Annotated in this window: 34 protein-coding genes and 1 pseudogene; 21 read left to right on the top strand and 14 right to left on the bottom strand. The window is 65.1% G+C overall.

The genetic code is table 11. From position 1 onward, the window contains the following. A pseudogene (locus VF617_RS10765) lies at nucleotides 1-348 on the top strand (hypothetical protein); the annotation flags it as partial. A gap of 18 nt (nucleotides 349-366) precedes the next feature. Here VF617_RS10765 and VF617_RS10760 read toward each other — a convergent pair. Genes VF617_RS10760 through rhmD form a run of 11 tightly spaced genes read right to left on the bottom strand, consistent with a single transcriptional unit; the run spans nucleotide 367 to nucleotide 10,765 of the window. Next, nucleotides 367-1,098, bottom strand: a complete 732-nt coding sequence (locus VF617_RS10760; protein ID WP_414714017.1) for an extensin family protein — start codon at nucleotides 1,096-1,098, stop codon at nucleotides 367-369. Then, a complete protein-coding gene (locus tag VF617_RS10755; RefSeq protein WP_331014886.1) occupies nucleotides 1,095-1,838 on the bottom strand; it encodes an NUDIX hydrolase in 744 nt (247 codons plus the stop codon). Before VF617_RS10755 ends, VF617_RS10760 begins: the two co-directional genes overlap by 4 nt. A gap of 17 nt (nucleotides 1,839-1,855) precedes the next feature. Next, entirely contained in the window at nucleotides 1,856-3,172 is a 1,317-nt protein-coding gene (locus VF617_RS10750; protein WP_331014885.1) for a HAMP domain-containing sensor histidine kinase, read from the bottom strand. 11 nt (nucleotides 3,173-3,183) lie between these two features. Beyond that, a complete protein-coding gene (locus VF617_RS10745) occupies nucleotides 3,184-3,906 on the bottom strand; it encodes a response regulator (RefSeq protein ID WP_331014884.1) in 723 nt (240 codons plus the stop codon). A gap of 49 nt (nucleotides 3,907-3,955) precedes the next feature. Further along, nucleotides 3,956-4,705, bottom strand: coding sequence for a DUF6250 domain-containing protein (locus tag VF617_RS10740; protein WP_331014883.1), 750 nt, complete (start codon nucleotides 4,703-4,705; stop codon nucleotides 3,956-3,958). 8 nt (nucleotides 4,706-4,713) lie between these two features. Further along, on the bottom strand, nucleotides 4,714-5,760 hold the full coding sequence (locus VF617_RS10735) for a glycoside hydrolase family 43 protein (RefSeq protein ID WP_331014882.1): 1,047 nt from the start codon (nucleotides 5,758-5,760) through the stop codon (nucleotides 4,714-4,716). After that, nucleotides 5,757-6,986 (bottom strand): MFS transporter, encoded by a 1,230-nt coding sequence (locus tag VF617_RS10730; RefSeq protein WP_331014881.1) that lies wholly within the window; start codon nucleotides 6,984-6,986, stop codon nucleotides 5,757-5,759. Before VF617_RS10730 ends, VF617_RS10735 begins: the two co-directional genes overlap by 4 nt. Further along, complete coding sequence (locus VF617_RS10725; RefSeq protein ID WP_331014880.1) at nucleotides 6,983-7,900, bottom strand: amidohydrolase family protein; 918 nt, start codon at nucleotides 7,898-7,900, stop codon at nucleotides 6,983-6,985. Before VF617_RS10725 ends, VF617_RS10730 begins: the two co-directional genes overlap by 4 nt. 30 nt (nucleotides 7,901-7,930) lie before the next feature. Further along, entirely contained in the window at nucleotides 7,931-8,680 is a 750-nt protein-coding gene (locus tag VF617_RS10720; RefSeq protein ID WP_331014879.1) for an SDR family NAD(P)-dependent oxidoreductase, read from the bottom strand. After that, nucleotides 8,677-9,534, bottom strand: coding sequence for a fumarylacetoacetate hydrolase family protein (locus VF617_RS10715; RefSeq protein ID WP_331014878.1), 858 nt, complete (start codon nucleotides 9,532-9,534; stop codon nucleotides 8,677-8,679). The genes VF617_RS10720 and VF617_RS10715 overlap by 4 nt, the downstream gene beginning before the upstream one ends. 13 nt (nucleotides 9,535-9,547) lie before the next feature. Beyond that, a complete protein-coding gene (gene rhmD / locus VF617_RS10710; RefSeq protein ID WP_331014877.1) occupies nucleotides 9,548-10,765 on the bottom strand; it encodes an L-rhamnonate dehydratase in 1,218 nt (405 codons plus the stop codon). A gap of 216 nt (nucleotides 10,766-10,981) precedes the next feature. Between rhmD and VF617_RS10705 the strand changes: the two genes are divergently transcribed. The 15 genes from VF617_RS10705 to VF617_RS10635 all read left to right on the top strand — a co-directional run bounded on the left by VF617_RS10705 (nucleotide 10,982) and on the right by VF617_RS10635 (nucleotide 31,297). After that, nucleotides 10,982-12,211, top strand: a complete 1,230-nt coding sequence (locus tag VF617_RS10705) for a hypothetical protein (RefSeq protein WP_331014876.1) — start codon at nucleotides 10,982-10,984, stop codon at nucleotides 12,209-12,211. A 90-nt stretch (nucleotides 12,212-12,301) separates the two neighbouring features. After that, entirely contained in the window at nucleotides 12,302-13,780 is a 1,479-nt protein-coding gene (locus tag VF617_RS10700) for a rhamnogalacturonidase (RefSeq protein WP_331014875.1), read from the top strand. Nucleotides 13,781-13,794: 14 nt separating this feature from the next. Further along, nucleotides 13,795-14,109, top strand: coding sequence for an L-rhamnose mutarotase (locus tag VF617_RS10695; RefSeq protein WP_331014874.1), 315 nt, complete (start codon nucleotides 13,795-13,797; stop codon nucleotides 14,107-14,109). A gap of 11 nt (nucleotides 14,110-14,120) precedes the next feature. After that, nucleotides 14,121-17,132 carry a beta-galactosidase gene (locus VF617_RS10690; protein WP_331014873.1) on the top strand — a complete coding sequence of 1,004 codons (3,012 nt, stop codon included), beginning with the start codon at nucleotides 14,121-14,123 and terminating at the stop codon, nucleotides 17,130-17,132. Beyond that, nucleotides 17,132-18,355: a rhamnogalacturonan acetylesterase gene (locus tag VF617_RS10685; RefSeq protein WP_331014872.1), complete on the top strand. Its 1,224-nt coding sequence runs from the start codon at nucleotides 17,132-17,134 to the stop codon at nucleotides 18,353-18,355. Before VF617_RS10690 ends, VF617_RS10685 begins: the two co-directional genes overlap by 1 nt. 3 nt (nucleotides 18,356-18,358) lie before the next feature. Further along, on the top strand, nucleotides 18,359-19,306 hold the full coding sequence (locus tag VF617_RS10680; RefSeq protein ID WP_331014871.1) for an alpha/beta hydrolase: 948 nt from the start codon (nucleotides 18,359-18,361) through the stop codon (nucleotides 19,304-19,306). 50 nt (nucleotides 19,307-19,356) lie between these two features. Continuing rightward, nucleotides 19,357-20,469, top strand: coding sequence for a glycoside hydrolase family 88/105 protein (locus VF617_RS10675; RefSeq protein WP_331014870.1), 1,113 nt, complete (start codon nucleotides 19,357-19,359; stop codon nucleotides 20,467-20,469). Next, a complete protein-coding gene (locus tag VF617_RS10670) occupies nucleotides 20,469-22,979 on the top strand; it encodes a glycosyl hydrolase 115 family protein (protein WP_331014869.1) in 2,511 nt (836 codons plus the stop codon). Before VF617_RS10675 ends, VF617_RS10670 begins: the two co-directional genes overlap by 1 nt. A 110-nt stretch (nucleotides 22,980-23,089) precedes the next feature. Beyond that, nucleotides 23,090-24,697, top strand: a complete 1,608-nt coding sequence (locus VF617_RS10665; protein WP_331014868.1) for an MFS transporter — start codon at nucleotides 23,090-23,092, stop codon at nucleotides 24,695-24,697. Between the two features lie 10 nt (nucleotides 24,698-24,707). Then, nucleotides 24,708-25,523 carry an IclR family transcriptional regulator gene (locus VF617_RS10660; RefSeq protein WP_331014867.1) on the top strand — a complete coding sequence of 272 codons (816 nt, stop codon included), beginning with the start codon at nucleotides 24,708-24,710 and terminating at the stop codon, nucleotides 25,521-25,523. A 15-nt stretch (nucleotides 25,524-25,538) separates the two neighbouring features. Then, nucleotides 25,539-26,303: an SDR family NAD(P)-dependent oxidoreductase gene (locus VF617_RS10655; protein WP_331014866.1), complete on the top strand. Its 765-nt coding sequence runs from the start codon at nucleotides 25,539-25,541 to the stop codon at nucleotides 26,301-26,303. Next, on the top strand, nucleotides 26,300-27,448 hold the full coding sequence (gene lldD / locus VF617_RS10650; protein WP_331014865.1) for an FMN-dependent L-lactate dehydrogenase LldD: 1,149 nt from the start codon (nucleotides 26,300-26,302) through the stop codon (nucleotides 27,446-27,448). The genes VF617_RS10655 and lldD overlap by 4 nt, the downstream gene beginning before the upstream one ends. A 4-nt stretch (nucleotides 27,449-27,452) precedes the next feature. Further along, a complete protein-coding gene (locus VF617_RS10645; RefSeq protein ID WP_331014864.1) occupies nucleotides 27,453-30,167 on the top strand; it encodes a glycosyl hydrolase in 2,715 nt (904 codons plus the stop codon). A gap of 257 nt (nucleotides 30,168-30,424) precedes the next feature. After that, complete coding sequence (locus VF617_RS10640) at nucleotides 30,425-30,694, top strand: hypothetical protein (RefSeq protein ID WP_331014863.1); 270 nt, start codon at nucleotides 30,425-30,427, stop codon at nucleotides 30,692-30,694. A gap of 9 nt (nucleotides 30,695-30,703) precedes the next feature. Next, complete coding sequence (locus VF617_RS10635; RefSeq protein WP_331014862.1) at nucleotides 30,704-31,297, top strand: hypothetical protein; 594 nt, start codon at nucleotides 30,704-30,706, stop codon at nucleotides 31,295-31,297. On the opposite strand, the gene dnaJ is transcribed toward VF617_RS10635, so the two are convergent. After that, nucleotides 31,294-32,415 carry a molecular chaperone DnaJ gene (gene dnaJ / locus VF617_RS10630; protein WP_331014861.1) on the bottom strand — a complete coding sequence of 374 codons (1,122 nt, stop codon included), beginning with the start codon at nucleotides 32,413-32,415 and terminating at the stop codon, nucleotides 31,294-31,296. The genes VF617_RS10635 and dnaJ overlap by 4 nt on opposite strands. A gap of 137 nt (nucleotides 32,416-32,552) precedes the next feature. After that, entirely contained in the window at nucleotides 32,553-34,463 is a 1,911-nt protein-coding gene (gene dnaK, locus VF617_RS10625) for a molecular chaperone DnaK (protein ID WP_331014860.1), read from the bottom strand. A gap of 158 nt (nucleotides 34,464-34,621) precedes the next feature. On the opposite strand from dnaK, the gene VF617_RS10620 reads away from it, so the two are divergent. From VF617_RS10620 to VF617_RS10610, 3 genes are read left to right on the top strand one after another with little or no spacing between them, the layout of a single operon-like run. After that, on the top strand, nucleotides 34,622-35,062 hold the full coding sequence (locus VF617_RS10620) for a copper chaperone PCu(A)C (RefSeq protein ID WP_331014859.1): 441 nt from the start codon (nucleotides 34,622-34,624) through the stop codon (nucleotides 35,060-35,062). Between the two features lie 3 nt (nucleotides 35,063-35,065). Further along, complete coding sequence (locus VF617_RS10615) at nucleotides 35,066-35,515, top strand: PH domain-containing protein (RefSeq protein ID WP_331014858.1); 450 nt, start codon at nucleotides 35,066-35,068, stop codon at nucleotides 35,513-35,515. Next, complete coding sequence (locus VF617_RS10610) at nucleotides 35,515-35,973, top strand: vgr related protein (RefSeq protein WP_331014887.1); 459 nt, start codon at nucleotides 35,515-35,517, stop codon at nucleotides 35,971-35,973. Before VF617_RS10615 ends, VF617_RS10610 begins: the two co-directional genes overlap by 1 nt. Here VF617_RS10610 and VF617_RS10605 read toward each other — a convergent pair. Further along, complete coding sequence (locus VF617_RS10605) at nucleotides 35,970-37,508, bottom strand: hypothetical protein (protein WP_331014857.1); 1,539 nt, start codon at nucleotides 37,506-37,508, stop codon at nucleotides 35,970-35,972. The genes VF617_RS10610 and VF617_RS10605 overlap by 4 nt on opposite strands. A 158-nt stretch (nucleotides 37,509-37,666) precedes the next feature. On the opposite strand from VF617_RS10605, the gene thrS reads away from it, so the two are divergent. Together thrS and infC are read left to right on the top strand one after the other, a co-directional pair. Beyond that, nucleotides 37,667-39,649 (top strand): threonine--tRNA ligase, encoded by a 1,983-nt coding sequence (gene thrS / locus VF617_RS10600; RefSeq protein ID WP_414714018.1) that lies wholly within the window; start codon nucleotides 37,667-37,669, stop codon nucleotides 39,647-39,649. Between the two features lie 107 nt (nucleotides 39,650-39,756). Next, nucleotides 39,757-40,290 carry a translation initiation factor IF-3 gene (gene infC, locus VF617_RS10595; RefSeq protein ID WP_331014855.1) on the top strand — a complete coding sequence of 178 codons (534 nt, stop codon included), beginning with the start codon at nucleotides 39,757-39,759 and terminating at the stop codon, nucleotides 40,288-40,290. The last annotated feature ends 642 nt before the right edge of the window (nucleotides 40,291-40,932 follow it).

Below are 40,932 nucleotides of genomic sequence, written 5' to 3'. Positions count from 1 at the left end.
CACGAAGTCCGCGCGCTGATGCCCGAAGATACCGACCTCGGCTCGATCGAGCCCTTCCTCGCGCCGCTCGTCACCATCGCCGCGTTCGATCTTGGCCAAGGCCGGATCACCAGCTTCTCGGCCTTCCGCTTCCTGTATGAGCGGCTCATCGGGGCTGAGGTTCGCCCGTGGCTTCCCGGCGCGTTCTGCGCGGCGGCGGCGCTGCCGCATCTCCATCCCGATCTGCGCCGCAAGCTGCTCCAGTCGATCAGCGAAGCCGCGGCGACTGCGTCGGGCTGGTCGAACCGCCAGCCGGCCTTCTTCCCGCAATGGGTGGAAAAGGTCGATCCGGCGGCAATGTCGAACTGACTTCCCGGCGGGCGGTCACTAGCGGCAGGCCCGCCACCCCATCTCCCCGCGCTCGGCCTGGTCGAGATGCAGGTGATCGCGGTGCGCCGCGTTGTAATCCGGCGACAAGACCGTCGAGAATGTCTTGCACCCCCCGGTGCGCACTTCGCGCAGGAAGGCGGCCTCCTCTCCGCCCTTGGTCCAATCGTTCAGCACGCTGATCCGCCGCCCGTCCGAAAGGCGGAATCCGGCGATATCCACTGCGTCGGCAGTGGAATGCTCGCTCCAGTCGCCTGAGCTGCGGCCATAGATTCGGCGGCAGGAATAGCTGCCGAGATGCTCGATCCTGGTGACCCGCGCACCAAAGCGGCGCTGCGCCGCGGGCTGGACAACATTCCACTCCCAAACCGAGAGAGCTGCGGCGACCGGGCACGAAATGCCCAGGCTGGCGGGGCTGAACTGAATCCCCCGGGATCCGCCTTCGCCTAGACGAAGCCCATCGGCATAACCGCATTGCCCCTCCCCCTTGACCGGCGGGAGCATGGAGTATCGCACCCCGGCCGCCCGCAGGAGCGCGCGGCACTGGGCATAATCGTCCGTCAGCCCGGCGAGCTTGCGGCCCGTGAACATGCCGATCGGCTCGCCCAGATCCAGCCGGGTCCAGGGCAGATCCTGCGGGCGGCCCCGCAGTATCGCAAAGCCGAGCAGCAGCGTGCCGGCCACGGCAATGAAGATCAGCACCGCCGTGATCGCATGGCGCACCCCTCTCACGCGCGCATCGCCTCCGACAGGGGCTGCGACGTGACCGGATAGCCCAGGTCATCGGGGATACAGAGGTGGGCGACGCCGTCGCGCTCCTCGATCCAGGGAGTCACGGTGCGGATCGGATGCGCCCGCGCATCCGCCACCGCATCGTCGAATGAAGCGAACCGGGCCAGCCGCTCCAGGTTGCGGCGGGTGGGATAAATGATCGTCGCCTCGCCCCGCTCGGCCGCTTCGAGCATGTCGCGCGCGCTGGCCCAGAAGACGCGGACATTCTCATTGCCGTCCACCACCGGCTCCGCCCCTTCGGGCGCGCGGGCGAGATAGAAGCGCGTATCGAACACCTTGTGCCGCACATTGCTGGGCAGCCAGCGAGCAAACGGGACCAGCCGATCGAGCCGCAACGCCCCGCCCGCCTCCGCGACCAGCGCCACCAGCGGCTCACCCGCGTAGAGCCGCTGCCCCAGACCTGGGATGGCGTCCGCGGGCATATCCATGCCCACGGCGACTCCGGCTTCCTCCAGGGTCTCGCGCGCCGCGGCGATCCGCGCGGCAAGATCGTCGGGATCGCCCGCCATCGTCGCCGCGAGCGCGCAATCCCCGGCATCCACGCGCCCGCCCGGAAACACCAGCGCCCCGCCCGCGAACGACATCGCCGCCGCGCGCTCGACCATCAGCAGCTCGGGCGGGCCATCGCCCTCGCGCATCACGATCACGGTCGCCGCGGGAATCGCTTCTGGTTCGGCCATTCCTTCGCTTAAAGCCGCTAGCCCGGCAGCGAAACCCATGCGACGACACCACCGCCTTCGCGATTGGCGAGGCCCATGTCTCCGCCATGCGCGCGGGCCGTGGCGCGGGCGCTGGGCAGGCCAAGCCCGATCCCGCCGGTATCGCGGTTGCGCGAGCGCTCCCCGCGGAAGAACGGCTCGAAAGCGCGCTCGATATCCTCGGCGGCCATGCCCGGGCCGTCGTCGCGAACCTCGATGCGCACTTGATCGGCCTCGCACGCGATGCTGACCTCGGCGCCTCCCGCATATTTCACGGCATTGCCGACCAGATTGGCGAGCATCGCCTTGAGCGCCGCCGAATTGCCTTCGATCACCACGGGCTCCCCCGGCACAAGCGCGACCGCCGCGCCGCGATCGCTCAGGTCGTCGATCACCGTCTCCGCCAGCGAACGCAGATCGAGCGGCCTACGGTCGAGCACCGTGTTGGTGTCGCGCACATAGGACAGCGTAGCCGCGACCATCGCCTCCATGTCGCGAATGTCGTTCTCGCAGGCGGCGCGGAGCGCGGGCGGCGCGCTCTCCAGCCTCAGCCCCAGCCGCATCAGCGGTGTGCGCAGATCATGCGCGACGGCGCCGACCACCGTGGCGCGGTCATCCACATAGCGATTGAGTCGCGCCTGCATCCGATTGAACGCGGACGCCGCTTCGGCGATCTCCGCCGGTCCTTCGATCGCGATCGGGGCGGTGCGCGGATCGCGTCCCAGCCGCTCGGCCGCCGCAGCGAATGCGCCGATCGGCTTGGTCAGGCGGCGCGCCAGCGCCCAGGCGAAGGGCGCGACCGCCGCCACCGAGAGGATCAGCCACAGCAGGACCAACTTTCGCCACGGCTCGAATGTCTGCGCCGAGCGTACTTCGATCCAGCTTCCGTCGGGCTGGCGAACCGCCGCGTCGAAATTGCCGATTACGATAACGTCGCGCGCAGCTTGGCGGCTGGCAGGCGGCACGGGTGCGGGCAGGCCGGCGCGGCTATAGACCTGCTCGCGCTGAAGGAACGGCGTCGGGAATCGTATATCCACCCGATCGGCCGCAACGCCGAGCGCGGTTGCAATGGCGAGCTCGATCCGTTCGCCGCGGGGATTCCATGCCGCAGGCTTGCGCGAGGCGGCGCGTTCGATGGTGAGCGTTTCGGTAGACTCGCCACCAGGCTCCAGCGCCTGAGCGATCTCTCCGACCGTATATATCCGCGAAGTCGGCGTCTGGGCGGCGATCAGCAGCGCGACGTTCATCAGCTGAACGACTGCAACGCATATCAGCATCAGCAGGAAGACGCGGAGGAAAAGCGGCGATCGCCCCACGCCGCTTAGCCTCACGGGCGCGAGACTCGAGGCACGAACAGATAGCCTTCGTTGCGAACCGTGCGGATTATCTCGTCCTCGCTCGAGCGGAGCTTGCGGCGCAGCCGGCTCACCTGCACGTCGATTGCGCGGTCGTATGCGTCGGAATCCGGCCCCCTCGCGGCCGCCAGCAGCGCCTCGCGGGAGAGCACGCGGCGGGGCCGCTCGATGAAAACGCGGAGCACGGCGAACTCGCCGTCCGTAAGGCCGATCAGCACGCCGCGGGGATCGAACAGCTCGTGGCTGCCCAGATCGATCCGCCAGCCATCGAAGGTATAGACGTCGCTCTCGGTTGGAACGCCGGATGCGCGCCGCCGCAACGCGGCGCGCACCGTCGCCAGAATCTCGCGCGGGCTGCACGGCTTTGCCAGATAATGGCCCGCGCCGACCTCGAGCCCCAAGATGCGATCCTGCTCTTCGCCCAGCGCACTGAGCAACACGATCTCGGGCCCGTCCTGGCGCGCGATGCGGCGGCACGCGGAAAGCCCGTCCTCGCCCGGCATCATCACGTCGAGGATGATCAGGTCCACGGCGGTGCGCGCGAGGATCTGGTCCATTTCGCGGGTGTTCGACGCAGTCTCGACCTTGTAACCGCGCGCGCCCAGGCTTTCGGCCAGCAGCATGCGGATATCGCGATCGTCATCGACGATCAGGAGAGTCGCCGAATCGGCGGCGGAGATCGGGGCGTTCAGCATCTTGCCGCTCTTAGCTCAAATTACGTCTGCAGTGTTGCGCAAAGCTCGCTTACAGCCGCCACACCCGGAATCGGCGCACGCGAAGATGACTCTGGGTGGTGCGAAGTGCGAACCAGCCGCTGCGATAGGGTTGCGCGTCATCCAGCGTGAAGACGGTTCCGCCGTCGCGCAGCAAGGCGGTGCGGCCAACGGCGGTGACGATCCGTATCCGCATCTCCCGATTGGGCGCCAGCAGATCCCCAGGCGCGGACAAGTCGTGCTCGGGGAGCAATGGCCGCTCGCCGGCGCGGCCGACATAGCGGCGCATGCGGGTGCTTGTGTTCCGGTTGCCGCCGATTCCTGCGTAATAGGTGCGTAACGTATCGTATTCGGCGAAAGCGCCGCTGCGGCGGCCTGTGGGGTTGCCGCCTAGGACGCCGGGGTCGCTCGCCATCCAGAAGAAGTTGACGTCGCTGACCGCGTCGTTGGGGCCACCGGCTGAAACCGCGGTAATGTCGATGTCGATTGCCGTTGGAGCCACGATGCGCTCGCGAAACCACAAGGTCGCGCCCTTGGGAGCGTCGATGTCGAGAATGCCCCGCCTCGCCTCTATGCGGCTGGGCGCTTCCGTCTCGACCGACCATTGGCCGAGGCCACGGCGGAAATCGTCCCGGTGGAGCAGCCTGGAGCCACGCGCCGCAGCAGGTGTGGCGAAGGCACCGAGCGACGTGGCGAGAAAGGTCCTGCGGCCGAGCGTTTGAGACATGGTGGCGTAATCCGCATAACGACTGGATGGGCCGCCGCCGAAGCGGCGACCCACCCGCCCCCTTATAGCCCTTTGCAGTCCGCTTCCGGTGTTTTGTCTGCGTCTAGGTCGCAACGCTGCCGGACGATCTCGACGCTGTCGCCGGTGTCGCGCATTTCGAACAGGCGGCCGCGCGCATTCTTGAACGGGCGGTGGAGCACCATCATCAGCCTGTTGTCGAAGTCGCGGAACAGCATGCCGTGGCCGCTATCCTTGTGCATCAGCGGCGGAAGTTGCTCCCAGGGGCCAGCCAGCTTGCCGGTGCGCGAGCGCGCGATCGACTGGACATAGCCGCCCTTCCCCCAGCTCGACCAAAGCATGAGCAGTTTGCCCGTGCGCGTTCGAAAGAATTCCGGGCCGTCGGTCACGGTCACCGAATCGCCATCGGGCTGCTTCTGGGGAGCCACCCAGGGCGCGTCGGTTGCGCGGAAAAGCGTGATCGGCTCGCCGGTCGCGATCGAAAGGTCGGGCGCGAGCCGCGCCGCCTCGATGGTGCCGTTGCGGATCTGCACCCATTCATGGGCATAGACGATCCAGGGCCGCTTCGCCTCATCGACATAGAGCGTGCCGTCCAGCGTCATCAGATTGGGATCGGGAGTCGGACGATCCTGGTTGAGCAGGGTATATGGTCCATCCGGCCGGTTGGCGACCGCGACAACCGTTCCCCGCGCATGTGCTTCGCGCCCATGCGCCAGCTTCGGACGAGGCAGGGCTTCATTGTGGAGCGTTGTGAAGAGGTAATATTTGCCCTTGTAGCGATGCACTTCGGGCGCCCATGCGCCGCCGACCGCCCAGATGCCCTTTGGAAGCGAAAACACCAGCTTGGGCCTGGTCCAGTCGCGCAGGTTGCGGCTGGTGTAGACCATCGTGCCGATGTCTCGGACCCCGGTCATCGAAGCTTCGTTGCGGGTGAAGAGGTAATAAGTGCGAGTCTTTTTGTCGGCGACGATCCAGGGATCGTGGAGCGGCATGTCCGGCATGCGCAACGTCGCGGACCCGCCCTGCGCCAGCGCCGGAGAGGCGCCGAGGCAAGCGAGCAGGAATAACAGGCTGAGAGTTTTCCGGATCATTGGCGCTGTGCCTCTATCTGCTCGAGCGATTTGCCCTCGTTGCGGGGTGCCCAGATCATGCCGATCACACCGCTCGCGACGAGGAAGCCGGTGAGTATCCAGGCGAGCGTAGCGTAATCATAGGAAGCGAGCCAGGGCACGAAGAAGCTCCAAATGCCAAGGCCGATGCGCACGATGGCGAAGGCGAGACCCTGCGCGGTCGAACGGATCGCAGTGGGGAACATTTCCGCCGACCAAAGCTGGAAGAAGCTCTGCGCGCCGAAGCCGCCGGCAACGCCCATGATGACGACATGGAGGATGTACAGTTCCAGCGTGAAGCCGAAGATCGCCAGGATCGCCATGCCGATCACGTGCATAACCGCGGAAATGCCGAACAGCAGCCGCTGATTGACCTTGTCCGACAGCGTCATGAAGATCAGCAGGATCGAGACCATGCCGATCAGGAAATAGCTGGCCGGCACGATCGTCGCGACCCAGTCCGGCAGGTTGTGCTGCTTGACCAGATATGGCGTGAAAAAGCCGTTGAAGCCCGCCCACAAGTTCCAGAAGCCATACATGGCGGCAAGGAACAGCACCGCGCCGAAATAGCGCGGGCTCAGCAATTCGCCCCAGCCCGCCTTTTGCCTGGTCTCCTGGCTTTCTTCCCAGCGCTGCGACTCCCGCATCTTGGATCGCAGGAAGGTCAGCGCCAGCGCCAGCACCGCCAGGTGCGCGAATATCCAGCGCACGCCGGTGATTCCCCAGGGCTGGAGAAAATAGGCCGCGACCAGCACCGCGACCGGCCCCAGATACCATAGCAATTGGGCCACGCCCGAATGCGCCCCGCGCTTCTTGTCCGGCGCCTGTTCCGCGATCAGCGACCAGGAAGCGGGGATGTCCGCGCCCACCGCCAGCCCCACCAACACGAAGCCCAGCACGATCATCCATGCCGACGAGGCGAAGATCAGGAAGAGCATTCCGAACGCGTAAAAGAGCATGTCATATTGGTAGATCTTCTTGCGGCCGAACTTGTCGCACAGGATCCCACCGATCAGTGCGCCCACGCCCGCTGAAATCGCATTGGCGCTGAACGCGCCGATCAGTCCGATGAAGCTGTCCGAGAGGCCGTAAATCTCCTTCCACAGCGCCAGCGCTACCGATCCCGCCACGATGCTGCCGGCGTCGATATAATTGGCGAGACCCGCGAGGATCGTATCGCGCCACTTATGGTCCTGCGCTCCGTTCATGCCGCTTCTCTCCCCAAATCCAGTCCAAGCCGGTAAATCCGGTTCGCATTGCCGCCCCACATCGCGCGGCGCTCGGTATCACCGAAATCCTTGATGATCTCGGCATAGGCGCCGAGCGTCTCGTCGAAGGTGCCGAACAATTTGTCGGTCGGGAAATCGCTCGCTACCAGGCAGCGTTCGGGACCGAACAGGTCGATAGCGGTGAGCAGATAGGGCCGTGCGAATTCGCCGTCCCACGGCCGTCGGATGAAGCCCGGGCCGGAAAGCTTTACCGCGACATTGGGCAGGGCCGCGAGTTCGGCGATGGCCTTTTTCCACTGCTCGAAACCGTCACTCAGCACAGGCGAGCCGAGATGATCGATCACCACTTGCGTTTCGGGGTGGCGGGCAATCAGCGCGGCAAGGCCCGCGAACTGGCCTGGATAGGCCTGGAGATCGAAGGACAGGCTGTATTTGCCGAGCAGCCCGAAGCCGCGCGCCCAGGCCGGATCGCCGGTCACATCGCGCGGAGTATAGGTCCGGCGCGGATCGGAATGCCAGTTCACGATATGGCGGATGCCGCGGACGTGCGGGTGCACGGCATGCGCTTCGAGCGACCGCTCGACCTGAGGATCGTCCAGCGCCGCGAAACCGACGATGCCATTGGGCAGCCCACGCTCGGCTGCAATGCCCTCCAGCCATTCGGTTTCGGCCAGCGCCATCGCGGGATCGGCTCCCGCATCCACATGCACCGCGCCCACCACGTTCCACCCGCTCGCATCGGCAAGGTAATCGTCGATCAGATAGGTGTGCGCGATCGCCTCGGTGCTGCCGTTCGGCCCCTCGTCGCTGAAGGGGGGCGAGAGCCACGCATAATGGATATGGGCGAGGTCCCAGAGGTGGATATGAGCATCGACGAACGGGATGTCTCGCATTTGACCTCCTCCCCGGGCACCGCCCATCTGCTAGAAAGTGGTGCGCCCCCCGGACGTGTCGAAGGTCGCGGCGGTAGTGAAGCTGCATTCCTCACTCGCCATGAAGCAGATCATCGCAGCGCTTTCGTCGACCTCGCCCAGGCGGCCCATCGGGATTTTGGAGCGCATGTAATCAACCTGACTCTGCGGAAGCTGCGCCAGGATCGGGCTCTCGAAAGTCGCCGGAGTCAGCGCGTTTGCGATAATGCCCTTACCCGCCAATTCCTTGCCGAGCGACTTGGTGAGGCCGATCACCGCCGCCTTCGACGCCGAATAGGCGCTGGCATTGGGATTACCCTCCTTGCCGGCAACCGAAGCGACGTTGACGATGCGGCCATAGCCGTTTGCGAGCATGAGCGGCACTACCGCGCGGTTGCAGTAGAACAGCCCGTTGACGTTGATGTCGAATACGCGGAGCCAGCTCTCGACCGGATATTCGTGGACTGGCGCGGTCGCGCCCGTGATCCCGGCGGAACACACCAGGATGTCGATCCCGCCCAGTTCCTCCGCCGCCCGCTTCGCCGCGGCCTCGACCGCGGCTTGATCCGACACGTCCAATGCGCTGACCAGCGTCGCGCCGACCTCACTCGCCGCCGCTTCAAGCGCGTCCACGTCCAAGTCCCACAGAGCGACCGACCCGCCCTCCGCAACGATCCGCGCCGCGACGGCCTTGCCCAGCCCCGATGCGGCGCCGGTCACGATTGCCCTGCGGCCAGCATAGCGTCCCGTGAACGCGCTCACTTGGCTGCCGTCCAGGCGACGATGTCCTGGCGCTGCTGGCCGAGCTTCTCGATCCCGAGTTCCACGACATCGCCCGGCTTCAGATACCAGGCCTCGGGCTTCTGCCCCATCCCAACTCCCGGCGGCGTGCCCGTGGTGATGATGTCGCCGGGTTCTAGCGACATGAACTCGCTGACATAAGAGACAAGCTTGGCGATCGAAAAGATCATCGTGCGGGTATGCCCATCCTGCACGCGCTTGCCGTTCACTTCGAGCCACATCCCCAGATCCTGCGGATCGCCGACTTCGTCGCCGGTGACCAGCCAGGGGCCTACGGGCCCAAACGTATCGCAGCCCTTGCCCTTGTCCCAGGTGCCGCCACGGTTGATCTGATAGTCGCGCTCCGAAAGATCGTGGACGGTGCAATAACCCGCGACATGATCAAGCGCATCGGCCTCGCTCACATAGGATGCGCGCGTGCCGATGATTACGCCCAGTTCGACTTCCCAATCGGTCTTGGTCGATCCGCGCGGAATGACTACGGTGTCATACGGTCCTTGCAAGCACGAGATCGCCTTGGTGAAGATCACGGGCTCATCGGGGATGGGCAGGTTCGATTCGGCGGCATGATCGGCATAATTCAGGCCGATGGCGATGAACTTGCGCGAGCCCGCGACAGGAACGCCGTATCGCGGATTGCCCTCGACCTTCGGCAGCGACGCCGGATCGACAGCGGCCAGCTTCGCCAGGCCCTCCGGCGAAATCTCAGCGGGCCCCAGATCGAGGACCACGCCCGAGAGGTCGCGGATCACTCCCTCGGCATCGATTAGGCCGGGCTTCTCGGCGCCCATCGGGCCGTAACGACAAAGCTTCATTCTGTTGGAATCCTCAGTGCGTATAGGGTCGATGGAGCGCGACTTCGCGGTTCAGCTCTACGCCGAACCCGGGCTTGTCGAGCGCCGAAACTTTCATCCGGCCGTTCACGGGAACGGGCTCGCCGAGCAATTGCGGATGGAACATCGGCACCACTTCGGTGGGGCCCGGATGCATCATCAGGAACTCGGCGAAGGGCGAATTGTGCCGGGTGATCACGAAATGATAGCTGTAGACCGACGAACCGTGCGGCACGACCATCTTGCCATGCGCATCGGCCAAAGCCGAAATCTTCAGCAGCTCGGTCACGCCGCCGCACCAGCCCACATCGGGCTGGATGATGTCACAGCAATCCATCTCCAACAGCATGCGGAAGCCCCAGCGGGTCGCTTCGTGCTCGCCGGTGGTGACCAGCAGGCCTTTGGGCGCGTTGCGCTTCAATTCGGCATAGCCCCAATAATCGTCGGGGCTGATCGCCTCCTCGATCCATTTTAGACCGCACTCATTATAGGCCCGGTGCGCCAGGCGCGTGGCATACTCCACGTCGAGCGCCATCCAGCAATCGAGCATCAGCCAGAAATCGTCGCCGACCTTGGAGCGCATGTCGGCAAGCGTGGCGATGTTCTTGTGCATCCCTTCCAGCCCCTCGGCCGGGCCGTGGTGGAGCGCCATCTTTCCGCCGATAAAGCCGAATTCCTTGGCCAGATCGGGCCGCGCGCCAGTGGCGTAGAATTGCAGCTCGTCGCGAACCGCGCCGCCGAGCATCTGATAGACCGGCTCGCCGCGCAGCTTGCCGAGCAAATCCCAAAGCGCCAGATCGACGCCGGAGATCGCATTCACGACCAGCCCTTTGCGGCCATAATATTGAGTCGAGAAGTACATCTGGTCCCAGATCTTCTCGTAATCGGTGGGGCTGCGGCCCTCCAGAAAGCGCGCGAGGTGCTTCTCGACTATATAGGCCGCGGGCTCGCCGCCGGTGGTCACCGCGAAGCCGATCGTACCGTCGTCGGCCTCGATCTCGACCACCAGGGTGCCAAGCACGTTGATGCCGAAGCTCTGCCGCGACTGGCGATATTCGGGATATTTCGACATCGGCGTCGCGATGTGATCGTCGATCCAATGGCCTTCGCCCTGATCGTGATAGTCCGCGCCGCCGCCGCGCACGACGAACGCGCGGACATATTTGATCTTGGGAAGCGTCACCCGCGAATCTCCCGCAGCGGCAAATTGCATGCCGTCACGCCCCAGCCCCCCTGTCGAAAAACACCTAAGCCTCTCCCCGCCATACGGCTGCATTCTATCACATTATGGGATTCGATGTTATGAGATGAGAAACATATCGTCAAACCCTCATTGCGCCGATAAATGCGATATTTGCGGCCGCGCTAATTTAGAGTCGCCACAATCGACAAGCCGGAGCGTACCCGCCCGGCGGGAGGAGAGGCAAGGATGAGGCTAGTCGCAGCGGCGCTGGGCGCCATGATGCTCTGGACGCCGCTTCCCGCGATCGCTCAGGCCGCCTCAGGCGTAGGCAGGGTATTCCCTTCCGAGAAGCGGATAGTGGTCGATCCCGTAACGCGGGCCAAGCTGACCGTTCTCGCGGAATCGCCCGGCGGGGATGCGAAAATCTATCAGACTCACCCGCAATGGGCCGCAGATGGCAAGCACATCGTGTTCCGCTCGTCCAAGCGCTCCGCAGACGGCAACGGCCAGGCTTTCGTCGTCAGTGAAGCCAGTGGCGCGATCGTTCAGCTTACCGATGGCCCCGGCGTCAATATCGGCTCGCTCAATGTCGCGCGGCTCACCAACCAACTCTTCTACACGCGCCGGACGAACGACCGCACCGCGCTGATCGCGGTCGACATCACGGCAATCCTCGCCGACGCGGCGCGGGGCAAGCCGAGGGTGGGCGGCTATGAGCAGGTCATCGCAACCCTGCCCCCCGATTATCGCGATTCCGGTGGCTTCACGCTCGACGCGGACGAGCGCACCGCTTATTTCGGCGTCAACCTGGCCGAGGCGCCGCCGCGTCCGCAGGGCCAGCCCGTCCCGCAAGTACCGGGCGGGATACGCGCGCTCGATCTTGCCACGGGCGCGTGGCGCAAGGTGATCGATACCGATTTTCGCATGGGGCATGTCCAGGCCAACCCATGGGTCCCGGGCGAAATCCTCTATTGCTGGGAAACGGGCGGCGAAGCGCCGCAGCGAATGTTCGTCGTGAAGGCGGACGGGAGCGGAAACAGGCCCCTGTTCCCCGAATATCCGAACGAATGGGTCACCCATGAGGTCTTCATCGACAAGGATCACGTCATGTTCAACCTGATGGGGCACACGCCCGCGCTGCGGCAGCACGCAACGGGAATCATGATCGTGAACCTGCGCGATGGATCGGTGGAGAATGTCGGCCAGACCCAGGCCAATCGCAGCTTCTGGCATAGCGACGGCACGTCGGACGGACGCTGGGCGGTCGGCGACGATTTCGGCGGGGGGATCACGCTGATCGATCGCCGCAATGGCCTGCGCACACTGCTCACCACCGGGCACCAGATGCGTCCCGATCACACCCACCCCAATTTCAGCCGGGACGGCACGCGAATCCTGATTCAGTCGGGCATGCTTTCGGAAGGCAAGAAGCTAGATCTGATGACGGTGCCGATGCCGTCATCGACGGCAAATTGAATCCCGGCCGCCATAATGACGGTCGATCGGAGGGCGTTTATCGGTCTCGGCCTTGCGCTGCCTCTGCTCGCCAATATGAGGCCCGGACCCGTGATTGACGTTCGCGAAATGGGGGCTAAGGGCGACGGCAAGGCGCTCGATCACGCCGCAATCAACCGCGCTATCGCCGAAGCCGCGCGAGGCGGCGGCGGCACGGTGTTGCTGCCGGCCGGACGATATCTGTGTTTCTCGATCCGGCTGATGAGCAATGTCACTCTGATGATCGGTCCCAGCGCTACCGTGGTGGCGGCAGACCCCAAGAGCGATGGCGGCGCCTATGACCTGCCCGAGGCGACCGAGCACGACGTGTATCAGGATTTCGGCCACAGCCATTGGCGCAACAGCCTGATCTGGGGCGAGGGCCTGGAGAATGTCGCGATCCTGGGACCGGGCATGATCCACGGCGTCGGCCTCACTCGCCATGGCCCCGGCCCGAAATGGCTCAAGGCCGGATCGCACCCCAATTCGATGGCGGGGATGACCAATCGCGACATGAGCACGCTGGAACCGGCGCGCACTCGCATGAACGGCCTCGCCAACAAGGCCATTGCGCTCAAGAATTGCCGCAACGTCACGCTCGATGGCTTTTCGATCCTGAAGGGCGGCCATTTCGCCGTGCTGGCCACTGGCGTGGATAATCTGACCGTAGAAAATCTGCGGATCGACACCGACCGCGACGGGCTGGACATCGACGCATGCCGCCATGTGCGCATCACCGGCTGCGCGGTGAATTCGCCGAATGACGATGCGATAGTGCTAAAGGCGAGCCTGGCGCTCGGCTTTGCGCGCGCGACCGAGAATGTCACGATCAGCGACTGCATCGTTTCGGGCTATGACATGGGCACCATGCTCGACGGCACCTATGCCCGCACGCAGGAGCTGTCGCCGGACCGCGACCGGGTCACCGGAAGGATCAAGCTCGGCACCGAATCGAACGGCGGCTTTCGCAACATCGCGATCACGAACTGCGTGTTCGATCGCAGCCGGGGACTGGCGCTCGAAACGGTGGACGGCGGCGTGCTCGAAGACGTCACCATATCGAACCTGACGATGCGCGACATCACCACCGCGCCCTTGTTCCTTAGGATCGGCGACCGGCGGCGCGGGCCAGAGGGCACCGGCCTGGGCGCGATGCGCCGCGTGACGATCTCGAACGTCACCGCGACTGGCATCGATCCGCGCTACGCGGCCTCGATCGTCGGGCTGTCCGATGCGCCGGTGGAGGATGTCTCGATCTCCAATGTCCGGCTGGCATATACCGGCGGCGGCACGGCGCAGGAGGCCGCGCGTGACGTGCCCGAGGCGCGGGACAGCTATCCCGAGCCCAGCATGTTCGGCGTGCTGCCCGCGCACGGACTTTACGTTCGCCATGCGCGTGGATTGCGGATCGACGGCCTGGAGATTTCCACCGCGACGCCCGATGCGCGCCCGGCTATCATATTGGACGATGTTGAAAATGTGCGCTTCACTAGGCTGGGCGCACAGGATGCCCCCATCCTGCGCGGCAGCCGCAACGTCATCGTCGAATGAGCGAGAGGGGTAGCATGACCAGCCACGCTTTCAGGATGCAGCTCAAGCCGGGTGTAGTGGACGAATATCGCCGCCGTCACGACGAGATCTGGCCGGAGCTGGCGGAGGCGATCTCGGAAGCCGGTATCTATGATTATTCGATTTTCCTCGACGAGCAGACGCTGGCGCTGTTCGCGGTGCTCAAGCTGCGCGACGACAACAACCGCGATGCCCTTCCGCAACGGGAAGTGATGAAGCGCTGGTGGGATTACATGGCGCCGCTGATGGAAGTCGAGCCCGGCAACCGGCCAAAGGAATGGCCGCTCGTTCCCCTGTTTCATTTGGCCTGAGAGGAAATCCGATGCGCATCCACACAGCCGCTTCACATCTTGCGCTGATCGCCTCGCTCGCCGCCGCGCCGGTGGCGGCGCAGACCGCGCAGCCCGCCCAACCGGGCGATCAGCTCGCCCCTGCCCCCGGCTTCCCGGGCAAGCGCGAATTCGGGCGCGTGAGCTTCGACAAATATTCGCTGCTGATCGACGGCAAGCGCACGCTGATCTGGTCGGGCGAGTTCCACCCCTTCCGCCTGCCCAGCCCCGAGCTGTGGCGCGACATCATGCAGAAGATGAAGGCCACCGGTTTCAACACCGTCGCCTTCTATTTCGACTGGGGATATCACAGCCCCAAGCCGGGCGTGTACGACTTTTCGGGCATCCGCGACATCGACCGGCTGCTCACCATGGCGGCCGAGGAAGGCCTGTACGTCCTCACGCGGGCGGGGCCCTATGTGAACGCGGAGCTGAGCCGGGGGGGCTTCCCCACCTGGCTGGTCAACCAGCGCGCCCGGGCACGCACCGACGATCCCGAATATCTGGCCGCCTCAGATGAATGGCTTACCAAGATCAACGCGATCATCGCCCGCCACCAGATCAATGGCGACGGCAAGGGCAATCGCGGCACCGTGATCCTGCACCAGATCGAGAACGAGCTGCTGCTCACTACCCCGTCGCAGCAGCGCTATATGGAACATCTATACGCCAAAGCTCGCGCCGACGGCATCACCGTGCCCATATTCACCAACGATATCGGGAGGAACGGATATTGGGTGCCGCGCGGTTCGGGAGTTCCCAACACGGTCGAAGGCCCGACCGACATGTATGCGTTCGACGGCTATCCCGGCGGGACCTGCACGGTGCAGGGCGAAGTTACCCGCGGCGTGGCCGCGCCCGAATGGGGCACCTACGGTCCAGGAGGCGCGAAGGGCGGCGCTTCCGCCTCGCCGCACACGCCCGGCTTCCTCGCGGAATTCGGCGGCGGCTGGTTCGATTATTGGGGATCGAACGGGGGCTATGAGTGCAACGCGATCCAGCGCGGCAAGCGCTATCAGCGGGTTTTCTACGGCACCAATCTCGCCAACGGGATCACCCTGCAAAGCTTCTATATCGCTTATGGCGGGACCAGCTGGGGGTGGCTGCCCGCACCAGTGGTCTATACCAGCTATGATTACGGCGCGGCGATCAGCGAGGACCGCGCGCTGCGGCCCAAGGCGCAGGAGCTCAAGCAGCTCGGCGATTTCCTCCAGTCGGCGCCAGACCTCGCCAAGATGGAGAAGGCGAGCGGCGTGACTGCGTCGTCGCCGGCGATCCAGATCTACCACAATCGCAATCCGGATACCGATGCGCGCCTGATGATGGTGACGCACAAGCCATCCAACCGGCAGAGCGACGACCGCTTCACGGTGGATGCCGCGCTGCCCGACGGCAAATACAGCTTCGCGATGCGGCTGAACGGCTTCGACGCCAAATGGCTGGTCGCGGGGATCAACCTTGAGCGCCAGCGGCTCGTCTATTCGAGCTCCGAACTCCAGACCGTGATGCGCCGCGGCGCCGAGGATATCGCGCTATTCTATGGCCGCACGGGCGAAGAGGGCGAGACCGTGCTGCGCTATGCCTCCGCACCCAGGGTAACCGTGCTCGAAGGCGCGGTCCGCAGCGCCTTCGATGCGGCGCGCGGGGACCTCAAGCTCGATTACACGCATGGAACGCTGGCGCGGGTGCGGATCGAAGGCGGCGGCCGCGCGCCGATGCTGTTGCTCATCGGGGACGAAGGCGAAGCCACGCGCTTCTGGCGCCGGGGCGATATCCTGTTGCGGGGCACCGACCTGCTCCGTTCGGCGGCGGTTCGCGGGGGCACGCTTGCGCTTACCGGGGACACCGCTGCCGATGGCGGCTTCGAACTATGGGCGCCGGCGGGCGTCAGGCAAGTCAGCTGGAACGGCCAGCGCGTCGGCACCAGCGGCACGCCGAGCGGCAGCCTGACCTCTCGGACGGCGCTGGCCGGCCCGGCGGCATTCACCCTTCCCGATTTGACTGCGGCCCAGTGGCGCGTGTCCGAATCATCGCCCGAGGCGCGGCTCGATTATGACGATCGCGAATGGAAAAAGGCGGCGGGCGCGCCCAACACCGCCACGATCCGTCCCCCCGATGGTGAGACCAATCTGGGCATGGACGCCTATGGCTTCCACACCGGCGATGTATGGTATCGCGGACGCTTCGCGGGCGGGCCGGACGCCAAGCAGATCACGATCCACTACGGCGCGGGCGGCGCGGGCATGCTCGAATTGTGGATGGACGGCGCTCTGGTCGGCCAGCACGAGCTGCCCGATGGCTTGCCACGCCCGGTCGGCACCGGCGTCGCCAAGTTCAAATTGCCCGCCGCGGCGCAAGGCTCGGGCGAGCATGTGCTGTCGCTGATGGTGCGCAACAATGGCCATAACTGGGATCTGGAGGCAGACGAGTTCCACAAGGAGACGCGCGGCCTGATCTCGGTATCGATCGACGGCGGGGTGCGCAGCTTCGCGGTGCCGATAGCATGGAAGATCCAGGGCACTGCCGGCGGCGAGGACATCACCGACACGCTTCGCGGGCCGATGAACAATGGCGGGCTGCATGGCGAGCGCTTCGGCTGGCACCTTCCGGCTTTCGACGCGAAGGATTGGCGCAGCGTGCGCGTGCCCGATCCGGGCGCGGCGGCAGGCACGCGCTGGTATCGCACCAGCTTCGATCTCGCCGTGCCCAAGGGCCATGATTCCACGATCGGAATCGCGCTTGGGGATCCGAGCGTGCCGCGCTCGGCGGGAGCCTATCGCGTGCTGATCTTCGTCAATGGCTGGAACATGGGGCAGTTCATCGCCCATGTCGGGCCGCAGCGCGTATTCCCGGTGCCGGAAGGCATATTGAACCATCGCGGGCGCAACACGATCGCGCTGGCGGTCACTTCGGACGGGGCAGCGGGCAACGGGCTGGAAGCGGTCCGCCTGGTCAACATGCGCACGGTGCGAGGCGGCCTGCCGGTGAAGATGGAGTCGAAATAATGCGCCTTGCGATCGCGATCGCCGCCCTGCTCACGCCGCTGTCGGTGGAGGGCCAGACCTTTCGCTTCGCCGGGCGGGCGGCGGCGGGAGAAGTCCAGGTCGCACCAGATCGCGAATATCGCGAAGGCTATGGCTTCGAGCCCGGCGACTCTCGCCGGTTCTCGGTCGCGCTTCCGGAAGGCAATTACCGCGTGACCGTCGTACTGGGCGACGCGAAGGCGGCAAGCGACACGACGATCAAGGCCGAAGCGCGACGGCTGATGCTGCGGGATGTGCGCACGAAGCGCGGCAAGTTCGACACCCGGAGCTTCATCGTCAACACGCGCACCGCCGACCTCCCGCCGCCCCCGGAAAATGCGCCGGGCGGCGCGAGGGTTAGGCTGAACGCGCGCGAGGCGGGTTCGCCCACCTGGGACGAAAAACTGACGATCGAAATGGTGGGGCCAGCGCCACACGTCGCATCGCTCCGGATCGAGCCGGTTACGGCGCCGACGATCTTCCTGTTCGGCGATTCGACCGTGACCGATCAGCGCTGCGAACGCGGAGCGAGCTGGGGGCAGATGCTGCCGCGTTTCCTCACGTCCGATATCGCTGTCGCCAACCATGCCGAATCGGGCGAGACGATGAAGTCGTTCCTGACCGGGTTGCGCCTGGACAAGGCGCTATCGTTCATGAAGCCGGGCGATTTCGCGCTCATCCAGTTCGGCCATAACGACCAGAAGGCAAATTGGCCGCAGACGCACGCGGCGGCCGCGACCACCTATCGATCGTATCTGCGCACCTATATCGCCGAGGTGCGCCGCCTGGGTGCGACGCCGATCCTCGTCACTTCGCCCGAGCGCCGCAATTTCAATGCCGATGGGAGCATTCGCCACACGCTTGCCGACTATGCGGAGGCCGCGCGTATCGTCGCGAAGGAAGAAGGCGTCACCCTGGTCGACCTCAACGCCGCCAGCGCCCGCTTCTATCAGGCGCTCGGTCCAACCCTCGCGCCGCTCGCGTTCGGCAATGACGGCAAGGATGGCACACATCACAACAATTACGGCGCCTATATGCTCGCCCGCATCGTGATCGAGGGCATCCGGGCCGCCGGCTCGCCCCTCGCCGCGCGCATCGCGCCCGATCTCGAACCGTTCGACATCATGCATCCGATCCTACCGGCCGATTTCAAGATCGCGCCGAGCTTCACTTGCGCCTCCAATCCGCGCCCGGCAGGAAACTGAGCCATGAAAATCGCACGCCGCACGCTGCTCGCCACCGGCCTCGCGCTTCCGGCCGTCGCTCGCGCCGTTCCCGCCGACCCCGTGGTCGAACGGTTCCCGTTATGGCCCTCCGCCCCTCCCGGCGGCGAAGGACTCAAGATTGCGGACGAAGTGGTCAAGCGCTCGCCAAACGGGCCCGAGGACGACATCGCCTGGCCGCACGTCGCGACGCCGATGCTGACCGTGGTTCCGGCAGCGAAGCCCAACGGCGCCGCAGTGCTGATCGTGCCGGGCGGGGGGTACACACGCGTCGCCGTGGGCCGGAAGGGCGGCGGCATCTCGCGCATGTTCGCCGAGCGCGGAATCACGGCGTTCGAATTGCTCTATCGCCTTCCGCATGACGGCTGGGCGGCCGGCCCCGATGCCCCCTTGCAGGACGCCCAGCGGGCGATACGCGTAATCCGCGAGAAGGGCTCGCGCTGGGGCGTGGACCCCGCGCGCATTGCGGCACTCGGCTTCTCGGCGGGCGGGCATCTGGCGGCGCGGCTCGGTAGCCGGTCGTCGCTTGCCACCTACAAGCCAGTGGATGCGGCCGACCGCCATTCGGCGCGGCCCGTCGTCCTGGGCCTGTTCTTCCCGGTGATCACCCTCGCCGCCCCGGATGCGCATGGCACTTCGCGGCGCGAACTGCTTGGGGCCGACGCCAGCCCCGACCGCATCACTCGCTTTTCCGCCGAGAACGACTTGCCCGCCGACATGCCGCCCACCTTTGTGGCGCATGCGGCGAACGATCCGGCAGTGCCGGTGGCGAACAGCCTTCGAATGTTCGGCGCGCTCCAAGCGGCGAAGATCGCGTCCGAGCTGATGATATTCGAACTGGGAGGCCACGACCTGCCGCTCACTCAGCCCGACGGAGGCCCGCACCCATGGCCGAATCTATTCCTGTCCTTCGCCTCGCGCCACGGCCTCTGATACCAGAGGGCGTTCCCCGCCCGAATCCCTTCGACCCAAGGAGACTCTAATTGGCCGCCCTCACTCACGATATTCCGCGCAGCGAAATCAATGCGGCGATCAGCCTGCTGATGCACAATCTGGTCAACATCAAGGATGAGACCGGCGAGTTCCTGCTCCGCCTGGAAGACGGCCGAGTGATCGACACCAAGGGCTGGAACGATTGGGAATGGACCCACGGCATCGGCCTGTTCGGCATGTACCGCTATTTCGAGCAGACCAATGACGAACGCGCGCTCCAGATCATGCTCGACTGGTTCCGCGACCGCTTCGCGGCGGGAACGCCGACCAAGAACATCAACACGATGTCGCCCTTCCTCACCCTCGCTTATCTGTTCGAAGATACCGGCGACCAGAGTTACATCCCCTATCTCGACACCTGGGCCGAATGGCTGATGGACCCCAAGGGCCTGCCGAAGACCGAGGAAGGCGGCTTCCAGCACATCGTGTTCAACGACGAAAACCCGCAGGAAATGTGGGACGACACGCTCATGATGTCGGTCTTGCCGCTGGCCAAGATCGGGCTGCTGCTCGATCGCCCGCATTATGTGGAGGAGGCCAAGCGCCAGTTCCTGGTCCACATCAAATATCTGACCGACCGCAAGACCGGCCTCTGGTATCACGGCTGGACATTCGACGGCCGCCACAATTTCGCGGGCGCATTGTGGGCGCGCGGCAATTGCTGGGTGACGATCGCGATCCCCGAGATCATCGAGATGCTCGAACTGCCGGAGGGCGACGCCTTCCGCACCTTCCTGATCGATGCGCTCCACGCCCAGGTAAAGACGCTGGCCGAGCATCAGGACGAAAGCGGGCTGTGGCACACGCTGATCGTCGATCCGACCAGCTATCTCGAAGCCTCGGCCACTGCGGGCTTTGCTTACGGCATCCTGAAGGCAGTGCGAAAGCGCTATTTGCCCGCCGAATATGAGGAAGTCGCGATCAAGGCGGTCCGCGCGGTGCTCGCCAATATCGACGAGACCGGCGAGCTCCAGCAAGTGAGCTTCGGCACCGCGATGGGCGACACGATGCAATTCTACAAGGATATCAAGCTCACTTCGATGCCCTATGGCCAGAGCCTTGCGATCTGCGCTCTGGGCGAGTTCCTGCGGACCTATATCTGATGATCCGGGCGGCGCTGCTTCTCGCGCTCGCCGCCCTGCTCCTCCCCTTGCCGGCGCGCGCGCAGCTTGCCGACTGGGTCAGCGCCGATGCGCGCGGCTTGCCGCTTGCGGGTGCGACGGTGATCACGAGCGACGGGGATCACGATGTCGTCGCGCTCGCCGCGGCAGACCTGCGGCGCGACCTGGAGACCGTAACGCGCCGGCCCGGCGGCACAGGAAGCACACAGATCTGGGCGGGCACGATCGGCCGGAGCCCGGCGATCGACCGCCTGATCGCGAACGGCAAGATCGATGCGAAGAAGCTTGCAGGCTCCTGGGAAAGCTTCGTCATCGCCACTGTCGAGCGGCCCGCTCCCGGCGTGGCGCGCGCGCTGGTCATCGCCGGGAGCGACCGGCGCGGGACCGCATACGGGATCTACGAATTGTCGAGCGCGATCGGGGTCTCACCCTGGCATTGGTGGGCCGACGTGCCGGCCAGGCGGCAGTCCATGCTCTCGGTCAAGCCGGGAACGCACCGCTTCGGGCCGCCCTCGGTCAAATATCGCGGCATCTTCATCAACGATGAGGATTGGGGGCTGGTCCCCTGGGCCGCCGGCACGCACGAGCCGGCCTCTAAGGGCGGCACCGGGAATCTGGGTCCGAAGACCTATGGCCGCGTGTTCGAGTTGCTGCTGCGCCTAAAGGCCAACACGCTTTGGCCAGGGATGCATCCAGGGACAACCCCGTTCAACGCGAACCCGGACAACGCCAGGCTCGCCGACCGCTACGCCATCGTGATGGGTTCATCGCACTCCGAGCCGATGCTGCGCAACAATGTCGGCGAGTGGCGCGCGCCCGCCGCGGATTTCGACTATGTGCGCAATCGCGCCGGCGTGCTCGCTTATTGGGAAGAGCGCGCGCGCGCCAATGGCGGGTTCGAGAATATCTACACGCTGGGCATGCGCGGTATCCACGACAGCGGAATGACAGGACCGGCGACCCCACAGGAGCGCAAGGCCGTGCTGGAGCGCATCTTCGCGGACCAGCGCGCGATGATCGCCGCGCATTCACCGCGCGGCGGCGAGCGCCTGCCCCAGGCCTTTACCCCCTACAAGGAAGTGCTCGACATCTACCAGGCGGGGCTGAAGGTGCCCGAGGATGTGACCATCGTCTGGCCCGACGACAATTTCGGTTATATCCGCCACTTCCCTACCGAAGCCGAACAGGCCCGTCCCGGCGGATCGGGAGTCTATTACCACCTCTCTTATCTCGGCGCGCCGCTCGCTTATCTGTGGCTCTACACCACGCCGCCCGCGCTCGTCTGGCACGAGATGACCAAGGCCCATGCGCTAGGCGCGCGCGACATCTGGATCGCCAATGTCGGCGACATCAAGCCCGGCGAGATCGGCATCGGCTTGTTCCTGGACATCGCCTGGAACGTCAATCGATGGCAGGGCGAGGACGTCCAGCGCCGCTATCTGCGAGACTGGGCCACCCGCACTTTCGGCGCCGATGTTTCCGGCGAAGTGGCGCGCATCCTCGACAAGCATTTCCGCCTGAATTTCGAGCGCCGCCCCGAGCACCTGCAATGGTCGCTGCCCGGCGAGAAATACAGGCCGAGCCCCTTGACGATAGCCGAGGCGCGGGCGCGGCTGGCCGAACTCGATGCAATCGCGGACGCAGCCGATGCCCTGACTGTACCGGCGGATGCGCGTGATGCGCTGTTCGAACTGGTCCAATATCCCGTCCGCGCCGCGGCGCTCGCCAATGCGCGCTTTTTCCATGCCGAAGCTTATGACCGGCTGCGCGAGAGGGATGCTCGAGCGGCGCGAGAGCATGGCATCCAGGCGCGCGCCGCAGATGCGGCCCTGACGGCGCTGACCGAGCGCTACAATCGCGAGACCGCCGGGGGCAAATGGCGGGGCATCATGTCGGTCGAGCCGGCCGATGGGCTTTGGAAATCATACCGCGCCGTCGCGCCGATCCTGCCGTCCGCCGCGATGCTGGAGGCGCTTGGCGGCTTTGCGGATGCCAACGCTTCCCATCCTGCACCGCCTCCCGCCGCCAAGGAGCAAATCGATGTGGATGCGGTGGCTTTCACCAGTCGCGTGGATCGCCAGGGCATGGGCTGGCGCAAGATCCTGGGGCTCGGCCGCGGCGAAGGCGCGATCGTCGTACAGCCTTTCACGCGCGCGGCTTTCTCGCTGGCGGACGCGCGCGCTCGCGCACCTCGCATAGACTATCGCGTCATCGCCGCGGCGGGCGCGTGGCAGTTGCGCATGGATATGCTGCCAGTCTTCCCGATCCGCGACGGGCGGGGCCTACGCATTGGAGTCAGTGTGGACGGCGGGCCCCTGCGCGAAGTGGCGATAGAGACAATAGTCGGCTCGCCGGCCTGGGGCCGCGCAGTACTCGACAACAAGCTCTCCGCCGAGCTGGAAATCTCGCTTGCAGGCGCTGGTGAGCACCGAATCAGCCTGTTCCTGCTCGAACCCGGCGTGGTGATAGATGGGCTGAGCTTTTCGCGATGACTGGCGCAGGATTCCGCTGGCGCTGTACCAAATATCATGATTAAATATCATATGGTGGGCTTGGGGGCCCATCGGCGCGGCCGGGCAACGGCCGGTGACGAGAGGAAGCCATGCCCATGAGCACGCCCGCGCGACAGGTCCGCTGGTACAATTATTGGGGCTGGGGCTCCGGCGACATGCTGGGCGCGGGTGCGCAGGCGGTTGTCACCGGCTGGCTGTTTTATTTCTTCACCACCTTCTGCAACCTGTCCCCCGCGGAGGCGGGACTGATCCTGGGCCTGCCGCGGCTGCTTGAGGCGATCACCTGCCCGTTGATCGGTTATGTGTCCGACAATCTGCGGCACACCTGGATCGGCCGGCGCATCGGTCGGCGCAAGATATTCCTCATCACCACCATTCCGTTGCTGCCCAGTTTCGCCCTGATCTTCGTCGCCGGGCACAGCTTCACTTATTATCTGCTGACCTTCATCTTCTTCGAGTTCGTCTACACGATGTTCCTTATCCCGTGGGAGACGCTGGCCGCGGAGATGACCAACGATTATCGGAAAAAGGCGAAGTTCGCCGGCGCCCGGATGATCGTGGCGCAAAGCTCCGCCATTCTCGCATCCTATCTGCCGACGCTGATCATCGGCAGCCTTGGCGGCAAGGATTCGCCCAGCACCTTCCTGATCATGGCCGCCATATTCGGCGCCATTTTCAGCCTGGTCGTGCTGCTGGTCGTGATCTTCACCTGGGAACGCCCCTACACCGAAGCCGAAAAGCTGGTGCAACCCAGTCCGCTCGATATGAAGACTGCGCTGCTGATCCCTGTCGTGATGTTCCGCGATCTTTTCTCCACGCTTCGCATCCGCGCTTTCCGCCAGCACCTGTCGATCTATCTCGGCGGCTACATCTCGCAGGATATTTTCAACACGGCCTTCCCGATTTTCGTAGTGACCGTGATGATGGGCGCGACACTGATTATCTCGCAGTTGCTGACTACCATGTATGTGGCTCAGCTCATCTCGGTGATAATCGCCATCAACATCGTGATACGCACCGGGCCGGTGGTCGCCTATCGCATCGCGATCAGCTTTTTCACCGCTGGACTGCTGATGTTTCTCGCTTTCTATTATCTTCGGCCGGCCGCATTTGTCGCGGACCTGGGCGCGCTCGACGGCAACATTCTTTCGGCGCTCAACCCGGCCTCCTCGGCGTTCAGCCCGATGCTGATCTTCTGGCTGTTCGTGCCGATCCTGCTCGCGGGGCTTGGCCGCGGCACGCTGAACTTCGTGCCTTGGTCCGTGTACAACTACCTGCCCGACGTGGACGAAGCGGTTACCGCCAAACGACGTGAAGGGATCTTCGCGGGCGTGATGACGCTGGTGCGCAAGCTCGCGCAGTCCGGAGCAATCATTCTCACCGGCTGGATCATCGACATGGGCGGTTATGTCTCGCCGGCAAAGGGTGCGGCAGCCACGACAGTGCAGCAGACTCCGGAAGCGATCGCCACCATCACTTGGCTGCTGGTCCTCGGGCCGATCCTCGTCATGCTCGCCGGCCTGTTCGCCTCGTGGCGCTTTCGTCTGAATGCGCAGACACACGACGTGCTGATCGCCGAGATCGATCGCTTCAAGGCCGGCGATACTACGCCGCCGACCCCCGAGGCGCGCGCCATCGTAGAGGACCTGACGGGCTGGAGATACGAACAGCTTTGGGGAAAGAACAGGTTGGCGTGAAGCCCGGGCAATGAGCGACCCCAACGACTCGCCCGCGGCACCCACTCAGGCAGGCAGCCAGACGCTGCTGCGTGGGCTGGACGTGCTGGAATCAGTGGCCGACGGGCCGGTCTCGCTCGCCGACCTGTCCGCCCGGCTGGGGCTGAACCGCTCGACCACGCATCGCCTGGCCAACAACCTGGTGAATCGCCGCTACCTGACTTTCGTGCCGCGCCTCGGCTATCGCTTCGGCCCCAAGCTGCTCGAATTGGGCTTCCTCGCGCAGCAGCAGACCGATCTGATCCAGATCGCCCGCCCGCATCTGGAAAGTCTCGCCGCCAGCACCGACGACACCGTTCACCTTGGGATTCTCGAGGACGGCCGGGCACTGTATCTCGACAAGATTCCCGGCCGCCGCCGCGTGGAGATCAGCTCGAGGGTAGGGGACCGGCAGCCACTGACCTCCACCGGGCTGGGCAAGGCGCTCCTGCTCGATAGTGATCCACGCGATTGGCAGAGGATGTTCGAGGAGGATGGCCCCGCAACGCCCCGCGGCCTTTCCTTCGATGTATGGCGCGATCGGATGACCGGCTATGTAGCAAGCGGCTGTGCATTCGATCTGGAGGAGAATCAGGATCAAATCCGCTGCGTCGCCGCCCCCGTGCGCGATGCAAGTGGGGACATCGTAGCGGCGCTCAGCGTATCGAGCGCAGCGCAATATATAGACGACGGCCGCATGGCGGCGCTTTGCGCCGAAGTGCTGGCCGCGACTGGGGCCATCAGCAGCGATCTGGGCCACACGCCAGACCCGGTGCACGGTGCGCGCAAGCCGCGCGTCCGCAGATAAGTGAAGGAGAATTTCGTGAAGCTTCTGGAAGGCAAGACCGTGCTGGTGACCGGCGCATCGGCGGGAATCGGGCGCGCCGCAGCCATAGGCGCGGCGCAGCACGGCGCGGACGTGGCGATCAACTTCTCGCGCGATGTCGCGGGCGCCGAAAGCTGCGTCGCCGAGATCGAGAAGCTCGGGCAGCGTGGACTGGCCGTGAAGGGCGACGTTTCCGATCCACAGACCGCCAAGGACTTCATCGGAAAGGCCGTGGAGGCATTCGGCAAGGTCGATGTGTTCGTCAACAATGCCGGCATCTGCCCGTTTCATTCGTTCCTCGATATGCCGGTCGAGACCTTCGAGCGGACGATGCGCGTCAATTTCCACGGCGCCTATTTCATGGTCCAGGCGGCAGCAAACCAGATGGTCAAGCAGGGCCATGGCGGTGCGATTATCGCCATCTCGTCGATCTCGGCGCTGGTGGGCGGCGAATTCCAGACGCATTACACGCCGACCAAGGCGGGGCTCCACTCGCTGATGCAATCCACTGCCATCGCGCTGGGCAAATACGGCATTCGCTGCAATTCGGTGCTGCCGGGCACGATCCTGACCGACATCAACAAGGACGATCTCGCCGATATCGAGAAGCGCGAATATATGGAGGGCCGCGTGCCGCTGGGCCGCCTGGGCGCGCCCGAGGATCTTGCCGGGCCCATCGTGTTCCTAGCCTCGGACATGGCCGCCTATGTCACCGGCGCGGCGCTGCTGGTGGACGGCGGCGCGTTCGTGAACCTGCAATGAGGCGCGCGGCCTCGGCACTGGACTATCGCGAGCTGGCGCGGCGGCGGCTGCCGCACTTCCTGTTCGAATATATCGACGGGGGCTCTTACGCGCAGGTGACGCTCAAGCGGAACATCGCCGATCTGGAAGACGTGGCGCTGCGCCAGCGGGTGCTGACCGACGTATCCTCGATCGACCTGACCACCGAATTATTCGGGCAGAAATTGGCGATGCCGGTGGCGCTGGCGCCGATCGGCCTTGCGGGAATGAACGCCCGCCGCGGCGAGACCCAGGCGGTGCGCGCGGCGGACAAGGCCGGTATCCCCTTTTGCCTTTCCACTGTCTCGGCATGCCCGCTCGACGAAGTGAGCAAGGCGGCGACGAAGCCGATCTGGTTCCAGCTCTACATGATCAGAGACCGCGGCTTCATGGCTGAATTGCTCGCCCAGGCGCGCGAACAGAAATGCTCGGCGCTCGTCTTCACGGTCGATATGCCCGTCCCAGGATCGCGCTACCGGGATTATCATTCGGGGTTGGCGGGATCGGCCGGCGTCACCGGATCGCTGCGCCGCACCTGGCAGGCGATGATGCGCCCGCATTGGGCCTGGGATGTCGGATTGCTCGGGCGCCCGCACCAGCTCGGCAACGTCGCCCCGGTGCTCGGCAAGAATACCGGGCTTGAGGATTTCTTTGCCTGGATGCGCAACAATTTCGATCCGAGCGTGACCTGGAAAGACCTGGATTTCATTCGCCAGAACTGGTCCGGGCCGCTCATTATTAAGGGTATCTTGGACGCCGAAGACGCGCGCGCGGCCGCCGATCTGGGCGCTGACGGCATCGTGGTTTCAAATCACGGCGGCCGCCAGCTTGATGGGGTCCCCTCCACCGCGCGGGCGCTGCCGGCGATAGCCGATGCCGTGGGCGACCGGATGACCGTGCTAGCGGATGGCGGAGTGCGCTCTGGCCTCGATGTGGTGCGGATGCTCGCTTTGGGAGCGAAGGGCGTGCTGCTCGGCCGCGCCTGGGCCTATGCGCTCGCGGCGCGCGGCGAAGCGGGCGTGTCCCACATGCTCCAACTCATCGAAGCCGAAATGCGCGTGGCCATGGCGCTGACCGCTTGCCCGCGCGTGGATGCGATTACGCGCGATGCGCTGGTGGGACGGTAGGACGATGAGGAACACGCCGCTCGCCTGCATCGTGCCTTTGCTGGCGAGCGTCGCCGCCCCCGCTCTCGCCCAGGCCCCCGCGCAGTCGCCTGCGGCGCTTGACGATGTGTGGGGGGAGGTGGCGGATCCTTCTCCCGAGGCCAGGCCGATGATGCGCTGGTGGTGGTTTGGGCCGGCGGTGACTCACGACGAAATCGACCGCGAAATTCGCGCGATGAAGGCGGGCGGCATTGGCGGCTTCGAGGTGCAGCCGGTGTATCCTCTGGCCCCGGACGGCGCGGAGCCGGGGCTGGTCAACCTCCCTTATCTCTCCGACGGGTTCATCGCCGCGCTGCGCCACGCCGGCACGACGGCGCGGGCCGAAGGAATGCGGATCGACGTGACCGGGGGCAGCGGCTGGCCCTTTGGCGGGCCACACATCCCGGTGAGCCAGGCCGCGGCCAGCGTCCGGCTTGAGCGCATTCCGGTCCCCGCCGGCGCCAGTGATATCAAGCTGCCCGCGGCCGGCCCTGGCGAGAAGCTGCTTGCCGCGATGATCGGCCCCGCGCGGGCTGCCGTGAGCGAGGATCGCCCGCTCGCTGCCGTCCCCATCGATGGCCCGCGGGTCGCAGTGCAGCCTGCGGATACCCCGCGCGAAATGCTCGTGTTCGTAGCCGGGCGCACGGGCCAGCAAGTCAAGCGCCCCGCGATCGGCGCCGAAGGCTTCGTGCTCGATCACATCGATCCCGCCGCGATCGCCAATCATATCGCCACGGTGGGCGACCGGCTGCTCGAAGCCTTCGCGGGCGAGACGCCGCCTTACGCGGTGTTTTCTGACAGCCTGGAAGCCTATGGATCGAGCTGGACGGGGGACTTGCCCGCGGAGTTCAAGCGGCGGCGCGGCTATGACCTGCTCGCGCACTTGCCCGCATTGTTTCTCGACACGCCGAAAAGCGCTGCCGTGCGCTACGATTGGGCGCTGACGCTCTCCGAACTGGTCGACGAGCGCTATTTGATACCGACCGACGCCTGGGCGAAGAAGCGCGGCACCCGCTTCCGCTCGCAGACCTATGGCTTCCCCCCGCCGACGCTGTCGAGCAACGGGCTGGTCGCATTGCCCGAGGGCGAAGGCGCCAACTGGCGCAGCTTCACTTCGACACGCTGGGCAAGCTCGGGTGCGCATCTTTACGACAAGCCGGTGGTCTCGTCCGAAGTGTGGACCTGGCTCCATTCACCTTCCTGGGCAGCGACTCCGCTCGACATGAAGATGGAGGCCGACCGGCATTTCCTGCAGGGCGTGACGCAGTTGATCGGGCATGGCTGGCCCTATACGCCGTCGGGCATGCCAGAGCCCGGCTGGGCGTTCTATGCCGCCGCGGCGCTCAACGATCACAATCCCTGGTGGGGCGTGATGCCCGATGTGTCGCGCTATATGCAGCGGGTGAGCCATGCGTTGCGGCTGGGCGAGCCCGCCAACGGCGTCGCGATCTATCTGCCGACCGAAGACGCATTCGCCGACATGCGGCCCGAACGGGCATCGGTGAACGAGCAGATGCACGAGCGGGTCTCCGATGCGCTGATCGCACAGGTGCTCGACGCCGGGCACGGCTTCGATTTTGTCGACGCCCGCGCAATTCGCGAGCGCGGCATTCGCCACCGCCTGATGGTTCTCCCGCCAATGGAGCGGATCGACCCGCAAGCCTATGCGGCGATCGCCAAATGGGTGGCGGGCGGCGGCAGGGTGGTCGCGGTGCATGGCTGGCCCAGCACGGCCGGCGGATTGCTCGACGGCGCAAAGGGCAGCGCTGCGGTGGCCAAGGTCTCGCAGGCGCTGGCACGCGCGAAGGGCGCCGCATTGGTGGAGCAAGCCGGGCTCGGCGCGGCGATCACCGCGACGGTGCCGGGGGACATGCGGCTCGCGGCTCCCAATCCCGAGATCGGCTTCATCCGCCGCAAGCTTCCTCAGGGCGATCTCTATTTCGTAGCAAACACCAGCAATCGCACGATGCGGACCAGTGCGCGCTTTGCGGGCGACAAGGGCAATGGCAGCTGGTGGGATCCGCAGACCGGGCGCAAATGGGCGGCGGGCACGGGCGACATCGCGCTTGATCTCGCGCCGTATGAATCGCGTCTTTTGCTGTTCTCCGGCACGCCAGCTTTGCCGGCTTCCACATCGATCACAGCAGGCAGCGTGCGTGCGCTTGACGACTGGACGCTGGAGATTGCTGGAAAGGCCCCGCAGCCGCTCAAGGCTTTCGCGTCCTGGAACGCCGATCCCACACTGCGCTATTTCTCAGGCACAGCATCGTATCGCCGCACGATCGAAATGCAGAACCTGTCTGGCAAATGTGTCGGGCTGGATTTCGGCGGCACCGCGCCCCTGCCCCGTCCGCCCGGACGTCCAAGCTCTGCGCTCCAGGTTCCGGTGCGCGATGCCGCAATGGTACTGGTGAATGGCGAGCGCGTGGGGAGCCTTTGGGCGCCGCCCTATCGGATCGATATCACGCGCTGGCTTCGCACGGGTGCGAACAATATCGAGGTTCAAGTCTCGAACACGGCAGTGAACCTGCTCGCCGGCCGCGCGCCGACCGACTATCGCCTGCTCACCGCGCGCTACACCGAGCGCTTCCGGATGCAGGACATCGAGAAATATGTGTCGCAGCCCTCGGGTCTGCTGGGCGAAGTGACGTTGGTCGAGAGCGAGGCGGGGGCCGCACCTTGCGGAACGGGTCAACCGTGAGATCGCGCGCGCGTAGAACCGGGCGAGAGTGCCAAATCACCCCCTCGGGGCGGAAAAATATTCCGCTTGCGTGACGCCTTCGGCGTCCCTCAATTTGTAGCCATGATCGTCACATGACCCTTCGCAGTAATCGATTTCGAGGCCACGGGCCTTGATCTCGATAGCTATTCGACCGAGGTGGCGTTGCGATCGCGCATACCTCCGGTGCAGCTATCGATACCTGGTCAACGCTGATCTGGCCAGACCGGGACTGGGATATGGCGAAGGCATGGAGCAAGGCGAGCGAGCGGGTTCATGGCATCCCATTGGCGGCACTGAAGGATGGAATGCCGGCCTGCGAGGTGCGGCGCGCTGCCGCGCCTGTGCCATGCAAGTTCCGGATCGCGGATATCTCGATGCTTTTCACTCTGGATAAGCGCGCGGCCAATCGCTTCGCGGACGCACTCGCGGCGAGCGAGGCGCCGCACCGGGCGGGACCGGATGCGGACCGGATTTTGCGGGCGCTGATCTCCGCAGCGAGTTCATGAGAAGAGAAGATGGAGCACGATCCTCATATCGGCGAGGCCTATGCTAAAAGTCCTGATCGCACAGCGATCATGGGCTACTCGCATTGGGCCCAAGAGCCCGATCATGCAGCCTTCACGACGCAGACGATGCGCAGTGTCATTGATGGCAAGTATCAGGACATAAGCTTTTTCAATTTCATTCCCGCCTATTTTCGGGAGGAACGAACATACTTCTGGAATCGTGTGATGTTTCTCAATTTCCTGCCGAGGAAGATTGGCGGGCCTGGTGATCGCTTCGCGACAGGCTCCGCTGAAGCCACGCTGGCGGGAAAGGAGCGCGCGCTCAGGTTAATGGAAGTCTACGCACCGAACCGACTGTTCGTTTTCTCACGGAAGGCATGGGAAGGTTTGCCAAGCTCGTTGGAAGATGCCGCAAAGGTCACTGCGCAGCGCATTCTGGAAGACCAGATATTCGATCGCCATCACTATCACTTTCGTACAGGGCATGTCGTCCAGGCCTTTGGCTTGCGCCATACGCAAGGGGCTATCAAGGAGGTCATGACCCGAGCGATCACTGCCGCCTTGCGTATGCCTCCTTCCACGCCAAATCTGGACCGGCCCTAACCCAGCGCCGACTTGATCTTCGAGAAGAAGCCCTGGCTCTCCGGGCATTCGTCGCCCGTCTCGGTGCAGCGGAATTCCTCGAGCAGTTCGCGCTGCTTGGCGGTGAGCTTGGTCGGGGTTTCCACGGTGAGCTCGACCACCAGGTCGCCGCGCCCGCGCCCCTGGAGGACCGGCATGCCGGCGCCACGCTGACGCACTTCGCGGCCGCTCTGCGTGCCCGGATTGATCTTCACGACATGCGCTTCGCCGTCCAGACCGGGCAGCGTTATCTCACCCCCCAAAGCGGCGGTGGTGAAGCTGATCGGTGCTCGAGCGTGGAGCGTCGTGCCTTCGCGCTCGAAGATCGCGTGGCGCTTCACATGGAGAAAGATGTAAAGATCGCCCGAAGGCGCACCACGCCCGCCGGCTTCGCCTTCGCCCTGCAGGCGGATGCGCGTGCCTTCATCCACTCCGGGCGGCACGTTGATCTTGAGCGTCTTGGTCTTGTCGACACGGCCTTCGCCGCGGCAATGCTTGCAGGGATCGGCGATCACCTGGCCGGCCCCATGGCAAGTGGGGCACGCCCGCTCGACCATGAAGAAGCCCTGCTGCGCCCGCACCTTACCATGCCCGCTGCACGTCTGGCATTGCCTGGGCTGAGTCCCCGGAGCCGCGCCCGATCCCTCGCAAGGATCGCACAGGCCCGAGACATCGACGGTGATTTCGCTCGCGCGGCCGTGAAAGGCCTCTTCGAGGCTGATTTCCATGTCGTAGCGCAAGTCCGCGCCGCGCCTTGGACCGCGCTGCTGGCCCCGTCCGCCCATGAACTCGCCGAACACGCTTTCGAAAATGTCGCTGAACGCGCCGAAATCCTGCCCGCCGCCAAAGCCCCCGCTCGCGCCACCGCCATTCTTGAAGGCCGTGTGGCCGAACCGATCATAGGCAGCGCGCTTCTGGGGGTCTTTCAGGACCTCATAGGCTTCGCTGACTGCCTTGAACTTGGCTTCGTGATCCTTGCAGCCGCCATTCTTGTCGGGATGATACTTCATCGCGAGCTTGCGATACGCGGATTTGAGCGTCGCATCGTCGGCGGTGCGCTCGCATTCCAGCAGCTCGTAATAATCGGTTTCGCTGGTCATCTAAAAAGCCCTCTCCCCTTCAGGGGAGAGGGTTGGGGGAGGGGCAGTCCGCTAACAATAACCGACATCGCTCGCCTCATCTCAGCCCCCTCTCCCCGGCCCTCTCCCCGCAAGCGGAGAGAGGGAGGGAAGTTCAGTTACGCCTTGTTGTCGTCCACTTCCGAGAATTCGGCATCGACGACTTCCTCGGCTCCAGCTGCCGGAGCGGCCTCGCCGCCGGCGGAAGGCGAAGCTTCGGACGCCTGCTGCTTCTCATAGATCGCCTGGCCGAGCTTCATCGCGACCTGGGCGAGGTTCTGGGACTTGGCCTGCATCTCATCGGCGTCGCCGGCCTCGATTGCGGCCTTGGTCTCATCGACGGCAGCCTGGATTTCGGCCTTCAGGCCGTCATCCACCTTGTCGCCATTCTCGGCGAGCTGGCGTTCGGTGGTGTGGACGAGGCTTTCGGCGTTGTTCTTGGCTTCCGCCGCCGCACGCCGCTTCTTGTCGTCCTCGGCAAAGGCTTCGGCGTCACGGACCATCTGGTCGATGTCCGCGTCGCTGAGGCCACCCGACGCCTGGATGCGGATCTGCTGCTCCTTGCCGGTGCCCTTGTCGCGCGCCGAAACGTTGACGATGCCGTTGGCGTCGATGTCGAAGGTGACTTCGATCTGCGGCACGCCGCGCGGCGCCGGCGGGATGCCGACCAGATCGAACTGGCCGAGCATCTTGTTGTCCGCCGCCATTTCGCGCTCGCCCTGGAACACGCGGATCGTCACCGCCTGCTGATTGTCGTCAGCGGTGGAATAGACCTGGCTCTTCTTGGTCGGGATCGTCGTGTTGCGGTCGATCATGCGCGTAAAGACGCCGCCCAGCGTCTCGATGCCGAGCGACAGCGGAGTCACGTCGAGCAACAGCACGTCCTTGACGTCGCCTTGGAGCACGCCCGCCTGGATCGCCGCGCCGATCGCCACGACTTCGTCGGGGTTGACGCCGGTGTGCGGCTCCTTGCCGAAGAACTCCTTCACGATCTGACGGACCTTGGGCATGCGAGTCATGCCGCCGACCAGGACCACTTCGTCGATCGCCGAAGCCTTAACGCCCGCATCGGCCAGCGCCTTGCGGCAGGGCTCGAGCGTACGCTGGATCAATTCCTCGACCAGGCGCTCCAGTTCGGCGCGGTTGAGCGTCTTCACCAGATGCTTCGGCCCATTGGCGTCGGCGGTGATGAAGGGCAGATTCACTTCGGTGCTCTGCGCCGATGAGAGCTCGATCTTGGCCTTTTCAGCGGCTTCCTTGAGCCGCTGGAGCGCCAGCTTGTCCTTGGTGAGGTCGATGCCCTCAGCTTTGCGGAAATCTTCCGCCAGGAACTGGACGATCTTCGAATCGAAATCCTCGCCGCCCAGGAAGGTGTCGCCGTTGGTCGCCTTCACTTCGAACACGCCATCGCCGATCTCGAGCACCGAGATATCGAACGTGCCGCCGCCAAGGTCATAGACCGCGATCGTCTTGCCGTCGTTCTTCTCCAGGCCATAAGCGAGCGCAGCGGCAGTCGGCTCGTTGATGATGCGCAGCACTTCCAGGCCCGCGATCTTGCCGGCGTCCTTGGTCGCCTGGCGCTGCGCGTCGTTGAAGTAGGCCGGAACGGTGATGACGGCCTGCGTGACGGTCTCGCCGAGATAGCTCTCCGCAGTTTCCTTCATCTTCTGAAGGATATAGGCGCTGATCTGCGACGGCGAATAATCCTCGCCGCCGGCCTGCACCCAGGCGTCGCCATTCGGGCCGCGCACGATCGTATAGGGCACCAGTTCGGTGTCCTTCTTGGTGATCGGATCGTCGAAGCGGCGCCCGATCAGGCGCTTGACCGCATAAACGGTCGAATCCGGATTGGTCACCGCCTGGCGCTTTGCCGGCTGGCCGATCAGCCGCTCGCCATCCTTGGCAAAGGCGACGATAGACGGGGTGGTCCGTGCGCCCTCCACATTCTCGATCACCTTGGGCTTGCCGCCCTCCATCACAGCTACGCAGCTGTTGGTCGTGCCGAGATCAATACCAATTACTTTCGCCATAGTCCCTCGTTGGCCCCCATATATTCAAATACTTGACCGGCCGCGCGCCCTAGACGGACAGCGCGGGTACGGCCTCACGAAGAGCGATATAGGTGCGCTTCCGCTTGCCGCAAGGCAGTCTGGTTTCTAGGGCTTTTCCCGAATTGGGAGAATTGTGGATGCGTACGTGGCCGGGTATCATTTCGCTGGCGGTATTGGCTTCGTGCCAGCAGCCTGCCGAGCTCAAGGCCGATGGCGCCTGGGTGCGCCTGCCCGCGGCGCAGGGTCGGCCCGCCGGCGGCTATTTCACTGTGCACGGCGGCGACAAGGGAGACACGCTCCTCGCGGTCTCCACGCCCGCAGCATTGGGGGCCGAGATGCATGAAAGCGCGAAGGACCATGCCGGCATCATGTCGATGAAGCCGATCCGCGACGTACCGGTGCCGGCGCGCGGCGCAGTCGCGTTCGCCCCCGGCGGCAAGCACGTGATGCTGTTCGATCTGGGGCCCCGTGTGGCCGCCGGGCAGCGCATTCCGCTCAAGCTGGCCTTCGCCGGCGGAAAGACGCTAGAAGTGCAGGCGATGGTCGTCGGCGCCGGCGATCCGGCTCCCAAGGAGTAAGCCATGATTCAGGACAGCTTCCGTTCCTCCACCTGGGGCTGGGCCCGCGGCACGCTGGCGGGCTGGGTGACGCTGCTGCTCTGCCTTGTCGGGATCGGACTGGTCATCCTGTTGACCAAGTGGGTCGCCAACCTGGCGACCACCTATGAAGTGACCGAAGACCGGCTGATTCTGCACAAGGGCATCCTCGTGAAATCGATCGACGAAATCGAGCTTTACCGAGTGAAGGACGTCCGCATCGACTTTACCGTGATCAACCAGATGGCGGATATCGGCACGATCACCATCACTTCTTCCGACGAAACCACGCGCGACGCCCCCCTGGTGATCCGCGATGTCGAACAGGCCCGGGCGCGCCGCGAGAAACTGCGCACGCTGGTCGATGCCGCACGCCGCAAGCGCGGAGTGCGCGAGATCGACATGGTGCAGGAAGGGCTTGGCGAGCCGGTCTGATCGTGCGACGTGCGCTGACAGAAAGCGAGATTGGCCTCGCCGCCTCGGTGTTCGGCGCAGCGATCGATTACGCGGCGGTGCATATCGCAAACCGGAAATGGGCATTCTTCCAACCGGCAAATACCACGATGGCCCCGCTCGGCACGATCCACTTCCATCCAAAGGGCGGGCTTTACACCGAGGATTTCTCCACCGCTTCCATCGGCATGCAGGGCCTTTTCATCCATGAGATGACCCACGTCTGGCAGTACCAGAAGGGCATCTTCCTGCCGCTCAGGCGCCATCCCTTCTGCCGTTACGGCTATGCGATCCGCCCCGGGCAAGCGTTCGAGAAATACGGGCTTGAGCAACAGGCCGAGATCGTTCGCCACGCCTACCTGCTACGCCACGGCGTCCAGGTCGCCGGCGCGCCGCCACTAGCGCAGTACGACACGATATTGCCCTTCAGGCCGGCCTAGGCCGGATCCTCCGGGGGCGGCGCTTTCCAACTGGGCGGTGACGCCCCCGCAGGCTCCGGCGGCGGCGGCGGCGGTGGTGGTGGTGGCGGCGGTGGTGGCGGAGGCGACGGCGGTGGCGGAGGCGGCGTGAACTCCGGCACCGGCACCATCGCGGGCGGCGGTGGCGGAGACGTGAACTCTGCCGCAGGCGCCGGCGCGGGGGGCGGCGACGCGGGCGGCGGCGGCGGCGCGAGCGGCTCTGCCGCCGGTTCCGGAAGCGCCTGGTCCACCACCTTTCGCACCGACCTGAACTCCGGCTCCGGGCGCCCGCGCGGACGCGGCTCCGGCGCGGCGACCGGCATGTCAGGCGTCTCGATCGCACGTACCGGCGCAGGCCGTGAACGAGCGCGCGGCGCCTCGACCGGAATTGGCGGCGCTAATTCTTCGCTCGCGGGATTTCTGGCGGGTACAGGCGCCTCGACCAACTGGGGCTCCGGTGCAACGCGGTCCAGCGCGGGGAGCGGCCGCGATCGCTCGGCGGGCCCTTCGAAGCGGCGGCCACGGGGCGCCCCCGCTTCGGGCACGCCCGCCCCAGCCCGCGGCGTGCGAGCCGGCCGCGGCTGCGGATCGCCGCCGGGAACGATCGGCAGCGGCGGGACTTCGCCCCGATCCGGCCGTCGGCGATCGATGCCCGGCGCCGGTGTGGGACGGGGCGAGACAGGTGGGCGCATCTCCCCCCGGTCCGGGCGCTCGGGGCGGCTCGCCCCCTGCACAGGCGGGCCGGGTTGCGGCGACCGGCCATCGGCTGGACGGGCGCGGCGGCGCGGCTCGAACCCGGCCGGCGGCGGCCCCTGGAAGCCGCCGCGCCGCCAATTCTCGAAACGTCCCGCCTCACCCCGCCGCCGGGCGCGTTCCGGCCCGAGCCGCTCGCGGCGGCCGACCGCCTCGGGACTTCCGCGGTGCGCCCGCCAGCCAGGGTGACGGCGCGAGGCCGACTCCCATTGCAGCACGAAGCCCAGGATGAGCCCGCTGGCGTCGTTCCATGCATCGGCGTCGATGCCGCGCCGATCCCTGCCCGCCATCGCCCGCTTGAGCGTCCGCGCGCGCTCGAACAGCACGCGGCCACGCTCAGCCCGCAACCCCCATTGGCCGCGTGGGACGGCGGCACCATCGGGGCCATAGAGCATCGCCACGGCGCTGCTCGCAAAGCCAAAGCTCGCGCCGGGCTCGGTCACCAGGAACGGCCCGAATTCGCCCGGTCCGAAATAATAGCTGCGGATGCCCCCAGGGCCGGCATCCTCGACCACGATCTGGTGGCCATCTGCGGTCTGCCAAACCCAGGGTTCGACGCCTTCGAAAGTGAACGCATAATCGGGCGGCCCGTCGCCGATCGCTTCCCACAAGGCGTCGGCCCGGTCGATCCAGGCGTAATCGCTGGCCGCATCGATCGGCATGTAGGTGGGCGGAGGCGGTCCCTCGATCATCGTGACGGTGCATGCCGGCAGCCCCAGTATCGCCGCCAACGTCGCTAACCGGATTGTGCGATCCTGCGTCATCTGCCTCACTCCCCCCATCGTTAGTTTATGTATATGCAGCTTCTGCCCGCTTGGCTGAATGGCCGATGACCGTGCGAGCCGCCTTGCCTATAATGCATCGGCACAGGCATAAGCGCCCATCTTCCTACCCGAACAGAAAGCCTGATCCCGTGTCCGAGATGTTCCGCATAACGCTGCCCGACGGTTCCGTCCGCGAGGTAGCCCCGGGTACTACCCCGGCGGACGTGGCCGCGGCGATCGGCCCGGGCCTCGCCAAGGCGGCGATCGCCGCCCGCGTCGATGGCGAGCTGCGCGACATCGGCCGCGCGTTCGAAGGCGACGCCAGCCTCGCGCTGGTCACATCGCGAGACGAGAAGGATGCGCTCGAACTCGCCCGTCACGATTTCGCGCATGTGCTGGCCGAAGCGGTGCAGAACCTGTTCCCGCGCACCCAGATCACCTTCGGCCCCGCTACCGACGACGGCTTCTACTACGATTTCGCCCCCGCCGACCGCCCCTTCACGGACGAGGACCTCCCCGCCATCGAGGAGGAAATGCGCCGCATCATCGCCCGCGACGAGCCGCTGGTGCGCGAAGTGTGGAACCGCGCCGACCTCATCGCCCGCTGGCAGCAGCAGGGCGAGACCTTCAAGGCCGAATGGGCCGCCGAACTTCCCGAAGGCGAGGAACTGACGGTCTACCGCTCGGGCCAATGGCTCGACATGTGCCGCGGCCCGCATCTCGCATCGACCGGCAAGCTCGATCCGCAGGCGTTCAAGCTAACGCGCGTTTCAGGCGCCTATTGGCGCGGCGACCAAAAGAACGCGATGCTCAGCCGCATCTACGGCACCGGCTGGCTGAGCAAGAAGCAGCTCGACGCGCACCTGACGATGCTGGAGGAGGCCGCCAAGCGCGACCACCGTCGCATCGGCCAGGACATGGACCTGTTCCACTTGCAGTCCGAGGCGCAGGGCTCGGTCTTCTGGCATCCCAAGGGCTTCATCCTGTGGCGCCAGCTCGAGGCGTACATGCGCCGGCGCCTAGACGCCGCGGGCTATGAGGAAGTGAAGACGCCGCAGCTGATGGATGCGCGCCAATGGGAGCAGTCCGGCCATTGGGGCAAATATCGCGAGAACATGTTCGTCGTGCCGGACGAGATTCCCAACGTGGAGGACGACGCGCCGATCCTTTCGGGCACGGGCGACCTGATGGCGCTCAAGCCGATGAACTGCCCGGCGCACATCCTGATCTTCAAACAGGGGATCAAGTCGTACCGCGACCTACCGATCCGGATGGCAGAATTCGGCTGCTGCCACAGGAACGAGCCCCACGGCGCGCTTCACGGCATCATGCGCGTGCGCCAGTTCACGCAGGACGACGCGCATATTTTCGTGAGCGCCGACCAGCTCATCCAGGAAGTCCGCAACTTCTGCGACCTGCTCGATTCGGTCTACAAGGACCTCGGCTTCGACAGCTACGCGATCAAGCTCGCGCTGCGTCCCGAAAAGCGCTTCGGCAGCGAAGAGATGTGGGACTGGTCCGAACAATCGCTGCGCGACGCCGTGAAGGCGACCGGCCGCGACACCCCCGAATACGGCTGGGAGGAACTGCCCGGCGAAGGCGCGTTCTATGCCCCCAAGCTGGAATTCCACCTTACCGACGCGATCGGCCGCACCTGGCAAGTCGGCACGATCCAGACCGACACGGTGCTGCCTGAACGGCTCGACGCATCCTATGTGGGCGACGATGGCGAGCGCCACCGCCCGATCATGCTCCACCGCGCGATCCTGGGCACCTTCGAGCGCTTCATCGGCATATTGATCGAGCACCATGCCGGCCGCTTCCCGCTCTGGCTCTCGCCTGTGCAGGCAGTGGTGGCGACGATCGTCTCCGACGCCGACGATTATGCGAAGCAGGTGACCGCAAGGTTGGCCGCGGCAGGCGTCCGCGTAGAGACCGATCTGCGCAACGAGAAGATCAACTACAAGGTGCGCGAGCACTCGCTGGCCAAGGTTCCGTATCTCCTGGTGGTCGGCAAGCGCGAGGCGGATGAGGGCACGCTCGCAGTGCGCACGCTCGGCAGCCAAGCCCAGGACGTGCTGAGCCTCGACGCCATGATCGAGCGCCTGGTGGCGGAGGCGACCCCGCCCGATCTGCGCTGATCCCGGGAGCGCCGGCGGGCACGGAACCGCGCGCGCTTCCAAATCTTAAGCACAGCGACTATAGCGCGCACAGGAATCACCCAGGAGCAAATCTTATACGTCCTCCCATGACCCGGCGCCCCCTGGCGCCACCGCCGATGAATGGTCCGCGGTTCAACGAATTCATTGTCTCTCCCAAGGTCCGTGTGATCGATCACGAGGGGGAGAATCTCGGCGTCATGTTCACCCGCGAGGCGATGGAGCAGGCGAACGCGCTCGGGCTCGACCTTGTCGAAGTGTCGCCCAATGCCGATCCGCCCGTCGCGAAGTTCCTCGACGTCGGCAAGTTCAAATACGAGGCCCAGAAAAAGGCCAATCTCGCCCGCAAGAGCCAGAAGACGCAGGAGATCAAGGAGATCAAGATGCGTCCCAACATCGACGATCATGATTATGAGACGAAGATGAAGGCGGTGCACAAGTTCATCGGCGAGGGCGACAAGGTGAAGATCACCCTGCGCTTCCGCGGCCGCGAATTGAGCCACGGCCAGCTCGGCATGGTGCTTCTGAAGCGCGTGCAGGACGATACCGCCGAGGACGCCAAGGTCGAAAGCTATCCGCGCATGGAAGGCCGCCAGATGCTGATGGTGCTTTCGCCGAAATAGGCGGCTGGCAGACTGGCTGACGATTTTAAGGGCGGGGCCGTGGCTCCGCCTTTTTTCGTCTCGGCGCGAAAGTTTAGGCGAAGTTTAGGCCAATGCGCGGGTTCTTGCTCGGCGCCGCCACGCCAAAGTTCACACTAGCTTCACACTATCGCGATGGTTTCGCGGGGCGCGAATGTTCCCAATGTTCGCACTGGCCATGGGCCTTTTCGGACCGACGATTTCAAAGAGCGGACGGCACTGCCGACCGGCTTAGCCAAGCAGGCGAAATCCTACATTGCAAGGGGCGTCTTACACCTTCTCCAGAGGGAGAAGGATACCGCAGCTTGGTGCTTTAGCGCCTAGCGTAGGTTGGATGAGGGGATGCGTTATCGATAGGGTGATCCCCTCACCCAGCTTCGACTAAGGCCGGTTGAAGGAACCGACCTTAGTCTGCGCAACCAGTTTCAGGTAAACAGCGCCCCGCGCTGTTTAGGCCATGCCGGGGGCATGGCCGACCTGAAACTCCCGACGGGAGAGGGAAACCAGTTCAATCGCCCCCGCCGCCGCAGTCGCCGCCGCCCGCATCTGCGCCGCACGAATTGCCCCCCGCACTCCCGTCGAATGCTCCGCTGCTGCCCCCCTCATCCCGCGACCGCCGCCTAT

Source organism: Sphingomonas sp. (assembly GCF_036388215.1).
Classification (GTDB): Bacteria; Pseudomonadota; Alphaproteobacteria; order Sphingomonadales; family Sphingomonadaceae; genus Sphingomonas.
The sequence above is the reverse complement of the archived record's forward strand: the minus strand, read 5'-3'. Positions and strand labels throughout refer to the sequence as shown.

Excerpts from the sequence above, each read along its gene's own strand:
- thrS (WP_414714018.1), top strand. The coding sequence starts at position 37,667 with ATGTTCCGCATAACGCTGCCCGACGGTTCCGTCCGCGAGGTAGCCCCG.
- VF617_RS10680 (WP_331014871.1), top strand. The coding sequence starts at position 18,359 with ATGAAAATCGCACGCCGCACGCTGCTCGCCACCGGCCTCGCGCTTCCG.
- VF617_RS10665 (WP_331014868.1), top strand. The coding sequence starts at position 23,090 with ATGCCCATGAGCACGCCCGCGCGACAGGTCCGCTGGTACAATTATTGG.
- VF617_RS10705 (WP_331014876.1), top strand. The coding sequence starts at position 10,982 with ATGAGGCTAGTCGCAGCGGCGCTGGGCGCCATGATGCTCTGGACGCCG.
- VF617_RS10660 (WP_331014867.1), top strand. The coding sequence starts at position 24,708 with ATGAGCGACCCCAACGACTCGCCCGCGGCACCCACTCAGGCAGGCAGC.
- infC (WP_331014855.1), top strand. The coding sequence starts at position 39,757 with ATGACCCGGCGCCCCCTGGCGCCACCGCCGATGAATGGTCCGCGGTTC.
- VF617_RS10645 (WP_331014864.1), top strand. The coding sequence starts at position 27,453 with ATGAGGAACACGCCGCTCGCCTGCATCGTGCCTTTGCTGGCGAGCGTC.
- VF617_RS10745 (WP_331014884.1), bottom strand. The coding sequence starts at position 3,906 with ATGCTGAACGCCCCGATCTCCGCCGCCGATTCGGCGACTCTCCTGATC.
- VF617_RS10755 (WP_331014886.1), bottom strand. The coding sequence starts at position 1,838 with ATGGCCGAACCAGAAGCGATTCCCGCGGCGACCGTGATCGTGATGCGC.
- rhmD (WP_331014877.1), bottom strand. The coding sequence starts at position 10,765 with ATGCAATTTGCCGCTGCGGGAGATTCGCGGGTGACGCTTCCCAAGATC.
- VF617_RS10640 (WP_331014863.1), top strand. The coding sequence starts at position 30,425 with ATGGCGAAGGCATGGAGCAAGGCGAGCGAGCGGGTTCATGGCATCCCA.
- dnaK (WP_331014860.1), bottom strand. The coding sequence starts at position 34,463 with ATGGCGAAAGTAATTGGTATTGATCTCGGCACGACCAACAGCTGCGTA.
- VF617_RS10605 (WP_331014857.1), bottom strand. The coding sequence starts at position 37,508 with ATGACGCAGGATCGCACAATCCGGTTAGCGACGTTGGCGGCGATACTG.
- VF617_RS10635 (WP_331014862.1), top strand. The coding sequence starts at position 30,704 with ATGGAGCACGATCCTCATATCGGCGAGGCCTATGCTAAAAGTCCTGAT.
- dnaJ (WP_331014861.1), bottom strand. The coding sequence starts at position 32,415 with ATGACCAGCGAAACCGATTATTACGAGCTGCTGGAATGCGAGCGCACC.
- VF617_RS10715 (WP_331014878.1), bottom strand. The coding sequence starts at position 9,534 with ATGAAGCTTTGTCGTTACGGCCCGATGGGCGCCGAGAAGCCCGGCCTA.
- VF617_RS10735 (WP_331014882.1), bottom strand. The coding sequence starts at position 5,760 with ATGATCCGGAAAACTCTCAGCCTGTTATTCCTGCTCGCTTGCCTCGGC.
- VF617_RS10670 (WP_331014869.1), top strand. The coding sequence starts at position 20,469 with ATGATCCGGGCGGCGCTGCTTCTCGCGCTCGCCGCCCTGCTCCTCCCC.
- VF617_RS10695 (WP_331014874.1), top strand. The coding sequence starts at position 13,795 with ATGACCAGCCACGCTTTCAGGATGCAGCTCAAGCCGGGTGTAGTGGAC.
- VF617_RS10725 (WP_331014880.1), bottom strand. The coding sequence starts at position 7,900 with ATGCGAGACATCCCGTTCGTCGATGCTCATATCCACCTCTGGGACCTC.
- VF617_RS10685 (WP_331014872.1), top strand. The coding sequence starts at position 17,132 with ATGCGCCTTGCGATCGCGATCGCCGCCCTGCTCACGCCGCTGTCGGTG.
- lldD (WP_331014865.1), top strand. The coding sequence starts at position 26,300 with ATGAGGCGCGCGGCCTCGGCACTGGACTATCGCGAGCTGGCGCGGCGG.
- VF617_RS10620 (WP_331014859.1), top strand. The coding sequence starts at position 34,622 with ATGCGTACGTGGCCGGGTATCATTTCGCTGGCGGTATTGGCTTCGTGC.
- VF617_RS10730 (WP_331014881.1), bottom strand. The coding sequence starts at position 6,986 with ATGAACGGAGCGCAGGACCATAAGTGGCGCGATACGATCCTCGCGGGT.
- VF617_RS10615 (WP_331014858.1), top strand. The coding sequence starts at position 35,066 with ATGATTCAGGACAGCTTCCGTTCCTCCACCTGGGGCTGGGCCCGCGGC.
- VF617_RS10690 (WP_331014873.1), top strand. The coding sequence starts at position 14,121 with ATGCGCATCCACACAGCCGCTTCACATCTTGCGCTGATCGCCTCGCTC.